Source organism: Niallia sp. Sow4_A1 (assembly GCF_052116745.1).
Lineage (GTDB): Bacteria > Bacillota > Bacilli > Bacillales > Cytobacillaceae > Niallia > Niallia hominis.
Window position 1 is genome coordinate 1 of sequence record NZ_JBQKKM010000007.1, and the last position, 57671, is coordinate 57671.

Sequence of the window (57671 nt, forward strand, 5' to 3'; positions counted from 1 at the left end):
CTTATCAGAAATGGATTCTTTTTTCATTTATCAAGTGAATTAACATTTAACAAAAAAGCTTATTGGAATAACGATTGTAACCAATTAATGATTTTCTATGAATAATTCAGGTTATTAAAAATAGATATTAAAGTCGTTTAATTTCTGACTTGTACCAGCAACTTAGATTGTCTTTATATCTACATTCAATCCTTTAATAAGTTTTTCGTATTCCTTGAAATCTTCTTCCTTCATAACAAGATTTAATTTCTCCATATGATTTTCATGAACATTTGCGATTTCATTTGTTGTAGATAGCATAACCCACATTAAAGGTGCTTCATTATCAACCACTTTACCAATAACATCTTTATATTTTCCTTCCATAATAATTACTAAATCTTCATTTTTGAATTTTCCCATGATTATTTAAACCCCTTTCCTAGTTCCTTCTTGAATACAATTTGTTAAACAACTTTATTATGAATATGGCTGATACGGATAACGTAGTCATAAGGGTTTGAAACTATATTTTTAAATAACTTTATTATCATTAAACATTTTTTTAAGTAGAATTTTGTATTATATGAATTATACTTTGTATAAATGATTCCTGGAACCTCTAAGTCGTTCATTATTATTACGTTATTGTTACTTGGTCGAACTAGCATTCTCTCCTTCTCAAGATCGGAAACTCTAATAATAACTTTATACTTTCTAGGTGAATTTTCATGCATATGTGAAAAGTAATAAGAATTGAAATTTGGCTCCATATTTTGTTCCTCTTGATGAAACCATATGTAGTTTTTTCTTTTATTTTTAAATTTCATTACATAATTTGTCTTGGCACTAATTTTAGCTTTCAATCTAATTTTACCTGTTTGTAAAAAATACTGATAGTCTTCATCAGATATGGAATTAGTGTAATGTATTAAGTGCCTATCTTTGATTTCCTCATATTCATTTGAAGTAATAGGATAAACATAAAAATTATTTGTTTTTCTTAGATAAAATTCATATGAAATAAATAATAGAATGAATAGAGCACATGTTAACAATTTTTCCTACAAGTAGGTTTGTAACCAATATTAAAGAAGTGAGTAGGAAAACATAAATGAAAATAGATAAAAATGCCATTGGTAGATGTACTAATAGCCTTACAGTTCCTAACCTCTTATTAAAAAAACTCACAAATTGTTCCCTCTTTCTAATTTTGAATGTTACTCCGCATCCTTCTTTTCCACACCAAACCAAACTTCCATTGCGTCCTTTGAAAGTATCCACTCTTTTTTGGTATCAAATTTACTTTGGTGGTATTTTAACAAGCCGAGTTCAATCATTTTTTCTGTTTTTTGCCATTTTTTTTTATTTGATGGTTTTAAATAGTTTCTTATAGTATCGGCAGGAACACCCCACCTTTCAGCTGCTTCTGAAACCGTCATAAAATTATCAATTGTTTTCTTCATAAAAAGATCCTTTCTATGCTGTTTCTACTACCATTTTAAACCGTATATGGTTATAATACAACCATATATAGTTTTTTAAAGGAGTTTGATTATGATAAAAAATTTTAAATGTCAGTATTGTTATAATGATGAAGTAGAGGCTCTTACCTTTAATAAAGATAAAACTGGATATTGGTGTGAGGAATGTGATGGGTTTACTTTAGTTAATCAAAAGGATACAGGAAGGTATTTACTTATATTAGAAGATTCCTCTGGAAAAAACGAATCCATTGCATCTACTATTAAGTTTAGAAAGAGACTCTCACCTTTACGTTATCCTGGTGGTAAGAGTAAAATGGTCAATTACATATATAATCAACTCGATAAGAAAAAAATGAATCACTTTGTTTCACCATATACAGGTGGTGGAAGTGTAGAATTCGCATTGTTAGAAGCGGGCGTTATTAACCACTTACATATAAATGATAAGGATTTTGGTGTATACGCCCTTTATTGGGTAATTTTTAATATGCCATTTGCTTTAACGGAACGATTGAAAACATATACTCCTTCACATGAGGATTTTTACAAAGCACAACTTACTATTAAGAAGGACTTTGACAAAATAAACATCGTTGAGGCAGCATGGAATACTTTGATTGTTAACAGGTTAGCTTATTCCGGAATATATAATGCTAATCCACTGGGAGGAAAGAAAGGTACACCGCAACAATTAACTTCTAGGTGGAATCCAGATGAACTAATAAGACGAATAGAAAAATTACATTCCTTTTCAGACCAAGTAACGATAACTAATCAGGATGCTTGTGAAATGATTGAAGAGAGTTATTGGTGGGATCAAACTACTATTTTTATTGATCCCCCATATGTCAATAAAGCCTCTTCACTATATCGATGTTATTACAAAGAAGAGGATCACATTAAACTTAATTGTTTATTAGATACTTTATATCATGGTTTTGATGGTGCGGATTTAATTATAACTTATGACAATAATGAATGGCTGGAGAGCTTATATTTATACCCAACTGTTAAAGCTGTATCAAGAGCTTACACCGTTTAAATATCAAGAACATTTTAAAATCGTCGATAATAATAGTAGATAAGAAAGGGGATTGTAAATTATAATGAGTTGGCCGTTTAGTAAAGAAAGATTATTTTTATATCTCTCATATGTTATATATAGTTTTATAGTTATCTATGCTATTACATACATATATCCAAATTACTTTAATGAAACGATAGTTATATTCCTTGCTGTAATGTTTTTCAGTTATGGTGCATACTTGATATCTCGCTTAACTGGTGTTTATAAAAAGGTGCAGGAAATCGAGGGGGAAATTTATCGACAAGAAATTAAGAAAGCATATGCTCATTTCTACTCAGAAAAAAAGAGCGATATTAGGAATTCTGCTTCTTCAAAGGAAACGAAAGTGGAAAAAGAGGAATGGATAGAATTCGAGAAGGCTCAATGGTCTTGGAAAGGGAAAACCAACCGTGAATTAACAGCTGCAGAGAGGTATTTCAAAACTGAAAATAGTTTAAGACGGATAAATACTTTCGATAGGATTATAAATCTCATTTCTTCTCATTGTTACGGATTCTTTATTTTAGTTAATCCTCTCTATGCTTTTCTAACAACTATTCCAGTAGTTATTATTTCATTAGTACTATTTTTAATCTACAGAAAACTAAGAAAAAAATTACAGGAATTGTATATTGAAGTATACCCCGAAAATGTACGAGAGACATTGGAGAGTCTTGGTATAAAATAAAATCCCCCTTTAAGGGGGGATTAGGCTCTATGCCCACCAACCAATTTGGAACGGTGTACAGCTGTCCCTCCTGGAGTATAGGAGACTGCCCTTAGTAAAGAGGTGGGGCCAAATTTATTTCTTAATTCGTCTACTACATAACCTATTTTTCGTTTTTTCCAACTATTAGTATCAAAAAGATCCAATTGCACTTCGTAATCATCTACGAGTTTGGACAAACTAACAGATATTTGTCTAACAATTTGTCCGCGATAATTTTCTCTCATAATATCCAAACATACCTTATATATATCCATGGTTGCATTAGTAGGATTTTCGATTGTTCTTGACCGATTAAATCCCCCACCATACTCATCTCGACTATATCCTAACCCAAAACTTATAGAGCGAACCGCATGATGATTTTTTCTTGCTCTTTTACATACCTCTTCGCACATTTCTAATACTACAGTTTCTATCTCTCTTCTTTCCTTGTAATCCCGAAGTAATATTTGACTTTTACCGTAACTGACTTGTCCAGCCATAATTGGTGAACCAATTTCGGATAAATCTATTCCCCAAGCATGATGAAACAATTGGTTTCCCAATATTCCAAACTTATTTTCCAGTAATTTTAAATCGTATCTAGCAAGTTGCCCTATAGAAAATATCCCCATACTGTTTAATGTTTTTTCAGTTCGCTTACCAATCCCCCACATTTCACTTAATGGTGATATTGGCCATAATTTCATTTGTACATCATTGAAAGTCCAAGTTGCAATACCACTATCCACCTTTTTAGCTTCTAAATCTAGACACAGTTTTGCCATAAGCATATTTGGACCGATTCCTACTGTACAGGGGAGTCCGAAATCACTGTAAATATCATATTGAATTTGTTTAGCTATTTCTTCTGGAGTGCCCCATTTATCAGAAGGGCCAAGTTCTAAAAAGCTTTCATCGATGGAGTAAACATGTACTTTATTAGGAGGTACATATCTATAAAATAACTTAATAATTTCTGTAGATACGCGGACAAATAAGGACATCGATGGATCCACTACAACAATACGAGGATCTTTTGGAATTTCAAACTTCCGAGAACCCGTTTTTATCTTAAAATCTCTTTTCATAGCAGGAGAGGCAGCAAGTACTACACTCCCCTCCCTCTCCATATTCCCTACTACAGCTAAGTGACAAGTAAGAGGGTCGAGACCTAATAATACAGCTGATACTGATGCATAAAATGACTTCATATCAACGGCTAGTATGTTTTTATGAGGAAACTGAGAGTAGTCGAACATAAACAATCACCTATTTTGTTATTTTACTTATCATTGAAAAAGGTAAATATAAAATTTCTTCTGTTGTATCTTTAACTAATCGAAAATGCTTGTTGTTGTAATCAATGAATATGGTTTTCCCTGTTATGATTGTCTCGCCTAATGCTAGGTGGTCAAAAACATAAAAAGAAACCGAAGAATTAGTTTCCATTGCATTATAAATTGTTTCTTCTTCAAGAAAAGAATAAGTCATTACTATCTCCTCCAATTAATATAAAAATTATATAAGAACTTATGTTCGATTACAATGTTATTTTCTTACTGGAATGTGTGATTTATACTATCGAATTTCAAATAATTGATATGATGAAATGAGAAAATGGAAGAAGAAGGTGAAATAAAAATACCTGTTATTGGAGAATTTAATTGAAGATGAATAGAGAATGTTAGAGGATTATCTATCTGTGATTTTAGATCCTAACGGATTGAAATTTTTGTAGTAAGGGTATATTATAATATATAAGAATTAAACTAAAAAAACCAAGGAGCTACAACTCCTTGGACAACTACTTACGAGTGGTATGCTAAATAGTTATTTAGAAGACCCACCCTTTTGCTTCCTACGGCGCGGGGCGGGTTTTCGTTTGTTCTTCTTTTTGCTTGCAAAGCGATTTGCATAGCCTGCAGCAAGAGTAGTAAAAAAGATTTTTGCTACATCTTTGAGTAAGTCCAATACGAAATCCATTTGTATGTCACCTCCTTTCCCTCTTAGACAGGAAAAGAGTGCATACCACCCGCACCTATGTAGTTGTATCACCATTATATCACACCATTTTTTCATTAGGACAAACAAAAACCCCTTACATTGTGTAAAGGGTGTTAAATGATAAATTTTTGAAAGCTAGCACTTCTCATAAAACCTTTAGAAGTTAAACATTGATATTTAATTTCGCCCTTTAGAAGAGGGTCTAAATATACAAAGTTCTTATCTTCTCCGATAATTAATTGTTTTGAAATTTTATAAAAGGCTTCCCTTTCCTTTTTGGGGACAAATTCCACAATTCCTCTTGATTGGTTCCCTTCTTTTATCAACCATCCAAAAGAGTTTTTTTTATATCCATAAATATTTCCTATTAAGAATTGGTAATTTTTGATTTTTTGGAAAGCGAAGGTTCGACTATCTAATATATATTTAGATGAGAGTTTTTTACTTACTATCCCTTCTAATCCTAGCTCCTTCACTTTATTAAATAAGGTTAGTCCATCGTTAAATGAGGTAGCTGCTGAAATTAGATGGTCATTATCAATAATCGAACTTAAGATATCTAATCTCTTTTCTAGGGGATCATGTATTGTAGATACTCCATTAAGGAAAAGAATATCAAATGCAACGAAGTGTACGGGGATAGCTTTCGCTAGAGAAACAATTTTATCTCTTTGAGACGCTTGAAATCGTGCCATTAGGCATTCGAAATTTGGTTTGGGTATTTCACCATTCTTATCAAGAACAATCACTTCTCCGTCCAATATACATGTTTGGACAGGCAAGTTTAAATTAAGTAATTCAATGTACTTTAATGTAACATCATTTCCATGTCTGGTGTAGATAGTGATTTTCCCATGATCGTAATGGAATAAAGCTCTATGTCCGTCAAATTTCAACTGATGTATATAATTTGAATCAGTTGATATAACCTCAGATGGTTGTAATAACATTGGTTTTAAAGGAGTGTTTAACACAGATTTTTCACCTCTTCTAATATCATAACAGAGACAGATTGGTCGATAAATAGAACGTTATTGTTAAAAGAGGAATAATGTGGTGACATAACCAAGGATAAGCCCTTCAGTTTATTAGAAGGACTTAAGTGTGGTGATTCATGCTTTAAGACTAATATATAACCATCCCGTCTATTTTATGCATTTGAAGTATGTATGATTGTATTAATTTTGATTACAGTTTTATCGTGGCGAAGAACATTGACTAAACATTGGTAATAATTTATAATTCAGTTATAAGCGGTGTAGTCATTGTTTTGTTCATAAAAAGGGAGAGGGCAGTTATGAATACGATACTTACATTCCTTAACGGTTTTGTTCAATACCGAAGGGGGAAACAGACAGGTTTAGCTGGATTATTAGGACTTATTATTTTTGTTTTGGCAGTTTACAGATGGGATATTACTTATCCAATTTTAGAATCGCTAAAAATTATTGATTTCTTTGATAATTTGGGTTTGATATATGAGGGCGAACCAGGAACGACGTTGTACGCAATAATGTTATTCTTATCAAGAGCAGCAATAGTAATAATGTTTTTCTTAGCAGTAGCTTTAATTCTAAGTTTATTTTTAATGATTATTGGATCTTCTAAGTTAGGCCAAAATTTATTAGCATACGTTGTATTAGTTATTATGACACCATTGGCAGTCTTGTGGATTATAGGATATGAGATTCTTCACTTATTGGGTTTCCGAACAAAAAAGGAAAAGGCAGAGGAGTCATATGAAAACTGGCATCAAGAGACTTTTGGAGAACATTCTGATAGATATAAGGAAGAGCAATTAAAGTATGAAGAGTCTCGTCTTTCCCCTTCTGATTTATTAAAAAAATACTGCACTACTTATTATATAGAGGATACAATTAGTCAGTTAAATAGATTGCCCATGTTTGGTGATACAGTTTTCATGCTAGGAGAAACCTATGATGGATCACTCTATATCTTAATGCCTGACCCTTTATTGAAATATAATAGAAAGATGGATATCGAATATAGGAGGAACTATTCTACTCCTATTAAAGCAGTACCATTTACTGTGAAAAATGTTGTGTTAGAAAAAAAAGATGATTCTAATATCATGAAATATAGACCAGAAAAAATGGTCATTTCTTTGAAGAAAAATCCCGAGTATAATGTAAATAGTGAATTAATTAAATATGAATTTTTAGTGGATATAGACTTTTTGGATATCAAGTCTTTTTATATGCCGGATCTTGATTTAAAAGACATTAAGCATTACATTAGCTCTTTCGGCAAAAGAAATGATTATCGAAGTTATTTAGAAGATAAGGTAGAAAAGTATTTTTCTCAAAAACAACATCTTTTAAATTTTTTATATAGAGACATATCAAGCGAAAAATTTCAAGAAGTTACTAATGACCTTAAAGAATTAAATGCAACAAATGAAGATATAGTTAAAATGATAAATGATTCTCCCAAAATACTAGGAGTGAATAATGAATAAAGAAACTTTAATAGAATTGTTAATTCCTCATAAAGAACATTTAACAACGGTAGGCAAGTGGGAAGAATATGCTTCAAAGCACAACCTACCATCCTATTACTCATTAAGAAAGTTCTTTAATGATTGGAACGAAATTAGAATCGCTTTAGGAACAGAGATAAAGGGAAAATATGATCGAAATAGCCTTATTCAAATCGGAAAGGAACATAAAGAGCACGCTAAAACAATAAGAATGTGGAAAGATTACTCTGCTAATCAAACACTAGATCTTCCGTCTCCTGGTCAGATTTTAACAGTATTTAAAGATTGGTCATCGTTTAAAAATGCCATTGGAGTAGAGAATGAAAGAACTCCGAAGTATACAAAGCAAAAAATAAAAGAAATTCTTGAAGAACATAATGAATTTTTTATTTCACGTTCTCAATGGGATATATATGCTTCTGAGAATAAATTACCAACTTATAAAACAATTAGAAATCATTATACGTACGATGAAATATTGGATATAGTAGGAAAGAAAAAAGTTTTTAATTTATCAAAAGAAGAACTAATAATACTTACATTAAAACCAGAGTATTTATACAAATTTCTCAATTCTACTAAAACAAAGTGGGATGAATTTGCAAGGGAAAATAATTTACCTTCTTCATATAAGTATATAAAAACTTTCGATACATGGTTAAAAGCAAAAGAAGAAATTGATAAAGCCTATCTAACAATGTCAAAAGGTACGGAATAATTACTTTACCGTACCTTCTATTTGTTTAACTATTTCCCAAGCGGAAGTTACAATAGAATATGTGGAATGGTGATGCTCCTCTGAGTGAGCGTACTCCGAGGGAGAAATACGAATTTCTATCCTTTTAGAAAGACCGTCTGAGTATTTTAATTCTAATAATACTCTATTAGAATTAGGACCAATCCCTTCTTTCGCTTCTTTGATTTTTAATCCCTCAATACTGCCGTTTCTTGAAATTCTGTTTATTATTTCCTTTACCACTAATTCTTTGTCCTCTTCTTTTGATTGGAATAAATCCTGTGAAAGAACTTCAATATCAAATGCAGAAGTAAAATAATCAATATTATCTTGTAATAACCCAGTCATAAAGTAGTTGATGACGTTTCTCTGAGGAGAAACGTCACTATGTTCATTTGGTTCATAAAAACCTAAGTCTAACTCCATGTCACCTTTTGCATTTTTTTCTGCCCACTCCATTGTCTTTTTTTGATATTCTTTATTAAATGATACTTCCTTAGCCACATTGTTTTGCATATCTTTTAAATCAACTGGAGTAAGTTTTTGACTGGAAGAAACATTGATATATATCGCAATACAGATTGTGATTATTGAGATACTGATAATCCAAATATAATGTTTTTTCATCATTTTTCTTCTTCCATAGCTGCACTTGCCAGCTCTTCTCTTAGTATTTTCCATTGGTTAGCAGTATTTGCTTGTTCCTTTTTAATTTCTATATATTCTTGTCTTAATGTGTCCTTATCCATGGTATTAGATTCATCTGTACTACTATTATTGGCACTTTCAATTGCTGTAAGTAATAATTGATGCGAACGATTGACTAAGACAATAAGATTTTGGTGTGCCTCAAAAAGTTCTGGATTAACATCTAGTGCCTCCACGTTGGAAACTAGTTCATTTGATTTTTTTATTGTTTCTTTCATTATTGTTGCAAATTGACTATTACTTACCTCATGGGTGTATAGTCCATCTAAAGAATTGTTAAAATTTGTTAAAATACTAGTCATTTCTGTTATAAATGTTTGTAACGATTCATCGTATTCAATGAGGTAGTCTATATTATCTTCTGTCACTTTTATATTAGCTTTAGAACTTGAAGAGCATCCACTTAAAATTATTACTAACGACAAAATTAGAAAAGAAAAACGTAGTTTACTAGTACCTTTCATATACTCACCCCTATAACTTAAAATTTGATGTATAAAGCGGGATTTTTAGCATTTGCTTTATTTGCAGTCCATGCTGGTGAATGGATTTCAAAATGCAAATGAGGTCCGGTGACGTTCCCAGTACTACCCATATATCCTAAAAACTGCCCTTGTTTTACTTTTGTACCGGCAGAAACAGCTCTATTTTGCATATGTGCATATACAGTTTCATATTTCTTACCACCTATTGTATGTTGAATGTAAACAACATTCCCATATGAACTACTTAGATAGGATCTATGAACGACACCATCTGCAGCAGCATATATTTTCACGTTTGATCTACCACCTAATCCAATATCTATACCATAGTGAGTAGCACCCCATCTTGCACCAAATCCAGAAGTAACTTTTCCTGTGGTAGGTCTAATAAAACTTCCTGGATTTAGTTCTGGTGAATCAGATCCACCGCTATAACTAGCGCTTGTTTTGAATTTTTCTGACCTAGCTAGTACATCGTTAACATACCAATCTGCATGGTTATATTGATAAATTGATTTTCTCTTATCTGTAGAGTAGCCGTTCTTTGAAAGATAATTTGCTGCGGTGAAAATAGCATCTTCTAAAGTAAATGGATCTGCCTTTCCATCATTATTACCATCTACTCCGTATCCTCCACCTGCTTTAATAACATTCAAATCTGTATAATTTGTAGTATTTGAAACTCTTCCCCCTCCAATATTGTATTTCCATCCTGCCCAAGTTGCAGGAAGAAATTGCATGTGACCAACAGCTCCTGCATAAGAAAGCATTGGTTTTATTGTACTGAAGGCTGTCTCCTTACTATGAATAGCGGCTAGTGTATACCAATGTACCCCATACTTTTTTTCTGCAGCAAGGTATATAGGCATGTATTGCGGAGGTACCCCAGCTCCAGGAATTATGTCACCATCATAACTGATATCATCAAACCCATATACGCCACCATTCCCTTTCAACCAATCTATATAATTTATATCTCCTTCAAGGAAGCTATAATTTGCTTCTATAAGCATCTTATCATCCAAGCCCAGTCCCATTGAGTTTAATATTGCATCAAAATTCGCATAATCTTGTTTTACTTGTTTACTAGATTCAAAATATTGCTGTCTAGTTTTAGTTGTAGTTTTTACTTCTACAATTCTTTCAACTTTAACTGTCTTAGTTTTTAAAAGGTACACTTTAACATAACCTGAAGTGTTAATCTTATTTTTTTTCTGTCTGGTTTCTTCTGCTAGTAGTGATTTCCACGTTTTGCTGTTTGAATTATAAAATGGAAAGTAAGGATCTGACCTATCTACAAGATACATAGGGACTTCTAACGCTTTCCAATAGTCAACTTTTTTATTTTCTTTTATGGTTTTGTGGGTAATGACTGTATTTGATTTCCACGCTGTGACTTTGGGTTTATAGGTGAATATAGTTGAACCATTCCAATATTCTACAGAATTTAATTTGGTTACCATGTTTTTTGTATGTTGAACTTTCCCAACATTACATTCTTTACCTTCCTCACAAACAGTCACTTGCTTTTCTTTCCATTCATCATATTGACCATACTCAAATTCAGGAGCGAGTTTAGTAGCCATGTTTCTAATAATTTTTTTCGTTTGGGAAAGACTGTAATCTTTTTGCTCAAAAAAATCTAACATTATAGTTGAGGATATTAACCCTTCTGGTACACGATAAGGTCTTTCTAAATCACTATCCATATTCACAGTAGATTCGGATTGTTCCTTAATATACGCTTGAATTTTTGCATCATCACCACTTAAATTATCATCTGAAGTCCAAAAAAAGGATAATGCAACAGAGATGATAACAGTTACAATTATTATTCCTAAAGTTATTAAGATACCAGGAATACCTACTGTACCAATTAACCAAGCAAAAATCTGTTTTAGTACTTTTAATATTACTTTGGCTGCAACTTTTATGGCTTTTTTTGCAACCGCAGCAGCTTTTTGTTTAAATTTTTTACTGAAGGGTTTAGATAGTAATCTACCTAATCCCTTCATTCCATTTACTAATTTTTCATTTAAGGTTTCTTGAGTATTTTTGTTATCACTCATCACTTATCACCTTAAAGAACTAGTAAATGCCTTATTTCTATGCATTTCTAATTGCTTTCTTGCAAAATTACGTTTATTTGGTACAGCATATGCCATTAAATCTTCGGGTTTAAGTGAAGTTGTAAAGTCACTATCACTAAAAGAAGGAATTAATTTTTTATTTCGTACTTCACAATTAGCAGTTATTGTTTTATCATTTTGAACTCTTGCATCCCCTGGACCGTAAGGAGAAATACGATAAGTCGTTCCATTTCTAGTACCAGTCATATAACTTCTATTATGATCAATGACCATTTTGATGTTTTCCATTTCGTTTAAAGCATCTTTCATGTAATACTGTCCACTATCGACTAATTGATTGTAGCTTTGAACCTCTTGTACTACTCTTGGAGTCTTACTAGTGTTTCTATTGGTAAATAACTGGTTTGGATTTACATTAATTTTAGGTGCTGGTACTTTACCACCTCCACTGTCTAAAGAGTAGGAAGAACTTGCGGATAATAATTGACCGTCCCTAACAGTTAAATCTTGATAAACCACTTGGTTATTTTTCAGTCCAGAGTGACCTGAAGCCATACGCGAAACTACATGAGTTTGACCAGTTTTATCCCTAACTTGGACAACTGTATTCTTATTATCAGTTACCATTTGAATAGCCCCTTGTGCAATTTCAGTTTGGCCATTATCTAAAGTAACTGTTTGAGCCATATGTGCAACATCAGAAATTTCTTTTATTTGTTTATTAACTGCATTATTATATGGATTAAAACCTTTTAGACCAAAAGCCTTTGAGTTGCTCATACTTGGAGCGGCATATTTAGCCATCACTTGATAACCCCCAACTCCTGCAACCATACCACCAGCATAAGCAACAGCGTTTCGGAATTTCGCTTGCTTTTCTACCAAATTACTTGGAGTATATGTTTTAAAATCATTGGTAAAAGCCTTACTACCATCAATTAAGCTTTCCTTAGCTGCCGTCATTTTATCAGTTAAGCTTGTTAAATTTGGCTGTTTAGCAATATATGAAGTCGCCATTGCATTACCAAATGATTTAGTAGCATGACCAATTTTGGTATCTCCAACAAATTGACTTACCTCTTTAAGACCAGAGGCACCAACAACACCTTGTACTAATCCATTTCCTAGTCCAGCTGTAATACGTCCAGCTGAATTCTGAATAATTCTTTGTCCTAATGGAATGTTAGAAGGCATCGACTTTTGAACAGACGAAGTAATCTCTTGGGCTTTGCCACTTGAATCAAAGTTTTGATACGCTTGTGCGCGTGGTAGATTACTATTATTCGCAAAGGTCTCTCTAGCTTCATTTATTTTCATACTTGCTATTTGATTATTAACATAAGGAACATTCACTTCCTTACCAGAGTACATGGAAGTCCCTTTAACAGATGCAATTGAATCTTTTACATTATTAATAGAACTAATTGATTTTAACCCTTTATCAACTAACGATGGTGATGAAATACCTGTTTGAAGTTGTTGAGTAATAGCATTCATACCAGCTGTATTGTTAGAACTAATTCCCATTTCTTTTGCGATAGCTGAAGTTACTTTACTAATTTGAGAAGGAGTTCCATGAAGAACAGCATTGCTATTATCTCGGATAATATTACTAATACTTTGTTGTTTTTGTTGAACCTCAGAATTCCATGCTTTTTCTTTTTGTTGATTATGACTCGTTATCATTTCAGAAGTTGCATTGGCAGGAAGTGGATTAGACTTATCATAATTTTTCATGAAATTTTGTTTGTTGTTCTTTGCCCAACTAGATGCTAATACTTCAGTAGTATTGCTTACTTTTGAACTAGCACCTTGTACTGACGACAATCCAGTTTGTACTTGTGATGAAATAGCATTCATTTTACTACTATCAGAAGTACTAATTCCTAGTTCTTGTGCAATTGACTTTGTAACATTTTCTAGTGGAACATTTTTACCACTCATTATTGCGTTACTTTGGCTAGTTAAAATATTTCCAAGTTTTTGTTGCTTTTGTTGTACCTGGTTATCCCAAGCATTCTGTTTTTGTTGAGCATGGTTTGCTTTTACTTCAGATGTTGCATTATCTGGAAGTGGATTAGATTTATCATAATTTTTCATAAAGCTAGCTTTATTATCTTTAGCCCAACTGGATGTTAATGATTGAGTAGCGGTAGAAATCGGATTAGGTGAATACACATTATGAAGTTGATCACTTATTTGATCCATTTTTTCTGAGTTTTCGTTTACACCTATAATAGAACCGATATCTTTTGCCAATTGATTAGTAAATAGCTGATTTTTTTCTTGGCCATTTCTTAATTTCAAATTCCCATTGCCAAGAACATTAGCTATACTTTTCTGTTTATTATCAATTTCATTTTTCCATGCTTCTGCTTTAGCATTTGAGTGTGCAGATTTTTGTTCTGCAGTCGCATTTAAAGGTAAAGGATTTTTCTCATCATAATTTTTCATAAAGTTATCTTTGTTATCTTTAGCCCAATCTTTGGCAAGGTTTGTACTTGTTTTAGCAATAGCCTTTTGGGATATACCACCAGCCATTCTTTCGGCCATTCTTTTTTCAAAGTCCTCTTTATTTATATAACTATGATTTAGGGAAGCACCATTTCCGATATCATTAGCAACATCACTCGCTAAATTTTGTATCGAGCTTTCTTTTTCCTTTAATTGAGATTGCCATGCATTTTCACGAGCATTTTGATGGCGTGATATCTCCTCTTTACTTGCATTTTCGGGAAGAGGATTTTTCTGATCATATTCCTTCATAAATGGTTCTTTATTTTTCTCTGCCCATTTATTAGTTAGATTACTAGTTGCGTTTTTAACTAAAGAAGAAGCATTAGCATTTTTCCCTTCTTTGCTTTTCATACCCGCAACCATTCCTCTTGCTTCATTTAAAAATCCTGCTTTTTTTGAAGCTTTTTCATTATCCCAAGCTTTATTCACAGCTTCTTCATGGGCATCCGGGAAACGTTCTTTAAAGTCTTTTCTGAACCCTTCTTCATTTTCATTTGCCCATGCTGTAGCTTTTTCATCAGCAATAGTATTAGCTAGTTGTTCATCCGCTGCTTTATCAGCATTATTAATATCTTTAAAACCTTTAAGTCCACTTTTTAAAAGAGCTGAACCTCTGTTTGCTAATAATTGAGCACTTGCTCCACCAACTCTTCCTGCAAGTCCACCAGCAACACCGCCGGCATGAAAACCAATTGTTGAACCAGTTAGCACACCCATTGGTCCAAGAGCAGAACCAGCAAGGGCACCAGTAGCCCCAAATACAGCTTTACCACTTCTAGACAAAATGTTTCCTGGCTTTAACATTTTTTCAGCATTAGCAGTAGTCCCAGTATCTGTTCCTGTATTTCCTGCAAGAGTTTTTTTGATGTCACCTACTGTATCATTATCTTCTGATGATACATTGTCAGAGTCTTTTCCGTTACCTTTACCTTTGTTTTTAGCATTAAGGTATCCCCTTTTAATAGCATCTGTAACGGATGTACCTTCTAATGCCCCTTTAGCTGCTCCATACATACCAACTAAAGCGGACCCACCCATCATAGCAGCTGCTTTTGAGAAGCCATCATTCATTTTTCCTCCAAGACCTATTAAAGCTCTTAAAGATTCAGTTACTGGAATAAAGATAATCATTAGAATAACTGCTTCAATCGGATTTGCTGCACCAACCATAACAGCCATTATGAAATAAACGGCTGCATGAATAGATTGAACAAATATAGTGCCTACTAATTCTTTAAACCATGCCACTGTAATGGACTTTGTTTGAGGAATTAAGAAAAATACCAGCATCAAAGGACCGGTAATTAACAACAACATAAGTGTAAATTTCCGCATTGAATAATAGAAATAAGCCCATATACAAAGACCGACTTTTACAATCGTAATTGCTAAAACACCTAACACTCCACCTGGATATTTAGACATTTCTATAGCATTTTTTAAATTTAACAAGTCTACATCAGATCCAAATAATCCGACAATTGCCTGGTTAGTAAGAAACAAAATGGCATAAATTGAGTATAAGTTTGCGAATAGTACTGAAACTAATAATAATTCTTTAAAATACTCAATTACATAGGTTCTATTAGATGGATTGATACTGGTCGATGAAATTTTCATTGCTGCCATAATAATACTAATTAATAAAGCGGTAACTGCTAAGGCTGTGAAAATATTCATTCCTGGAGTGTAAACCTTAGTAATTTCATTTTCTGTAAAAGTTAAGAAAGCTAAATTTTCATCCCCTCCAAAAATCAAATTCTTTAATGTTGGGAGACTTTTAAAAGGCGATGCTATCCAATCACCCATAGCAGAAAAAAGTGAGGATATAAGTTCCTGGATTTTATTCAAAGCAAGATAACGCCTCCTTCCTAATAAAAACTACTAGCTTTTTGTTTTTGTCTTTGCATTGTTTCTTCATAAACCGCTTCATTGGATTCAATAAAGAATAATTCTTCTTTACTAGGATTCGTTCGTAACCATACAGATGATTTTCCGACTCGGAGAATTCCTTCTCCTTTATCCGGATTACCGAATAGAATGTTAATTTCTCCTTCAGATAAATCAAAATTTTCTCTTATAGCTTTTAAATCCAATTTGCTTTGTTTTAAAAACATAAAAGAGTAAGTGTTTTGTAGGATCCCCCTAGCTTTCTTATTTTCAACAAAACGAACAAAATCTTGACTTGCAAGTCTTAAACCAGCGTTCCGCTTACGAGAACGTCTTGCCATTTTCTCAAGAAAGTTAACAGTTTGCTCTGAATCTATTAAAGTCCAAGCTTCATCGGCATAAACAAATTTCTTTTTCTTTGCGTTATCCAAACTCTTAACAAAGTGTTCCCATGTATAGTTAAGGAGTACATGATAAGCAATAGGTCTTAAAAAGCCTTCTTCCATTTGACTAATATTGAAATTTACGAGTCTAGCATTTTCTAATGATTGAGTGACTCCCTTTCCTAAAAAAGTTTGTCCATCAAAAATAGGTTTACTACCAGTTCTTAAGAATGGTTTGATGGCAGCTATTAAGCGAAACGCCCTTGGTTCTTCGCCGTATTTTGTTATTAAGTATTCATTAACATCACTTATTGTTGGTTCTGGTTTTCTAACCCTCGATTGAACAAGATGATTATCGATAGTTCTTACATTGTTTTCAAATAAGGATTCAGGGTGTGAATTTATGTTTAATTTGTTATGAATAACATGCTGAAGTGCTTCTTCCAAATAGTTTCTTTCAAAGACATCTAAACCTTCAGCTTCTTGGTTTTTACCTCTACATATAATGTCAAAGAAATCGATTGCCTCATTGATTTTTTCTCGAATAGGTACAAATCGAATATAGATTTTCCCATCCTTTTCTATAATTTCCTTTTCGTCGCTTTCTTCTATTAAACTAAGTTCTTCATCTCCATCTTCAAAGGGAATATCAGAATAGTTTAATGCAAGAGGGTTGATACAGATATCTTCTTCTTCGTTAATATTTAAATTAATTCCACCTAAACGTTTTGTAATTTTAACAAATTCACCTTCAGGATCTATTAATCTAGCATATACATCTGCTCCGGTAAGTTCTCTTGCAATTAAGAGTTTAAGAGTAACGGACTTTCCGCTACCAGAAAATCCAGAAATAAACATATTATAATTATCAGGTCGAAAATCTTCATTTCCGAAACTATTTATAAATTCAAGTTGATCAGTAATTTTATTTATCCCAATAGGAACTCCACCCATGTACTTTCCACTTCCAGAAATAAAAGGCGAGAAAGTAGATAAAGCACGTCTATCTATATTTCTAAGAGAATCATGTATTTGGTTTTTTCCAAAGGGCAAGATACTTTTGAACCCCTTTTGGATCCTGCCCCATGTACTAGTTAATCCAAAGAAAGAACTACTTAATTCATCCTCTAAAGACTCACTAAAATAGTTTAATTGCTTCTCATTTTCTGCATATAACATGGCCAAAGTTCCAACATTAAACATATCATTTTCACCAAACTGTATTTCAGACATCAATAAGTCTGTATCTCTTATCTTTGCTGTTAAATCATTAATTTGGTCAATATTCCCTCTTTTCGTTTGAAAGGAGAGGTTAGATTCCAACATTGTAATTTGTCGCTGAAGAGTACGGATTGCATCTGATTTACCAACTTTATGAATATCAAGAAATACATCTACCTCTCCACTTGATAGTAAGGAATTGAGCCAATTGGTTTGCATTTTCCGTGGATATCCATCTCGAGGTATGTACATTGGTCTAAAATATGTTTTTGTACCTAATGATGTCTTTATAACCCCATAATCTTCCGACTCAATTTTTAAGCCTTCCGGAGAAATAATTTCCCACATTGTTGGTTTTGTATCAATTTGATAATCTATATCTTTTACTTCATTGCTTTTTTTATTTTTATTCCCTTTTGCTTTCTTACTAGTATTTTTTTTAGCTAGCTTCTTTTTCTCTTGCTCTCTCTCTTTCGTTTTCATTATCTTCATATTCCTGAATCGTCTCCTTTACTAAGTCAATATGAGAGTCTGTTTGATCTGCAGTTACATATAATGCATCCTTTTCTTGATTAACCAAATCTTTAAATCGGTTTTTTACAGCTTTACGACGATTAAATGTATAGTAAAGTAATTCATAAATACCTTCTGTTGGTAAAAGAGAGACATGTATATCGGCTTTTCGCAATTGATTTCTTGCTGAATTAACCCTTCTCATTAATTCAGCAAAAGCTTTATCTACAATTTTTTCTTCTAACTCTTCTTCAGAATCCGCGCTAATAGAGTTAACATTTATTTTATGAGTGAAAATCATATAAATTTTAGTTTCAAATCTTGGTGCAGATTTTTGCCATTCAACAATATCTGCAATCATCGCTTTTCCAAATGAAAGGGCAGCTTCATTTAAATCCTTGGATTCTTCCATTACTTTATTCATTGCTTCAATAGGCTCCGAAACATCAACGAATCTATTTTGGAGATAAACACTTACAGGATAATTAAGTGTTGCTGTCCAACTCTCAAAAGTCACATCAATTGCCTCTTGTTCAAATTGGCTTTTAAGAAAATAGTTAACAGGGTCTACTTCAGCGATTATAGAAAAAGAATAATCAGTATAATGAATAAGGTGATTAGATATATCTTTTACATCTGAGAATAACTCTTCGAATATTCTTGGATCTTCTTCGGCCTGAAGAGGATTATTCTTCCCTTTTTCATTATTTTTCTTATTTAACTTTATTGGTGTTGCTTTTTTTCCTCTACCTGGGATAATCGGTTCCTTCAGCATGATTTTCATGAAAACATATGCACCAACTGCAAAGAGCAGCATAATCAAAAGAGTTCCCACTTTAACTATTCACCATCCATTTCTTTGGATACGTTCCTTTTCTCCATATGCCATTTTGTTTTTTCATGTTCATTTTTATTAAAAAGTACTGATCGAAGTTTAAATGAAGATTTTTCTTTTTAAAAAAGCCAAAAACAATTACGAAAATTGCTGTTGGAATAACACTAAATACACATGCTATCAATGCCACAATAACACCGGCACTTGAGAATATTTTGTATACCATTGGGATATATGCATAAACTATTGACCCTGCTGCTCCTAGATAAATCAATTGTCTAATTGAGATGAATCCCAAAATAGTTTTTTGTTCAGATGCCATATCTATTGGAACCTCAGCTCTTCGACTCATTTAATAATTTCCCTCCTAGAAATGAACCCCTCAATGTAAAGTACGATAGAGGGGTTTCAAATCAATATTTAAGCTCCAAATCCTGCAAAATAACCAGCTATTACTTTTGCTTGTACAATAACAAAGACTCCGATACCCGCCATTGCAAGACCAATAAAACCTTGTGTTCTATTTTGTGGATTCCCTTGTGAGCCTGATAACTTCATTCCAGCAAAGATAATACAAGCTAGTGCCCATATTGCACCGATTCCTGTGATAAGATATACAACGTTATTTAACTGGGTATATATCTTACTGTCTTTTACATTCCCTTGACTGGTGATTCCAGCTTTTTTCCATGCTGCTAATGCAGACTCTGGAACAAATAAGTAAAGATAGGTTAGTATCAGTGCCCCTAGGTAAAAAGGAATATCATTTAACCCTTTTACTCTTTTGATTGCCCCTGTCTTCATTCTTAAAATCCCTCCTTTTAAATCAAGGAAAAACCAATAAAAAAAGTCCCCGAAAAGACTATGGAAGATTGTACTTATGTACAATGCCATAGAATTCTCGGGGACTTCCCGTTGTTTTTTCACTTGTAACCTTATCATAATAAAAACAAGAAATATGGTCAAGGTATTTTAGCCAAAAAATATACTGATACGAAACCCAACTTTAATTTAAAACATCAGAAAGTAAAACTATTAGAAGAAATACTAGATAATGCTGCTCTTGATATATTTATTAATATGATTTTAGAATTTTAATTTCTCGTGATTAATTCTTAGGAAAATTAAATCATTCAACCAAAATATTACACTACTAGAGATGATCATATAATAAAAATTTTGGTCTAAGTAAAATTTGGGATTTAGATCGGTAGCAAGCGGATAGAAAATCAAATTAACTATAAAACCTAATATAAAAAATAATACAAAATTTTTAATATAGGAATTATTTAGGGACTTTCTAAAGAAAAATTGAATGGGCGCTCCTAATACTAGATAGATTAAACTAAAAATTGTAAAAAATAACAAGAATGAAGCTAAATCAAAAGAGTCGAAAATAGAAAATGGAACCGTGTTAATAAAGTAAAACAAAAAAAGAGCAAGAAAAAAAGCTGAAGAAACAGAACAAATTAATAGTCTGATAAAAAAGTTGTTTATTAATTTCATGATAAACATAGTACCTCCTCCTAATTCCAATATTAGTAAGTTATACCTATATATAGTATAGATGTATATTGTTACAATTAATTATAGCATTACTACTATACATATATAGGTTTGTAATGAAAATTTAAAAAATAAAAGGAGGAAAAAATGTATAAAAAAAAGATTATTTTTACTTCAATTATAGCCTTAGGATTTGCTATGTCTCCCTTAATTGTTAGCGCTGACAATGATGTAACTGTTAAAACAAATGATAATAAGGTGATCTTAGAGTTAAGCCCTAAAAAGAACGAATACTATAAAATATACAAAGACGACCAGTTAGAATATAGTGGTACAAACAATAAATATACAGACTATATTGATCAATCACAAAAATATAAAATAGGAGTCTATTCAAATGGTAAACTAAACGAGGTACTCTCTGTTAAAGCGGCTGATAATAAACATAATATTTTTGAACCAACATCTATGAATACCGCAGAAAAAGAGGAATATATTGATAGCATAGTTCAAAATACAAGATTAGAAACTATCGTCACCTCTAATTCAGTAACTATACAATGGCCTAAACTTCCAGATGAAGATAATGTTTATGAAATATTCAAAAATAATGTAAAAATCGCTGAGACAACAGATCTACATTATGTTGATACTAATGTAGAGAGTGGCAAAGAATACAATTACATGCTAAAAATTAATAATGTTGTTTCTGAAGAAACTGCAGATTTAATAAAAAATGAAGCAATAAAAGAAAAAATAGTATTAACTGATGAAATGTTTGAATATGATGGCTCAATATCTACCCTAGTAGCAATACCATCCGTAGAGGAAGAGTCATTGACTGAAGATCCAATTATGGATCCTATCTTTGAAAAGGCAAAGGGTAGCGGCACTATTGGTACAAAAGCAATTCCTAAATCAAATGAGTTTTCATTTGATTACAGGACTTATATACCATTCAAGTCAGTTAAAAATCCAAATGTTTTAACTAATGATGACTATCCTTACTTAAAAGGAGATAATAGATCAAATCCTACTGCTTATTCTGACAAATACAGAACAGAAGCTAGAGTATATGCAATGTTAAGTCAACCAGCAGCAGTAACCTTATGGAAAAGTGTTTCAAAATCACATTATTGTACTGCTTCAAGCTGTTCATCACCAAAATCTCTTGGAACTGCATCGGATAGTGGAATTAAATTACTTAAACATAGAGTTAAAACTAATGACTTAATGTGGGCTGTGAATCATGCAGTGGGTGTTCCAAAAATTTCTGCTCCTAAAATTGATTATAATTATGTTGCTCAACTTTCTAATAAATCATTTATTGCTTATGGAAAACATGATAGAGCACCAAGTCATGAATTTTATATGAATTACCCAACTGGTAGCAAGAAAATTTATTCCCATCAAGTTACTAGTTCACTCGAATTTTTATTGCTTTTTGGTGTCGTACAAGGATCATGGAGTTTTGATATGTAATAATAAAACCATAAACTGTGCTCACTAGAAGGTGTATTGAAGCAAAGTTTTTACATCAAATAAAGTAAAAAAATGCGAGTATTAAAATTTTCTTCTCATAGCATGGGGTAGCGTCAGGAAAATGCGGTTTTGCAAAGCTAAACCTATTTTCCTGACGATTACCCCTTCTTTATCCTTATGATGATATATGGTTTATTTTCCCCTAGGGTATTGACTTATTCCCCAAAGAGGGGTAGCGTCAGGAAAATGCGGATTTACAACGTTAAGGAAATTTCAATATCAAAAAGCCTAATTTCTCAATTAACTGTGAAGAAACTAGGCTTTTTTCATTTCTCAATTAAAGCGCCTGATTGTAGAATATAATTTTCTTGTTGAACAGTATTTTTGTACTGTGCAGTAAAGAAATTCTATGTATAATTAAAGGACCTTTCTTTACTTTTTTTATTTAGAGCTTTCCCTCTTTATACTATATTCACCATATCATGGGAAAAAATTGCTTGTCTCTAATCTGCATTTGTCTCGATCAATAATACATTCTTTTTTACCGATACTCTTTTTTGCCCTACGAATTTAATGACGTGAAACAATCCATTATGAAGCTCCCCCTCTTGGAGTAAAACTTCGCCCATAAAAAGAAGCATATACTGCTGGATTAATCGAAATAGAAGACCTTAACGAAGAAAAGGAAAGGACTGAATGGAAAAAATTATTGCCGATGTTAATACAGAAGCAAAAACCTGAGAAGTCGATTCAAAACATTAGGGATACTATTGATTCAATTCCACCCCAAGGCGCTGAACCATTACTACAAACTAGTGTAGAAAAAGTAGATGTTTATGGAGATTAAGGAAATAGAAATTGGACTTAACATAATTTAACGAACTTCTAATTAAAAAAACGAGATTCAATCTCGTTTTTTCTACTTTTTGTAATGTTTTTTACTATCCACTCAACTAAATGTTTTACTCCAGTCGTGAACAGCACTACCTTCTACGTACCTTTCTGCATCTAGATTCTGCCATACAACCTGTACCTGCGGCTGTAATGGCTTGCCGGTATTTTTTATCTTGAACATCCCCACATGCAAAAACTCCAGGAATATTCGTTTCTGTTGTTCCAGACTTAACATTGATATAACCCGTTTCATCGGTTTCAATTTGACCATTTAAAAAACCGGTATTAGGTGTATGTCCAATCGCTACAAATATCCCATCTGTTTGTATCACTTCATCTTCTCCAGACTCATTATTCTTCACTTTTAAACCTGTAACGCCATTCCCTCCTGCCAAAACTTCGATAGGTGTTTTATTTAATTCCCAAGTAATCTTTGTATTTTCTCTTGCGCGGTCCTGCATAATTTTTGAGGCTCGGAGTTCAGTCCTTCTATGCACGATAATGACTTCATTTGCAAATTTAGTTAAAAAACTTGCTTCCTCCATCGCAGAGTCCCCACCGCCTACAATAATTACCTTTTTTCCTCTAAAGAAGAATCCATCGCAGGTTGCACAGGTACTCACTCCTCGCCCGATGTTTTCCTTCTCTCCAGGAATATTTAAAAGTTTAGCTGAAGCACCTGTTGAAAGGATGAGAGACTCTGTTACAATTTCTGCTTTTCCGTTTACTTGTAAGGTATACGGTTTTTTCGAAAAATCAACGTTAGTTACCCATCCTCTTTTAAACTCAGCTCCAAAACGTTCTGCTTGTTTTCTCATATTATCCATGAGTTCTGGTCCCATAATGCCATTAATAAAACCAGGAAAGTTTTCAACTTCAGTTGTTAGTGTTAATTGGCCGCCTGGTTGATCTCCTTCTATAACAATTGGTTTCATATTTGCTCTTGCTAAATAAATAGCAGCTGTTAAACCTGCAGGACCCGTTCCTAAAATAACGACTTTTTCCACGATTATATCCTCCACTGATTTTAATATTTTACGATTATCTTATCCCATCTTTTCTTTATTTACCCAAGGAGTAAAATAAAACTAAAAGGTAGGGAAGAGTTACTACACTAGCAATTCCATAACAATTAACCTAGTTCTCTAAACAGACCTTTATTACATATATATATTACTAGTGGATAACCAAAGAAAATAAAAAGATTGGTATGTAATGATATCCCTGTGTAAAATCTAGCCCCATAATAAGGAATAAATAAAAGGAAGTACGCCCCACATTGAGCATAAACTCCCTAATTAACAGATAGTGAGCCGTTAATCCAATATCACAATCCACCTCTGACTCGCAAGCTAGCTCCTTAATCTTTGTATAATGAATAACACTAACCGGGATCCATATTAGAGGTAAAGCAATTGCTGCCAATACATTAAAAATAATCAATGTTGAAAAACTCGGGAAAAATAAAAAAATAGTCATGACGGTCGCTAATATAGCACCTACATACGTTACCTTCATTCTACTTTTTACAAGTCGTGGACGGCTTATGAAAACAAGTGTTAAGATTCCTGTAATTGCAAATAATGTGTTTAACCATCCAACAATCGTTTCCTTCTGAACATATTGAAATAAGAGAATGCTGGATGCGAGTTGAATTATACTTTGAAAGAAACCAAAAGCCACTATAGAAACGAGAACAGCTTTATACTCCTTCCATATATCTTTATACCGTAAGGATGAAATATTGAAGTTGCTTTTATATTTTGGTGTAAATAAACTTATAATCACTTGAATAATCAACATAACAAATATTAATCGAAATGTTTCATTATAATCATAATAAAGAATTAAATAAGAAAATATTAATGGTGTTAAGACTGCGGTGATCCGGTTCATACCTTGCTCCATCCCCATAAAAAGTTGCCTATTTTCAGGGTTGGTTAATAATATTGAATAAAGATTAAATCCAGAATAATACAATCCTACAGCTGTACCATATAAAGTACCTAAAATGATAATATATCCTATTACATTCTCTTCTTTACTTATGAGTAATCCGAACACCGCTAGTAGAAAGGAAGAAGATAAAACAAACGTCATTCGACTATTCATCCACCTCATCGTATATGCCCCTATCATTGTTCCTATGAACACAGATACAAAAACCGAGGCATTGTATACTCCTATAGTAGAAAGACTTGCTCCTTGATTCCATAAAAAAATGTTTATATATAAGTTTGAAAAAGCTAACACACCTGAGAAGACGGTATTCATAAATAAAACAATAAAAATAGGATTTTTCATTATCAATTCACTCATTTCACGACTATTTTGTGTTATCTTCATGTCCGTTTTCTTTATTTTTCATGAATGTGTATACAAAATAGCCTCCACCAACAAAAATAACTACCCAAAAAATGGTCATAATTAATCCACCCATACCATAAAACATTATATTCTCCATTGTATTTTCCACTTGTATTCACCACCAAAAGAGTTGCTGAAGGCAACTCCAAAGTTATTTTATTCTCTTTTTTGCGCCACAAACTGAATAACATGTGACAAACCATTATGAAGTTCTCCTTCATTCCTTACAACCTCGCCCATAAAAAAGTGAACAATCCGCCAATCAAAAAAAACGCTTAAAAACTCTTCTGGTTTATAAAGTAGTTCTACGTTTTGTGGTCCTCCACTTTTGTATGGTAGCTGATAAACCGAATACACCTCTGAAATAAAATAACCACCTGGTTTAACTGCATCTTTAACACCTTCAAGTGTTTTTGTACGTAATGCCTCTGGAAAGTGACCAAAAATACAAATCAATTCATCCCACTGCTCTTTATCCCAGTTAGCTTCATTTAAGTCTACAAGCTTTGTTTGAACTGTTACATTTCTATCCTTGGCAAGCTTTTCTGTTTTAGCCAGTCCGGATTGCGCATAATCCCATGCAGTTACATTCATTCCTTGTTGCGCCAAGTAGACTGCATTTCTACCTTCTCCTTCAGCAATAGCCAATGCATCTCCTGATAGGTTTAATTTTTTATGGACATCCGCAAGAAATACGTTTGGATTAGTTCCATAAACATAATTCTCATTTTTAAATCGATCATTCCAGGAATTCATAGCTTGTTCTCCTTTGATTTAATTTTTTAGTCAATACTTTTTATTAATTGCTCCATCATTTCCTTATCCATCGGTCCGACAATTTTCTTTCGAACAATCCCCTGCGAATCAATTATATAACTTGTTGGGATCGTAAAAGCTTGATATGTTTCTCCTGTATCGCCTTTAGTATCAAGCAGTATTGGAAAAGTTAATCCATAATCTTTTACAAATTTTCCAATATCATTTGTGTTCTTTTCTGCAGTAGTTAAATTAACTGCTAAAATTTCTACATTTTCATTTTGTTGATCTAGATAAAATTCTTGCATATGAGGCATTTCAGCTTTACAAGGAGGACACCAAGTAGCCCAAAAATTTAAAATGACTTTCTTTCCTTTATAGTCAGACAGTTTTACTTCTCTTCCTTCTAAAGTCTGGAGTTGAAATTCAGGTGCCAAATTTCCTTCTTTTATTCCACTAATTAAATCATTATTTTCTATTCGATTGTTAAGGGAGGTTTCATCCATATTGTCTTTTTCTGAAAATGCATAGTCATATACTCCCCAACCTAAAAGACCAATCAAACCTACTAAGACGAGTATTTGTTTGTTCATAATCCCACTCCTTCAAAAATCGTGAATGTAGAGAGATAAGCACTGATCTTTTCCATTTGACCAGTGAATAATAACAATCCCATTATGATAAGGATTACTCCATTAACTAACGAAAGCTTTGGTAAAACCTTATTGATTCTTTTAATCACATTTAAAGAGTATGTCACAAGAAAAGATAACATGAGAAAAGGAATGCCTAGACCTAAGGCGTATATCCATAATAAAAACATGCCAGAATAAATCGTTTCAGTTGAACTAGCCAGTAATAAAATGGACGATAAAGCAAGTCCTACACAAGGTGTCCATCCTGATCCAAATGCTAAACCAAGGATAAATGATTTTAGAGAACTAGCTTTGGACTTCCTATTATAATCAAACCGTTTTTCAGTCATTAAAAACTTTATTTTAAACACACCAAGCATCTGTAACCCAAAAATAATGATGAGGAATCCCCCTATCATTTGAATTAATTTCTTATTATCTAAAAATATTTGTCCTACAACACTTGCTGAAGCTCCTAGTAACACAAATACAATACTAAATCCAAAGATAAAACTTATTGAACGAGAAAACAGGACACTCTTCTGGGTATTTACTTTTCCATCTTTTACTGAACCATCGGTTAAATGAGCAACATATGCAGGAATTAATGGAAACACACAAGGTGAAAAAAATGAAAGTACCCCTGCAGTTAATGCAAAAAATATTGTGATATTTTCCAATTCTTACCCACCTATCTTTCTACTGTAGTTTTCTATCCCAAAGGTAAAGAGACAAGATTATTAATCCTACAAAAAACCACTGCTCCATCGAGAAAATAAAAATCGTATTTTCATTGATTAGAACCAATGAGAGTATTATTTTGTAGAATGAAAATAAGACGATGACAGAAAAAAATGATTTATATGAGGATAGAATTTTTTGAACTAGAATGAGTATCAAATTAGTCAACGAATAAATGCCAAAAAGAACATGATAAATGAAATTATCCTCTACAAAGGTGGCGGATAAAAAGTGATAGACAGACAGCACTGAAAAACTAAATAGTAAGCCGTATTTCAAAGTAACTAGCATTGAAATATCTAATTTCCTTGCTTTATAAATAAAGTAGTAGATTGAAAAAATAATAGCTAAAATTAAGCCACTTCTTCCTCCTGTAAAATACAACAACGACAAAGGACTTTTTATTACTAATGAAGGTTCCGTAAGAAGTAAGCTACCTTTCCAAATAAAAAAGCCTAAAAACACGCTATTAGTTAATAAGTCAAATACTGCCTTATTATGTTCCCTATTCGGTAAGCGTAGGAGCAATACTTTTATAAAAACTATTCCAAATAGAATTGCCACTCCAAGAAGAAACCATTTAAGGAGAATCGTAAATGAACCGATTTGAATGATATCCATGGGTACCTCCAAAAAAATTGCTTGATGTTTACACAAAAAGGGGCTGTTTAGCCCCTCTTCTTAAAAGATTCTTTGAAACAAGACGATGACTCCTACCAGGAGCCAGACTAAAATCCCTGGTCATATGGGTGGGAAAAATGACCGTGATTTTTTGTTAGGAATTCCTCAACTACCTTTGCCACAGTTGTTATGATCTTTATTCATATTATCAGCCTACTCCATTACTTATTTTATAATTTCTCCCTGCCATTCTTGAATACCGCCACTTACACTTACAACATTACCATAACCATAGTCTTTTAAAATGTTTGCAGCTTGAAGACTTCGTTTCCCACTTCTGCACAATAGAACGATTTCCGCATCTTTAGAAAGACCTTTATAATCGGATTTTAATGTGCTTAGTGGAATGTTTTTCATCCCTTTAATATGACCTGCTTCATATTCATGGGGTTCACGCACATCAACAAAGATTATGTTACTTGATTTGGGATCCTGTAATTTTTGCTCCAACTCATTAATTGAAATTGTTTTAATGCTATTATTTTCAAACTGGGTATAGCCAAAATATAATACTAAAATGACAAGGGGTAGATATAATGCTATTGTTTTAATCTTCAAGGAAACTCCTGCTTTCAGATGTACTTATAGTGTAAGGACAATAAATTGCCCGCCACCCAATATGGTCTTGGTATAATCAATTTTGACATTATTAAAATATGGTTTACTTGTTTCATGTACTAAAAAACTTATGCCATCTTGTTCAATAATCTCATCATTTTCTAAAGCTGACTCTTCCAGAGCCAGACGAAGCTGAGGTCCCCCTCAACCAATGCCCATTGCAAGACGAATAAATGGTTTTTTTACATCTTTAACTTCTTGTTTTATTTTTGATATCGCAGCATCTGTAATTTTAATCAACGTTATTCCTCCTCAATATTTAAAAATGTACAAACAAATCCGCTGAAACTGCCTCATTTAAAACCCATTTAATGGGGACTTGCTCAGCTGGGTACTTAAATTGCGTATGGTCCTTTATATCTAAGTCCACCACATAAAATTTAACGCCAGATTCAACAGCTATCTCAAGTAAATCGTTAATTGAAGGTGCGTTAAAATCAGCTAGAGCATTAGACAAGTATTCAATTCCATCCGATGGAATAGGAATGTATTTTTGATCTAAAATGTTTACTCCTTTTCGTGAGAAGGCTAAGATCACATCAGCCCCGGATGAAGCAGCTCCAACAGCAACATTTAAAGGTGGGTAAGCAGACTCTAATTCATCATGAAGTGCTAAAACGACAACTTTTTTCGTATTCATGTTTAGTCCCCCTCTTAAAAACTTAAAACAGCATCAGCTTGGTAGGCTGTTTCTAAAAAGGTAACAACGCCCGCGAGTTCTGCCCCTTCTATTAATTCCAAACCATCAGCAATTAACACATTCATTTGACAACCATACAATTTAATTCCCGCATTTAAAGCCAAGTTAAAAAGTAAGGATAGATCTACTCCATGTGTTCTCGTCATTCTTTTTAAATAACGTTTATCTAAAACACGCGCTCCATCAAGATCAAAAAATATGGCGACTTCATTTTTTTGTTCAACCATTTCGATTGATTTCTTCAACACATAGGGAACATTTGAGCTTAACGATACAAAATAAACAAATTTCTTGTTCGTCATTATAACCCCTTCTTTCAAACCTACTATGAATACACTTTATTTTCCCCTGTTTTTACAAAATATCTAACCAAATCTTAACGGCAGTAGCTCCAATTAATAACGCTAAAATGACTTGCAACACTTTGGTATTTACTTTTTTTCCAGCCATTGCACCCAATGGGGAAGCAATTAAACTTGCAACGATCATAATAAAAGCTGGGAAGTAGTCAATTTGTCCGGTCGTAATTTTACCTACTGTCGCTCCGATTGATGAAATAAACGTAATCGCTAGAGAAGAAGCGATCGTCATTCTTGTTGGAATTTTTAATACCACTAACATGATTGGCACTAATAAAAAGGCTCCTGCTGCTCCAACGATCCCAGCCCCCACCCCTACAATAAGGGCTAATAGTGCTGCAAGCCATTTGTTAAATTTCACCTGATCTAATGGAATGTCGTCTATTCCCTTTTTCGGAATAAACATCATCACTGCTGCAATTAAGGCTAATATCCCATAAATTAAATTAATGCCTCCTTCAGACATTAACTTTGATCCAAATCCTCCAACAAAACTACCCACTAAAATACTAGCACCCATATACATAATTAACGTTTTATTTAAATATCCACCTTTTCGGTAAGCCCAAACTCCACCAATAGTTGCAAAGAATACTTGAATCGCACTTATGCCTGAAACTTCATGTGCAGTAAATGCTGCTAAGCCAAATAACGGTGGAATATATAATAACATTGGGTATTTAATAATAGACCCGCCGATTCCTAACATTCCTGAAACATATGATCCAATAAATCCTATTAAGAAAATCGTAATGATGAATCCAAAATCCATGGTGTTACCTCCTTTTGAAAAAAGGGAACCCTACATAGGCTCCCCTTATTTTTTAACCTTTTTTAATCCAAAATTTAAATACATCATTTTCTTCTTCATGCTTAATTAGTTCATGACCACCAGATTTTGCCCAAGCTGTTAGGTCGTTTTTAGCACCTTTATCAGTAGCATGAATTTCTAGAATTTCACCTGATGCTAATTCATTGATTGCCTTTTTTGTTTTTACAATTGGCATTGGACATGCTAATCCTTTTGCGTCTAATACTTTAGTTGCTTCCATTTCGTTATTCCTCCTAAAATAAGTTTTTATCGAACCGCACAACGGTTTGGTCCAATTTCCATTTCACGTTGTTTTTCATCATCTGGGTTAATTTTCCCCATGTTAGTTTCACGAATTTCTTGATACGCATTTGGTTGTGGTGGTAGGTTTTCTGTTACTAATTTTCTGAATTCATTTTCGTCCTCGATGTTTAGACCATGATTTTTTGCAAATAGTGTCCCTAATTTTTCTGATACACTACCATCGTCATTCAATTCATCAATGATCATAAAGTGCGCTGGTAGAACAACTAGTTCTTCTGAAAGCTCTCTGTAACGGATGTACAAACTTTCTCTTAAATCTGCTACCCAGTCTTCTGCCATCCCAGCTAAGTCTGGTCTGCCGATTGAATCGATGAATAGGATATCACCTGATAATAAGAACTGAGAATCCACAACAAACGATGTAGAACCAATTGTGTGACCTGGAGAATACAGGGCATGAATATCGATGGCAGTATTTCCGATTGTTACCACATTTCCATCTTCTAAAGGCTTATACTCAAATGTGACTTCTGTTGCATCCTTTGGTGGTAACCAATACGTAGCACCTGTTCTCTCAGCAATGACTCTTCCACCAGAAATGTGGTCAGCATGAAGATGCGTATCAAATACATGCGTAATTTTTGCACCAATTTCTTTTGCAAAATCAAGATAAATATCAGTCATACGAGTTGCATCGATGATAGCTGCTTCCCCATTTGAGACGACCATGTAAGATAGGCAGCCCTTACCGATACGAACGAACTGATACACTTCACCTCCATCGTTTAAGTCCCCGACCTTCACAGGCTCTAAGTACTCACTCCACGCTTTCATCCCACCTTGCAGGTAAGAAGCCGTTAATCCTTGTTCTGATAACATCTCTGCCACCATTAATGAAGATCCTTCTTTTGCACAAACGACTAAAACTTCTTGATTAGCCGGGATTTTATCTAAGATTCCTTCCACTCCATCCAGTAACTCGAAATACGGAATATTATAATAGTCGAAGTTTTCTCCTTCAATTTTCCAATCTTGAAAGTCACTTTCATTACGAACGTCTAGAATAAATAATGGTTCTTTATTAAATACTTTTTTTGTTACTTCTTTTGAAGTCATAGCCTTTACAGTCATATCATTTTACCCCCTATGGTATATTTAAATTCAAAAAAATAATTAATTTTTATTAAAACGTAAGAGTTACATCTGCATCTTTTGCAAATTCTAAAAAGGTTACAGCTCCACCCACTTCAATTCCATCCACAAATGCTTCCTTTTCTAATCCCATCACATCCATTGTCATTTGGCAACCAATGAATTTGACACCCATTTCTTGTGCCATTGCCACTAACTCAGGTATAGCTGGTACGTTTGCTTTTGCAAACCCTTCAGCAAAATGCTCTTTCCCCTCTGGCATTGGTAGTTGTGTGTATGCCTCTTTATGAATTAAGTTTAATCCTTCAAATGTAAAGAATATGGCAACTTCCTGATCAGATGCTGCTGCAGCTGTTGCGATATTAAAAACTTTATATGCATCAAATAATCCACCATTACTTGCTATAATTGCTACTTTACTCATTCTTAATTCCTCCTAGTTTCTTAATGCTAGCATTATATTATTTGGATCATAACCAACAACCCACTTGCCATTTACCTCTGTTTGAGGCACACCCAGTTGTCCGGTCTTTGCGACTAGTTGGTTCATAATCTCTGGGTTTTCTTCAACATTTACCTCTTTAAAAGGTATAGTTTGATCTGCCAAAAAGTTCTTTAGCATAACACAATACGGACAGCGTGTGGTTGTGTATACCGTTACTGTGCTCATATCAAATTTCCCCTCCTTATTTATTTAAACTATTGGTTTTGCCTGACCAAGCACTCATCCCTGGCACAACATTAATCACATTTGCAAAACCTTTTTCAGCTAATTTTTGAGCTGCGAGATCACTACGGTTTCCAGTTCGACACACCACATAAATCTCATCAGCTGTATTAAGCTCTGAAAGACGATCCTCTAACTCTCCTAACGGAATAGAGATGGCGTTTGGAATATGGTTGAATGCGTACTCCGCTGCTTCTCTAACATCGAGAACAACAATATTCTCGTTAACATCTAGTTTTTTCTCCAACTCTTCATTGCTTGTGATGTTAGGATGTTTTCTTTCAATTGTTCCATCATTGGAAGATTTTCTAAGGTAATGCTTTAACACATCTCCTTGTTCAATTGTGCCTAGATACTGATGTCCAGCGCTTTTTGCCCATGCTTCAAGGTCAGCTTTTGACCCTTTATCTGTTGCTTGAACCTCTAAGACTTGACCAGATTGTAACTCATTCATTGCCTTTTTTGTTTTGACGATAGGCATTGGGCAAGCTAGGCCCTTTGCATCTAATAAAAGATCTGTTTTTAATGAATTCATAATATAAAAACCTCCTGTTTATTACCCTTACGAGTATATTGACTTCTAAAAAAAATCACCTTATTTTGTTTCGCCTTCCCACGCAAGCATTCCGCCTGTCATGTTGGTTACCTTAAACCCATGACTTTCAAGAAATTGACAGGCGCGACCACTACGTGCACCAGAACGACAAACCATGATATAGTCTTGAGACTTATCTAATTCATGCATACGGAATTCTAATAACCCTAGTGGAATGTGGATCGCTCCTGGGATTTTCCCAGTTTCAACTTCATCCACTTCACGAACATCAATCAAGTTTAATGGTTGACCTTCTACTAACGATGTTTCCACTTCTTTTGCTGTTAGTTGTTTCATTTTCTCTCCTCCTTTTTATCTCCAGGCACTCATACCACCTTTTACATTTGTCACGTTCGTAAATCCTAATTTTTTTAATATTTTAGTAGCATTTTGACTTCTCATTCCACTTTGACAAATAACAACTACTTCTTTGTCTTTTGATAGTTCCTTCTCCGCTTTTTGCGCAAGTTGTTGGAGTGGGAGATTTTTAAATCCTTTAATGTTTCTTCCCTTAAACTCCCCAGGAGTACGTACATCAACAAATTGTTTATTCCTATCTTTTAATTCATTCTTTAAATCTGTTGTTGAAATCTGTCTAACACCTTTAGCCGGGATGATTCGTTTAATGATAAATAACAGAAAGAGTCCAATGATTAAATAATTTAGATATTCCAAACTTACTCCCTCCTTTTATGTAGGGGATAATCCCCCTAACGTGTTTAGATAAATAGGTTTACATTTCCATCTTCTGCATCAGCTAAATATGCAGCTACACCTGCATACTCGATATTATCTAAAAGTTCTTCTTTTTGAAGTCCTAATAAATCCATTGTCATCGTACAAGCAACGAGCTTAACATCTTGTTCTTTTGCCATTTCAATTAAGTCTGAAAGTGGCATTGCATTATGCTTTTTCATTACATCTTTAATCATTTTAGGACCGAAACCTGCAAAGTGCATTTTTGACAGACCCATTTTTTCAGCACCTCTTGGCATCATTTTGCCAAACATCTTTTCCATGAAACCTTTTTTCACTTCAATATCTTCATCCTTACGTAGAGCATTTAATCCCCAAAATGTGTGGAAAATAGTTACTTCATGATCATAGGCAGCTGCCCCGTTTGCAATAATATAAGCAGCCATTGCTTTATCATAATCACCACTAAATAATACGATTGTTGTTTTTTTTGTTTCTGTCATGTTTGTTCCTCCTCTTGTTGTTTACCCATTAGGGTATTTTTCTGTATAAAAAATTTTCCTTTTACCTTTACCCCTATGGGTATAATATTATTAAAAATAAAAGAGAGTGTCAACCCCTTTATTTCTATCTACTTCTTACAAGCAGATTGACAGCTTCTTTTAATAGTTCTTCTGTATTTTTCTCACCAATTTCTTCGGCGTTACGAACACATTCCACTAAATTTGAACTGACGACAACTCCAATCGTCCGATCAATCGCTGTTCTTGCTGCAGACAACTGAGTAATAACATCTTTGCAGTCTTTATTTTCTTCCATCATTCTCAAAATTCCTCTAAGTTGTCCTTCAATGCGCTTTACTCTGTTTTTCATTTGGTCGTTGTATTCCATCTGTTTTCCCCCTTAACAATAACTTTCTTTATTTAATTGATTTTCCTTTAATACTGTTTGTGTTTGATTTGTAATTAAATAGCCAACGACCTTAAAATCTCTTTTGCGTAAGAAACGAATCGCTAGATTCCTTTCAAGGCGGTTTGATGCCACTACAATCAAGTCACTTTTTGGGATTTCTGAATAAAACCTATTAAGGTATGCCACTGGAACATTGATGGCTCTTTCTATTGGGCTGTTATGAGACTCAATATAATCTCTTACATCTACGACTATTGATGTTCCCATATCAACGTGATTAGTTATATTTTCAACCCTAAAAACGGGAAAATGTCTTTTAAAAAGAGCAACAATAATGGCACTCATTATTATAGCAACTATCATATGCTGTCTCCTTTACTAATAAAAAAAGGAATGTCTTACAACGTTTATATTATACCCATTAGGGTATATTGTCAATACCTTTAAATTTATTTCTTTTTAACTTTGTAAGAATAATTTTGATTTATCAGATACCCTTCTTTTATTTGTGGATATATACCATTGATAACAAAAAATGAAGATTAGAAATATATCGATCACATCTCCACCATAATACATTAGCACTCCACCCATCTCGGCTTGGGAAATTGGTACACTCTTTGGGGGATGGGCATAAATATACTTTGATAGAATACCGTGGATGCCTGAGGCGATTATTAAAACAATAGAACGATAGAGGAAACTTGTTCTATGGGCAACTGGATCAATATAGATCATGGATACTGTAAAAAGGTATCCTGCTATGAATACATGAACGTGTATAAAGACATAAAGATATAAATTCCCGTGCATTTGTGCGTATAAGTCCGTTGTATAGAGTACCCATAGTCCTCCAATATTTAGAAGCGATGCGATAAAAGGATCACTTACAATGCGGACCGGGTAACTTTTTAATATCTGTGTAAACCGTCGTGCTAATTTCACAGACAGAGTTCTTAAAAAAAGCGTCATCGGTGCAGAAAGCGCAATAAGTAGAGGTCCTAACATCCCAAGAAATAAATGACCTAGCATGTGTATTTTAAGATCCATATGGGCTTGTTCAGCTACCGGTCCCACTACAGCAAGTGCTACAAACAGAACCCCTAAAAGCCAAGATAACGTTCGGTATGGCGACCATTTTTTATGCTTTCGATTGGATAAAACAACTCCCATTATATAAAGAATAATCATTAACACAAATACCAAAATGAAGAAATAATCTAAATAACTATAACCGGAACTATCAATGTGATTGTGATCCACTAAGAATTTCCTCCCCTTGGGATAATTGCTTTCTTGTGCGAAATACGAGAATCACCCCAACAATAATGAGTGCTACAGCAACTAAATTCCACACTAAGTCGTAAGGAAGTATTTCTACATTGTAACGAATCTGATGTATTCTCATGAACTTGTGTTGGATGATACCATCATACAAATTAAAGCCTCCAGCCCCAAGCAATATTCCTCCCCACCATCTTGCAAGCCAAAAAGCATTTCTGCGGCGAAGGTCTGCAAACATAAAAGCTGAAAAGATGGTCGCAAACCAACTAAAAGCATGAAACAGACCATCCGAAACTAGTCCAATATCAGTTGTTGATTTATCATAGAAGTGATGCCAGTGTAGTAGTTGATGAAAAACCGTTTCATCAATAAAAGCTACAAGACCAAGCCCAAATAAAAAGCCACCAAATAAATTGCGATTCGCAAAAATAAACTTTTGTTTTGAGTTTTTAATAATATTCATCCATTTCCCTCCTATATGTTCATATTTAATTATTTTGTCCATTCAACCATTACTTTTAAACAATAGGTGATGAAGAAGGATTTTGATTCTGTTTTCATAATAAAAGAACACTCATAAAGTCACGAGTGTTCTATAAAAAATAACCCAATATCAGCTTTTATTTAGTATCTTCTTTAATGCTTCCTTCTCTTCAAATATTTCTGTTGCAGTCCTAACGCCAAGTCTCCTTATCAGTGGTAATGGAGGACACCACCCCTGTAAAGAATGTTGGATCATAAATACACTTGTTATTCCTGACAATGCCATCCATTTTTTATTGCTTAATAATCCAAGTAAAGATGATATCAATACAATTGATGCAAAGTTAAGTTCTAAAACTCTTTCGGTATCCCATTCATAATTTAATTCTTTAATACGTTTATCTATTTCTTTTTCAGTTTTCCCGTAGTAATTGTTGATATTATGTGCAGTTTTTCGTTCTATATCATTATTGATTCTATCATCTGTGTTTAACTTTACTTTAGTCGTAGTTGGTGGAAATAGATCTCTCATACATTCCCATCCTCTCGTTGATTGGTATATAAACCCATTGAGTTTTTTAAATAAATCTTCTACAATACCTAGTATAACAATAGGAATTAATGGGTATAGGAGGAACCTAATATGAAACGTTTTTTCAAATCTTTTTTCAATGAAAAATGCCCTACTTGTAATAAAAATTTAGTCAGCGATAAAACGAACTCATTACTCTCAATTGTAATCAAATCATGTCCAGATAATCATTTTCAAAAGGAATATCATCCTGCACTTGAGACATACGTTGAAAGTAATAAGGTCTCTTAAAATAAAATATCAGACCAAATTTTAATTGAAGTAGCTAATATGAGTAATGCCAAAATCCATTGTAGGATTTTGGTATTTATTTTTTTACCAAAATTAGCACCAAGTGGCGAAGCGATTAGGCTTGCTACAACCATGATTAACGCTGGATAATATTCGACTTGACCTGTTGTAATTTTCCCAACAGTTGCACCAATAGACGAGATAAACGTAATAGCTAAAGAGGTCGCTATCGTCATTCTAGTTGGAATTTTCAGCACTACGAGCATGATAGGAACTAAAATGAACGCACCAGCAGCACCAACAATTCCCGCACCCACCCCAACAATTAATGCAAGAACAGCTGCGAGCCATTTATTAAACTTCACCTGATCATGTGGGATCTCATCGATTCCTTTTTTAGGTAAGAACATCATCACAACGGCGATTAAAGCTAGAATTCCATATACAATGTTAATTCCACTTTCGGTCATGAGCTTTGAGCCATATCCACCAATAAAACTACCAATTAATATGGCAACACCCATGTATATAATTAACGTTTTATTCAAGTACCCTCCTTTTCTATAAGCCCATACTCCCCCTATTGTGGCGAAAAAAACTTGTACGGCGCTAATTCCAGATACCTCATGTGCACTAAATGCAGCTAATCCAAACAGTGGTGGAATGTATAAAAGCATGGGATATTTAATAATCGATCCACCAATTCCTACCATTCCGGATATGAAGGATCCAATAAAACCGATAAGGAATATAACCACGATAAATCCAATATCCACTTTCTTTTTCCTCCAATCAAAGGGGGAGGGTAACCGTTTAAAGGTACCTTCCCCTAAATTCTATCCTTTTTTTAACCAGAACTTATAAACACCATTTTCTTCTTCATCTTTTAGCAATTCGTGTCCACCCGATTGTGCCCATGCAGTCAAGTCATTTTTTGCCCCTTTATCTGTTGCATGAATCTCAAGGATCTCTCCTGAACTTAATGAATCCATTTCCTTTTTTGTTTTTACAATTGGCATTGGACAAGCTAGCCCTTTTGCATCTAATACTTTTGTTGCTTCCATCTCTTTTCCTCCTATCTCACTGCACAGCGATTTGGTCCAATTTCCATTTCCCTTTGTTGTTCTTCTTCTGGTTTGATTTTACCCATATTTGTCTCACGAATTTCTTGGTATGAATTCGGCTGTGGCGGAAGATTTTCTGTCACCGTTTTTCTGAATTCAGCTTCATCATTAATATTTAATCCATGATTTTGTTGATAAAGTACACCAAGTTTTTCTGAAATACTTCCATCATCATTCATTTCGTTAATTCCCATGTAATGGGCAGGTAAGACTAGAAGATTATCAGCTAGCTCTTTGTAACGTTGATAAAGGGTATTTCTTAAATCTCCTACCCAGTCTTCAGCTTTACCAGCTAGATCAGGGCGACCAATGGAATCAATAAATAAAATGTCACCTGTTAACAAATATTGATCATCAACGACAAAAGATGTACTACCAATGGTATGCCCAGGAGAGTAAATGGCTTTTATGGTTGTCTGTCCAACCTTGTATTCATCGCCGTCATTAATTTGTGAGTAGTTAAATGTGACTTCTTTAGCATCCTTTGGTGGTAAATAATAGGTTGCACCATGTTTTTCAGCAAGTTCTCTACCACCAGAAATATGGTCAGCATGCAAATGAGTATCTAAAACGTGTGTTAACGTAATATTATGTTCCTTTATCATCTCTTCATATGGAGACAACATTCTGTTAGTATCAATTATTGCCCCTTTTCCGTCAGACTCAATTAAATAGGAAAGGCAGCCTTTTCCAATCCGTACAAATTGAAAGATGCTTCCTCCATTTTTCAAATCACCAATCTTTATTGGCTCAAGGTGTTCACTCCAAGCCTTCATTCCGCCTTCTACTGAGTAAACATCTGTAAACCCCTGTTCCATTATTTGTTCGGCGACAAATTCTGATGCACCACCTTTAGCACAAATGACATAAATTTCTTTGCTCTTTGGTAGTTTATCTAATATTGAATCGACTCCTTCTAATAATTCAACGTAAGGAGAATTGATTACCTCTATATTGCGCCCTTCTATTTTCCAATCGTCAAAATCGCTGGTATTACGGGTATCAAGGATGAAAAGGTCTTCATGATTAATGACTTTCTGGGCTAAATCTTTAACAGATATTGTTTTCAGAGCTGTTGTTGTTCCCATGTGTCTCCTCCTTTTACTTTTCTAAAAGTTGAGTAATCGTTTCCGGATCATACCCTAAAACCCACTCACCACTAATTTCAATTTGAGGGACTCCCATCTGACCTGTTGTTTCAACCAATTTATCTCCTGCTGCAGGATCTTCTTGCACATTTACTTCTTTAAATGCGACACCTTGCTCATTTAAAAAGTTTTTTACCATTACACAATAGGGACAAGTGTTTGTGGTATAGACAGTAACATTCTTATTCATCATTCTTCACTCCTTTAGAACGTTAGCGTTACGTCAGCATCTTTAGCAAACGCTAAAAAGGTAACTGCACCGCCAACATCAATCCCTTCTACAAAATGCTCTTTTTCTAAACTCATAACATCCATTGTCATTTGGCACGCAATCATTTTCACACCCATCTCACTCGCCATTGCAACAAGCTCTTCAACTGGTGGAACATTCGCTTTTTTAAATCCTTCTTGATAATGTTCTGTTCCTGTAGGCATTGGCAAATTTTTATGACCTTCTTTATGAATGAGATTTAAGCCTTCAAATGTAAAAAAGATTCCCACTTCAGCATCAGTAGCAGCTGCAGCCGTTGCAATATTGAATACTTTATAGGCATCAAACATCCCACCGTTTGAGGCAATGATAGCTACTTTCATTATTATTCCTCCTTGTTTAATGATTTTTATCGATAGGTCCTGTCCAGTCTTTCATTCCAGGAACTACATTTTTAACGTTGTTAAAGCCTTTTTCGGTTAACTTTTGTGCAGCAAAATCACTACGACTACCCGTTCTACAAATGACATGTAGATTGTCTACATTGTTAAGTTCCTCAAACCGATTTTCTAATTCACCAAGTGGGATATTAATAGCACCCGGTACATGACCGAATGCATATTCAGCCGGTTCTCTCACATCTAAAACAGTTATTTTTTCATTTCCATCTAATTTCTTTAATAATTCATCTAAATGAACCACATCCGGATGTTTTGCTTCAGGTTTTTCTTCTTCTGAACGAACTTTTCGAAGATAATGTTTTAAGGTCTCTCCCTCTTCTACAGTTCCTAAATACTGATGACCGGTACTAGAAGCCCAAGCCTTTAAATCAGCTGTTGAACCTTTATCGGTAGCTTGAATTTCCATCACTTCACCTGGTTCAAGGGTGTTCATTTCTTTTTTTGTTTTTACAATTGGCATCGGGCAAGCCAGTCCCTTTGCATCTAACACCCTATTAACTGTAACTTCCATTGAGATTCCTCCTTCTTGGGTTACGGTTTTTCGACTTCATCTTCCCAATTAAGCATTCCACCAACCATATTTTTCACTTTATACCCCTTATCTTGCAAAAATTCAGCAGCCATTCCACTCCGATTCCCCGATTGGCATACCATAAAATGCTCCTTGTCTTTGTCAATTTCATGTAATCGATTTTCAAGCTCTCCTAAAGGAATATGGTAAGCACCTGGGATTCTCCCTTGTGCAACTTCTTCATGTTCACGAACATCGATAATACTTTGTGCTTTTCCTTGCCTTACTTTTTCAGATACTTCTTTTGGTAAAATCTCAGCAACTTTTGACTTAGTATTCATTTCGTCACTCCTTATGTTGAAGTAATACAAGTCATACTTAGAATTCTCTTTTATCGGTTAAATATGTTTATTTGCCACGTCCATATAAATCCAAAATAAGCTTCTAATTGTAACTTTTATCACACTAATTGATTTTAGTAATGTTAATATCACAATACTAACAGGGGTATAAAGTTGAACTGGAGTGATTAAAATGAATAAAAAAATAATAATAGTAGGTGGAGTTTTAGGTGGAGTTTAATTTTGTTTGAAATATTAGGTGGATTAACCTTAGGGCTATAAAAGACATTTATTCGGGAAAGCAGTAAAAGTGAATGTCTAAACAAGGAGGAAAACAAATGAAAATAAAAACAAATCAACGTGTCGTTGCCGTTTTAGCCTTACTCCTTCTTGCCGGATATGGTGGCATCGATCATATGATGTACTCTGGTGGCATAAGCCCAAATATGTATGCTGGACATGATGGCAGTACCGGAAATGCAAGATGGCATGATAGAAATATTTCAAAGTCCTGAAATGATAGATACGATAAATAAAATAGTAAACGAAAAATAAAAAAAAGGACGGCGATAGTTTTTTATCGTCGCCCGTTTTTTTCAAAGTAGTTATAAAATATTTATTTCTTGACAGGCAAATTCACAGTTTCTATATACTTTTATTAATACAATTAATTAAACGATCCTCAATATCTTTTGCAAGCTTTATGATTTCATCATTATTCACAAGCTTAATAAGTGCTGTTGGTCTAGGCATCCCTATCTTAGTTTGCCCATTGTCACTGTAAACAACAATTTTACATGGTAAAAAATACCCCACTAATAAGTTTTCATTTAAAACTCTCTGAGCTTCATGTGGATTACAGACTTCTAAGACCTTATATTCCTGATTAAAATCTAGTCCCTTCTCTTGAAGTTTGTCTTTGATATCAAACATCCACAAAACGCCAAACTTCTCTTCTTTCAAATTAGTTTCTAAACTTGTTACTGCTTCATTAATACTCTTTTTTGTTTCAACGGTATAGTCAAACATTTTTTATCCTCCTTAAAATTTAATGTTTTTAGCAATTATTGCATAAATTGATTGATTTAAATGCACAAGTTTTGGATGAAAGCCGTTTTGTTCTAATAACTTTTTCATGGTTATAGACGGTACTTTCTGTTCTATTGAAGGTCCTATCTCTGATTCCACCGCTTCCCATTCTAACAATACAAACATTCCACCTGGCTTTATAATCCTACGAATTTCTCCGAGTGCAGCTTTTATATCAGGCACTTCATGTATGACAAAAGCTATTAACGCTTTATCTATCTACAATATTCTTTTCCAATTTTATATCCTCAAGATTACTTTCAACATACCTGATATTACTTATGTTCTCCTTTTCTGCACGTTCCATTAATAATTTCAACATCCTGGGTTCAATATCTACAGCATAAACCATCTTAGATTTTTTCGTTAGTGAAAGTGTAAAATAGCCGTTACCCGCACCTAGATCAGCGACATTTTCAAACTCTTCAAGTTCTAATAATTCCAATGCCTTATTGGGTGTTATAAGCTTTTTTCTCTTTGGATCAAAGAGCCTATATGCTCTATTTGGATCAGTTCGATGAGACAGAATCATCCCCCCTTCCATTATATACGTATACCCGTAATGGTATATATTAATTATAAAATGAGTAATAAGATACTACAAGCCTTAAGTTTGGTCTTTGTCGTACATTGAGTAGGATTTTTCAATAAATCTTTTATATTGATTCAATACTCTGTTCCTACCTTATTAATGTTTCATTCATTCGAACTGCTGTTATGATTCCTGCAATTAGAGGTAATAGAGCAACTAAACCAATTGCCCAACTAATATTAAGCATATCTGCAATAAATCCTGCAAATAATGCTCCAAATGCATATCCACTATCTCTCCAAAAACGATAAACTCCCATTGATGAGGCTCTCCATTCTGGTTGTGCTATATCACTAATTGAAGCTTGTAAGGTTGGATATACCATTGCGGTTCCTAGTCCTAGAAGAATAGCTGCTATGAACCATAGGCTATATTCGTTTACAAATAAAATCATCCACAGAGAAAGAGCTTGAAGCCACATTCCACCAACAATGAACCACTTTCGTCCGATCTTATCACTTAACGCTCCGGTAAACAGTTGGAAAAATCCCCATGAAGCTGGATAAATCGCAACTAACACTCCAATTTCTGATACGGTTAAGCCAACACCTGTAAAGAATAATGGGAAGAGTCCCCAAGCCATACCATCTTTAAGGTTTGTGCTTAATCCTGCAAAAGTGATGCTAGATAAACTTTTATTCTTAAACGTAGTTATTTTGAACACTTCTTTTGCAGATAAAGTCGGACCATTATTGGATGATTTTGTTTGAAGCTTTATATGTTCTTCTGTATCTCTTACAAGTAATGATAAGATAAAACCGATTACCACAATAATAATACCTAAATAAAATGGTTCGGGGCGGTTAGAAAAATTTGTTGCAACAAAACCAGAGACACCAGCCATTACAGCTACTCCTATATACCCTGCAAATTCATTTAACCCTACAGCAAAACCTCTTTGAGTAGGTTTCGATAAATCAATTTTCATATTTACGGTCATGGACCAAGATAATCCTTGGTTGATACCTAAGAAAATATTTGCAACTACAATCATCCACCATGAGGTCGCAAATATAACCAGCAAAGGAACTAATAAGCCGATACTCCAACCGATAAGAAGGACTTTCTTTCTTCCTAATCGGTCTGCGATAGCACCTGCAAAATAATTCACAATAGCCTTTGAAAATCCAAAACTAATAATAAAAGATAATGCCGCACTAGCCGATGCCAAACCAAAATCTTCTTCACCAATAATCGGGAGAATGGTTCTTTCTAAACCAACCATTGAACCAACAAAGAAGTTCGTAACAACTAGAAGTATGAAATTTATTAAATTTTCTTTAATTCCAATTTGTACTTTACTCAAACCATTCACCTCCAAAAAGGGAGAACCAAATAGAGGTTCTCCACTTTATTATTTTCCTTGATTTGTTTTTCTCATCTCTTTAAAACCTTCTGGTTGTGGTGGTACGTTCGTTGTCATAAAATCAACAAATTCCTTCTCGTTATCAAATCTCATTGCTTCATTGTGACGTTTTTCAAATCCAATGGTTGAAGAAGGTTTCCCACTTAAACCACGTCCACAAACTGATCCTGAAAACGCTCCAGGATAAATTTCAACATGGTCTTCTAATTGAGTGATCTTTTTTAAGCTTTGATACAAATCTTTTGCCCCTTCTTCAATAGATACAGCCAATTCAGTTCTACCTGCATCTCCAACCATTAACGTATGACCTGTTAAGACAAACCAAGGTTCATCAGCTCGACGTTTATCAGAAACCACGATAGAAATGTGCTCTGGTGTATGACCTGGGGTATGCAAGAACTTTAATAGTGTATTTCCAGCTAATAATTCATCCCCGTCTTCTACTGGAGTAAAGTTAAAGCTTGTTTCTGCTGAAGAATGAAGGACATATTTTGCACCTGTTTTCTCAGCTAATTTTCTTGCACCTGATACATGGTCAGCATGAAGATGTGTATCAATTACATAAACAATATTCATGCCTAACTTTTCAGCTTCTTCTACATAAAAATCAACTTGATCTTCTAGTGGGTCTACCACCACTCCTTGTGATTGACTTCCACACCCAAAAAAATATGATGCTGCTACTGGATTAGTGTGTAAATATTGACGAAATAACATTTTTAATTCCTCCTTAAAATTAATGAATATAATCAGATTGTTTCCACTCATGAACCCCTTCTTCCATGCGATAAGCTTCGTATCCAAGGGAGTTTAATGTTTCTACTGCTTGTGTTGCAAAAGCACAATAAGGTCCACGACAATAAGCAATTATTTTTTTATCTTTTGGAAGAGAAGAAATATGCTCCTCTAGATCTTCAACAGGTATCGATAGAGCTCCCGTAATATGTTGATTTTTATATTCATCTTCTGGTCTAACATCAATTAGAACAGCCTCACCATTTTGTATCTCTTTCAACATATCTTTAAGATGAACCATTTTAATCCTTTCATCTCTTCCTATATAACCTTTTCTTACGTGTGTAATATCACTAAACTGCATTTCGGCTAAATTTTTAATCGAATGCAGGAGTTCAATTACGTTATCATCTGTTAAAGAGTAGAATACAAAGTTTTTATCCTTACTAAATTTAACTAATCTAGCCTCTAGTAGTGCCTGAAGGTGTTTTGATGTATTTGCTACAGACATCTTTGCTTCTTTGGATAACCTCTCCACTGTTTTTGGTCCTTGAGATAAATAATCTAATAACTCAAAGCGCTTAGGACTAGATAGAGCTTTACTAATTCGAGCAAATTGACTGTAAACAAGATCTTTAAATTCTCTAGGTTCCATATAATCACCTCTAATCTATTCAACTTATTGATTGAATAGTTGAATTGTATAATATATGATTTAATTTGTAAAGTGGTTTGCTAAGTGGAAAAATATAGTTTGAAAAATTTAATGTATTTTATTATTAACCAAGCTGAGAAGATTAAATGATATATAAAGTTAATAATGAAACTAGGAAGGATATGCTTTAGCCAAAATGTTTGCTGCAATCGTTAGATTTTCCGAAGAGGTATAGGGTCTTTTTATTTATAAAAAAACACCGCAAACCACGGTGGAAAAAGAAAAACCATTAATAATGGATAGCTGTTTATCTCTTTTTATTTCTGCTATCTTTCTTGCAATAACTTAATTTAAGACATTATTTATTGCGCAGTATTTAGTCTACTACGTAATTAGAGATACTCCACAATCGGGGCCTTATATGGAATAAGGAGTGACTAATTGTTCACTTCTGACAGCTTTCTATATAATGAAGCCCTAGATACATTTGTAATTTCACAAATTTGATTTACAGTCATATTTCCTTCTTTATATAGCTTTACTGCATAATTCATTCCTGCGTGATTTTTATGATATTTCTTTAACCGTCCTTTAAACTTCCCTTCTTTCTTTGCGAGCTCAATTCCTTCACGCTGACGCAAACGAATAAGGTCTCGCTCTAATTGGTTAACACCAGCCATTACCGTAATTAAGAATTGGCTGTATGGATTATCTTCTGATAAATCTAGCCATGTATCCTTAAGTGATTTTAAGCTTGCCTTTTTATTTCGTATTAAATCAATCAATTCAAATAAATCTTGCGTACTTCGAGTGATCCGAGTTAAATCTGTAACATAAATAACGTCACCTTCCTGTAAATCCTCTAACATTTTTTGAAGTTGTTCACGATCCTTTGTGGCTCCTGAAATTTTTTCTTCATAAATAATATCCATTCCAATTTCGTTCAATTGCTGAAATTGCCTTGAAGGATTTTGGCTAGTCGAACTGACGCGTATATAACCGATTTTCTGCAAAATTTCACCTCGTTTTTGAGACAAGTCTTATGAGACACTCTTAACTATGATTTTATCAGTCTACTATACTTGTATCAATAGAGTACACTCTATTGATATATAATTAAACTAATTAACTGAAAAATTACAGAAATGGGATGAGACTATATGAAAATTGCGAGAGGTAGAGAATTACTTACACCAGATCAGAGACTTGCTTTAATGCAAATCCCTGAAGATGAATGGGTATTGGGAACCTACTACACTTTTTCCAAACGAGATTTAGAAATTATAAATAGGCGAAGGAGAGAAGAAAATCGTTTAGGGTTCGCAGTTCAATTGGCCGTTCTTCGGTATCCCGGATGGCCATACACTCATATCAAAAGCATCCCAGATTCCGTCATACATTATATATCGAAACAAATCGGTGCCACACCATCCACGATTAGTCTTTATCCTCAAAGAGAAAATACACTTTGGGATCATTTGAAAGAAATTCGAAGTGAATACGACTTTGTAACTTTTACTCTAAAAGAATATCGAATGACATTTAAGCATCTTCATCAAGTAGCTTTGGAAAATGGTGATGCCATACATTTACTACATGAATGCATAGATTTTCTAAGAAGAAATAAAATCATATTACCTGCTTTCACCACACTTGAGAGAATGGTGTGGGAGGCAAGGGCGATGGCTGAAAAGAAGCTATTTAACATGGTTAATCAATCTCTAACAAAAAAGCAAAAAGAAAAGCTGGAAGAGGTCATTACTTCGCAGCATCCATCCGAATCCAATAAAACGATATTGGGTTGGTTAAAGGAACCACCAGGTCATCCTTCACCCGAAACATTTCTAAAAGTAATAGAACGACTCGAATACATACGAGGAATGGAGTTAGAAACGGTACAAATTAGTCATTTGCATCGCAATCGCCTGTTACAGCTATCTCGCTTAGGTTCAAGATATGAGCCTTATGCATTCCGTGACTTTCAAGAAAATAAACGATATTCGATATTAACCGTCTATTTATTACATCTTACTCAGGAGTTAACGGATAAGGCATTTGAAATTCATGACAGACAAATACTAAGTCTGTTATCAAAAGGCCGTAAGGCGCAAGAAGAAATTCAGAAACAAAACGGTAAAAAGCTAAATGAGAAGGTAATACACTTTACGAACATCGGACAGGCTTTAATCAAAGCAAAAAAGGATAAACTAGATGTTTTTGAGGTTTTGGAATCTGTTATTGAATGGAATTCTTTTGTTTCTTCTGTAGAAGAAGCTCAGGAGCTTGCACGTCCTGCTGACTATGATTATTTAGACTTACTGCAAAAACGCTTTTATTCACTTAGAAAATATACGCCGACGCTATTAAGAGTATTAGACTTTCATTCTACAAAGGCAAATGAGCCACTTTTACAAGCTGTAGAGATTATCCGAGGAATGAATGAATCTGGAAAGCGAAAAGTACCTGATGACTCACCAGTGGATTTTATTTCAAAACGTTGGAAAAGGCATTTATACGAGGATGATGGTACAACAATTAATCGTCATTACTATGAAATGGCTGTTTTAACGGAACTTCGGGAGCATGTTCGGGCAGGAGATGTTTCCATTGTTGGTAGCAGGCAATATAGAGATTTTGAGGAATATTTATTTTCAGAAGATACATGGAATGAAGCGAAGGAGAATACGAGATTATCAGTTAGTTTATCATTCGAAGATTATATGACGGAGAGAACCAAAAGTCTTAATGAAAGGTTAAAGTGGTTAGCTGCCAATTCCGTTAAGTTGGACGGAGTTTCTCTTGAAAAAGGAAAGATATCAATTGCACGCTTGGAAAAAGATGTTCCGGAAGAAGCAAAAAAATTTAGTGCGAGCCTGTATCAGATGCTCCCAAGAATAAAATTAACCGATTTACTCATGGATGTTGCTTATATAACAGGATTTCATGAACAATTCACTCATGCTTCCAATAATCGAAAACCGGATAAAGAAGAAACGATTATTATTATGGCAGCCCTTTTAGGAATGGGAATGAATATTGGTTTGAGTAAGATGGCTGAAGCAACACCCGGACTTACATATAAGCAACTAGCCAATGTATCTCAATGGCGCATGTATGAAGATGCCATGAATAAAGCACAAGCCATATTAGTAAATTTTCATCATAAATTACAATTGTCTTCCTATTGGGGCGACGGTACAACATCCTCATCGGATGGTATGAGAATGCAGCTAGGTGTTTCATCACTACATGCAGATGCAAATCCACATTATGGAACCGGAAAAGGAGCAACCATCTATCGTTTTACTAGTGATCAATTCTCTTCTTACTACACCAAGATTATTCATACTAATTCAAGGGATGCGATTCATGTTTTAGATGGTTTGTTGCACCATGAGACGGATCTAAACATAGAAGAGCATTATACAGACACAGCCGGTTATACAGACCAAATATTTGGACTGACTCATTTATTAGGATTTAATTTTGCTCCAAGAATAAGAGATTTATCAGATTCGAAATTATTTACAATAGATAAAGCAAGTGAATATCCAAAATTAGAAGCCATTTTACGTGGACAAATAAATACAAAGGTCATTAAAGAAAATTATGAGGATGTTTTGCGATTAGCTCATTCTATACGAGAAGGAACAGTTTCAGCATCCCTTATTATGGGGAAATTAGGTTCTTATTCAAGACAAAACAGCCTAGCTACAGCCTTACGTGAGATGGGACGAATAGAAAAAACTATCTTTATTCTTAATTATATTTCAGATGAATCTTTAAGAAGAAAAATACAAAGAGGATTGAATAAAGGAGAATCTATGAATGGACTGGCACGAGCTATTTTCTTCGGAAAGCAAGGAGAGCTTAGGGAACGAACCATACAGCATCAATTGCAAAGAGCCAGTGCCTTAAACATAATCATCAATGCCATCAGTATCTGGAATACTTTACATCTAACAAAAGCAGTTGAATATCAAAAACGGTCAGATAGTTTAAATGAAGAATTATTGCACCATATGTCACCTCTAGGTTGGGAACATATTAATTTATTAGGAGAATACCATTTTAATTCCGATAAAAAAGTTTCGTTAGATTCTTTAAGACCATTGAAACTTTCTTAACGTTGTTAAAAATAGAGAATTCGTCAGGAAAATAGGCTTATCGTTGTAAATCCGCATTTTCCTGACGCTACCCCAAAGAGTGGGAATCTTTCTAACACAGTCCAGTTAAACGGATCTTTTATTCTAAAAGAACTCTAAACCTATCATTAAATGATAGAGTGGACTAAAGAGATCTGATTCAACAAGTTCTTTCATATGGTCAAAATGAATTTGTAATTCTTCCATTTCGCTGAGAAGAATTTCGTTATTTGAACTTCCTTCTAAGATGACCTTAATATAAAGAACATCTGAAGATAATTCATCAAGAATTTGCTTATCATACAACTTTTTTAAAAGTTGATCTTCCTTTCTTCTGTTTACCTCATTTAAGAAATTTTCTAATTGGTTAATTACTTCTTTTTTCTTCATTTTATTATCTCCTTTCACTTTGAACTTTCTAAGTAAATAGATTACTTCGTTCGTGACTTTATTATAGTTAACTGTCCTTTATATATAACCGGAAAATGTTCGAGTAATTTCAGCCCTATAATTAGATACTTGCAATCTTAACTTCTATTAGGACAAACGGTTAATATTAAACATCTAAAGAGTTATAGGGAAAAAGTGAAGAGAGTGTACCAAAAATTAAACTTTTTTTGAATAAATTGTGAACTAGTAGGATTATATACTTATGAAATAGAAAGATTAATATGAAAGGAGGGATATAATTGAACGACTATGATTTGTTACTCCATCTAAAAAACCAATATGATGCAACCAATACTTCCACCGACCTCAAAAACCTCATCGATACCTTCTTAGAATATTTTCCAATCGAATAACATATAATAGTTCATCTATTTGTTTTGAATTAACATTAATATGCAGCTTTACTAAAAAAAGAGGAAGACAAAGATGTAGGATTGTTACTTGAAGAAAGAAAAAGATTATTAATTAAAGAACCTTGTTCAACAATAGAAAACACAAGGAATAAAAAGGAATTTCAATTTCTTATTAATAAGTTTTTATCTAAGAAATTATCTTTGGTTGTTATGATAGTTCTACACTTAATAAATAATGTACTTTATTTATTAAGTGTAGAAAATAAAATACATTTTCTAAATATTAAAAATCTCTCGGTTGAATAATGTACCTATCAAGCCGAGAGATTTTTGAATGCCATTTTAATTGTTACATTTAACTAATTTTGATATCTGAAAGTGAATCAACTATGTCTTCATGAAGAATATTGACCTTGAAGTATTCTCTTAATTTACATAAGAATACGTTTAAATTATATTTATATCTTATTTGTATTTTGGTAATACCCGATTCAGGTAAATATTCATGTCCTTTATAACTTCCACCTACTATAAAGAGAGTGATTGTATCACCTTTATAGTCTTGTCCGTTAAAACTAGGTAAGATGGTTAGCGTTTTATTTCCTATATAAGCGGCTGCAACATCTATTGCTGCTTCCGTTGGAGTTACTTTCACTTTAGTATTATTAAAAATGCTATATACTGGCATATTAAGGTCCACCTTTTAAATTTTTTAGATTATAACTTCTTTATACTTATACTAAATTCCATCAATATGTTATTTTTCATAATCTTTCGGAATGCAATCTTGCTAAAGCGCCTATTTTTTTATTGTTTTCTTCATAATTATCAGGAACGGTCATTTTAATAGATAAATACTAATTATTTTTTCATATTTAATCGGAAAAAATATTTTGTTTTCTATTAGAAATAATATATTAGCTACAGAACTACAAAGAATATAAAGGTGGCTATGCAGGAGGAAGAGCAACTTTTGGGGCAAAAATAATTCAAAAAAGCTACACAAATGATAAAATAATCAAAATGTGTAACTTTAAATTTGGGTGTAAATTTTAGGATTTTAATTAACTCTCTATATAATACTAATCAACCCAATTTATTGATTTCAAGTCTTGCTCTAGCCATTTATAAATAATGTCAGTTATTGGTGTATCCTCGAATATATCTAATACTTGACCAGTACGAGTCACACTTAACCACATACAATCATCTCGACGATATTCTTTAATTTTTTTACCAATTTCATAGATAATATTATCATCAAGATGAAAATCATCTGAATCTTCTTTTGTAAATTGGATATCTAAAATAAAATCTTTATAATCTGATGGCAAAGGTTCTAAGTGCCAATTTAATCCCGGACCCGCAGAGAATCCATCTGTTTCTTTAGGTGCTTGTAAATCTCCTTTTAGAGTAAAAGGATAAAGTACAAACTTCCTTAACCTATTTTTTAATAATGGGAAGAATGTTTCAACAATCTCTTTATATCCAATAATCACTTCTTTATAAATTTTTACAGTTCTTATATATAGCTGTTCATCGGAGTAGGCACTCCATACCCAATTGTCTTTAGGATTTTCAATATCCTCCCCAGGTATCGGACATTCTACAACATTAATACCTTTAATCTCTAAATTTGCAATGTAATCCTTATACAATGACATTGGAACTCGTTTTTTATTTACATTTATATCTGAAATATTCTGATATTCTTTTTCAATTCTAGATTTTATTTCATTTATACTGATACTTTTGGTGTATAAAGAGCCTTTCCTGACTATTTTTAAGGAAGTGCTCCACATTAATTCTTTATAAATTATCTCTGTACAGATGGGCAATGCCTTATTTTTAATTATTTTTGTTAATTTACCCCTTAATTCCTCGAATGTCCATCTCCAATACCAACTTGATCTATCACCTGGTCTAGCTCCTTTATAACTTAGCCAGTCATATTCAATCTTATTTCCATCTAGGATATTGATTTCAGGCAGTTTTTTTCTTCCCCTATACCAAGATATATATAACCATTCGTCATCTTTCATTATTCCAATAGGTAGGATAGTTCGATTCATATCCACTGGTGCAATAATATCAGCTAAGATGCCTAAAGATTTTATCCAAGAACTCATGGTCATTCTAATTTTTTCTCCACATTCTTGTGTTGATAAAGAGGTTATATCATTATGAATTCCCCATTTTTTTATACTTTCCTCTATTAGTACTGAAGCAAAACCTGGTACCTTTTCTACAATTTCGCGAAGAATATTGTCAATAGTATCCTCCTTAAATATGGTAATTAGAATAATAAGAGGATATTTCCAGTAATCTAAAGTACCCTTTTCAATTATGTGATTAATATTTATCATATTTTCGGATAACGACTTAGCAGCAAACCATTGATTCAATATCGGAAGAACAAATGATATGTAACCATTTTCTTCAATAATCAAACCACTGTTTAAGAGACTCCTAACTTCGACAATGTCACCTATTTCAGTCTTTTTAACAGGAACATTTCCACTGCTAGTACTTATCATAGCTAAATTCATTAGTAACTGATTTGTATTTGATTCATTTATTTCTACATTTTTAAAGGCGTTTTCTATTAAGTATGCTAGTAGTTAGCCACTGGTATTTGGGATTATATTATTTGTTTTTCTTAAATATAATCCAAGTAAAATCGCGAAAAGAGGACGTTGAATTACTACTTCTATGTCTTTAGGTAGATTGTAAAAATGATAAAGTTTTTGCTGATTATTGATAAAATTTACTATCTCTAATGCTTCATCTTCATTCAAACCTTTCATTCTTATCTTTTCAGAGATATTAGCAAAAATACTTAATGGTCTGCTTGTAAGGATTATGCAGAGATTATCCCATCTTTCAATAGCAATACGCATATTTTCTAATATATTTGATGCGATTGATACTGATACTTCATCCATTCCATCTACTATAATCCAGTATCTTTTTGATTTATCAAGAACTATTTTTTCTAGATACTTTTGAACGTCAATGTCTAATTGTGCTGCATTTATACTTATCGGAATAGGAAAATCAAATTCATTCTCTGCTCTTAATAACAAATCTAAATAAATCTTATCAATAGCAAAAGATTTACCTAGTCCAAACTCACCTTCTATTACTACTAATCGTTTTTCGTCAGTTGGCTTTAAATATTCAAAATTATAGTGTTTATTCTCTAAAAAATATAAAGCTTGTTCTTTATCCAAACCATTTGCCTTAAGTCGTGAAATAGATTTTGCTAAAGTTAGCTTTCTTTGCTCATCTATTATTTTTTTTTTAATACAATATCTCTTTCAAAAATCTCATTTACTGCTTCACTAACATGTCTGTAACTTATAGAACTATGATTTTCTACTTTTAAGATCCCACTATGATCTCCTGGAAGAGGAATTCCTCCTGTCCATTTCGATCTGACAATATGTGGAATGGCGCTGTTTTCTGGCACAATAGTATCCTCTGTTCCAAAGAAAAATTTAAAATCTAAATTAATTGTTTCTAAATGCTTTTGCCATAATCTTATCGTTTCATCTAAAAAACTGCTATTAGGCTCTAAAGATGGAATTTGAGCATGCTTGTTTATACTCTTTATTAATTGATTATATAAAGCAAATGAAGAACCATTATATGGTGTAGCTAAACTAATCATACCTTTTACATTATGAGTTTGATTATGTTCAAGTTCCTCGAGAATATATCTTATAGCTACTAATCCACCCATACTATGACCGATTAATAATACATTTTTATATTGCTTAATTTTTTTCGAGTCAATTTCTCTTTTTAATTCCCTAGCCAAAGTTTCAATAGTAGTAAAAGGACCTTTTCCAACAGAAAAACTTTTAAATTTACCTAGTTTAAGTTTTTTAATTCCCATTAGAGCCAATAATCCGTTTGCTAAATGGAATGTATCATAAGTTATTTCCGCTACATCTACATTTTTAAATGTATCATCAGTTAAAAATAGATCTATCCATGAAATACCATCCTGTTTCCATGTATTATCAGATGCACCAAGTCCATGTATCAGTACGATTAAATTATCATTTTTTATATCATTTTTTTTATGTAACAATAAATTTAACGCCAATTCAAATCCCTCATTTATCCATATATAACAAAATGTTAACACTCATAGTCAATTATACCAAGATATGCTTCATCATTCATTACAATAAGCGAAATACATTGAAACTTCGCTATCTTTCAAAATTACTAACTTTCACCATCTCTTTATCTTTTGAAACAAGATTGTAAGTTTGATTAGAGTTCATTATATCAATTTCTATCTGGAACGAAAAAATCATAATAATCACCTTGTATAATTATTCTGCTCCCATAGCGACATAAGGAAGAGAAGTTCCAATAATTCAAGGGAAGCACTCATTTGTTTAAGTACATTTTTTTACAAGCTCTTCTTCTTAACTTAGTATTGGATATATAACACTTTTGCAAAAAAAGACCCCAAGTACTCTACACCCGAGGTCTAAATGTTAATTATTATTTGTTCTTCATATAATTTTGGTAATTCTTATTTCCACCAGAAAGATTATATATATCATTAAACCCTAAGTTACGCAAAACATTTTGTGCAGCATTCCCAGTGACTCCACCATTACAGTAAGTTACGGTTGGTAAGTTACGATCAAGCTCTCTACTTTTCACACGTAATTCACCTAGTGGTATATTTATTGCACTCTCCACTTTTGATACATTATGTTGTTTTGGTGCTCTGGTATCAATTACTTGAAGAGCTTCTCCTTTTTCTATTCTCTCCGTTAGTTCCTTTGGTGTAATTAGCTTATTTTTCTTTTCAATAGCATTTTGCAGAGCCATTCCAGTGTACATTACTGGATCTTTTGTTGTACTGAATGGAGGTGCATAGGCAAGATCTAGATGGAATAAATCTTCTGCTTTTGCTTTAAACGTCATTGCTGTTACAAATACATCAATCCGTTTATCTACACCTTCTTCTCCAACTATTTGTACACCTAATATTCTGCCAGTTTCTCTATCAGCAATTGCTTTAATAACTAATTCTTTTCCTCCGAGGTACTCTGCTCTAGCCGGTTTAATATTATGAAGTATTTCGATATCATAGCCTTCTTCTAATGCTTCTACTTCATTCATACCTGTTTGACCAACAGCCAAATCAAATACTCTTAAGATACCAGTACCTAAAATACCTCGGTGTTCTAAAGAACCTCCCGTTATTACATCTCCAGCTATTCTTCCCATTTTATTAGCTGTACTTCCTAATGGACGATAGATAGGTTTTCCTGTAATAACGGAGTAGCTTTCAGCAACATCACCAACAGCATAAACATCAGGAAGGTTAGTCTGCATTTTGGAGTTAACTGCAATAGCTCCAGTACTACCAATTTCAACACCGATTTCCTTAGCCAATTGTGTATTTGGACGAACACCCGTAGCTAATATAACAATATCCGTTTCAATAGCTTTTCCTGATTTAGTTTGTACTTCCTTCTTGCTTATCGCAGTTACCTCATCATTTAAGATGAGATTGACTCCTTTTTTAACTAAGTGTTCTTCCACTCGTGAAGCGATATCTTTATCCATATGTGCCATTACATGATTACTACGTTGTACGATTGTTACCTCTAAACCTCTATGAGTAAGCTGTTCTGCCATTTCTAATCCAATATAGCCAGCTCCTATGATGGTTGCTTTCTTTGGTTGGTTTGCTTTCATATATTGATCAATAGCTGCTGTATTTTGTATCGTACGAACTTGGAAAACATGCTCTCCATCTACTCCATCAATATCAGGTTTAATTGGAGAAGCCCCTGTTGCAAAAACCAATACATCATAAGAGTCTTCTTTTATTTCATTTGTATCTAAGTTCTTCACTTGAACTTTCTTCTGCTCGGCATCAATTGTAGTTACTTCATGACGAGTAAAAATATCTACGTTATATCGCTTTTTAAACCAAGCAGCACTTCTTGGAGTTAATGTTTCCAGATTTTCTACTTCTCCACCTAGAAAATAAGGAATACCGCATATGGAATAAGAAATGTCATAGTCTGCATTATATAGAGTGATTTCCGCATTTTCATCGTTCCTACGTGCCTTTGCTGCTACAGATGTTCCTGCTGCTACAGATCCTATAATTAGTACTTTCATATTTATATCCTCCAAAATTAGTATCAATATTACTCTGTATAATTAACAATTCCCGTTCATTTATGAAAGAATGGAAAGCCACAGATATAAGCCGATTAGAGTTATCAAAAGGGTTGGAATAGTTAAGACAATACCTGTTTTAAAATAAGTTCCCCATGATATTTTTACACCTTTTTGAGATAAAACATGGAGCCATAACAACGTTGCTAATGAACCAATTGGTGTAATCTTAGGACCTAAATCAGATCCAATAACATTGGCATAAATTAACCCTTCTTTTATTACTCCTGTAGCATTTGTATCTGCAATTGCTAATGCATCAATAAGTACAGTTGGCATATTATTCATTATGGACGATATGATTGCTGCAATGAATCCCATTCCCATGGTTGCAACAAACAATCCTTGGTCTGCAGCTGCTTGAATAACACTAGATAGCAGGTCTGTTAAACCTACATTACGCAATCCATAAATTACGACATACATTCCAATAGAGAAGAATACAATTGCCCACGGAGCACCCTTTACTACTTTCTTAATAGATACAGCAGCGCTTCTTCTTGCAAATACAAGGAAAATAATCGCAATTACACCTGCTATGATTGAGACTGGAATAGACAGGAATTCACTCACGAAATAGCCAATAAGTAAAACAGCTAAAATCATCCAAGATAAACGAAACATCTTTAAATCTTTTATTGCTTCTTGTG

Annotated in this window: 66 protein-coding genes and 1 pseudogene (1 of these 67 running past the window's edge); 8 read left to right on the forward strand and 59 right to left on the reverse strand. The window is 33.5% G+C overall.

The features are described 5' to 3' along the window. Positions 1 to 162: 162 nt before the first annotated feature. Together ACTQ5K_RS05505 and ACTQ5K_RS05510 are read right to left on the reverse strand one after the other, a co-directional pair. Positions 163 to 402: a hypothetical protein gene (locus ACTQ5K_RS05505; RefSeq protein WP_144545501.1), complete on the reverse strand. Its 240-nt coding sequence runs from the start codon at positions 400 to 402 to the stop codon at positions 163 to 165. Between the two features lie 797 nt (positions 403 to 1199). After that, entirely contained in the window at positions 1200 to 1445 is a 246-nt protein-coding gene (locus ACTQ5K_RS05510; RefSeq protein ID WP_144545503.1) for a helix-turn-helix domain-containing protein, read from the reverse strand. A gap of 91 nt (positions 1446 to 1536) precedes the next feature. Here ACTQ5K_RS05510 and ACTQ5K_RS05515 point away from each other — a divergent pair, with 91 nt between their 5' ends. After that, positions 1537 to 2508 (forward strand): DNA adenine methylase, encoded by a 972-nt coding sequence (locus ACTQ5K_RS05515; RefSeq protein WP_144545505.1) that lies wholly within the window; start codon positions 1537 to 1539, stop codon positions 2506 to 2508. 64 nt (positions 2509 to 2572) lie between these two features. Next, positions 2573 to 3220, forward strand: coding sequence for a hypothetical protein (locus ACTQ5K_RS05520; protein ID WP_144545507.1), 648 nt, complete (start codon positions 2573 to 2575; stop codon positions 3218 to 3220). A 20-nt stretch (positions 3221 to 3240) separates the two neighbouring features. Here ACTQ5K_RS05520 and ACTQ5K_RS05525 read toward each other — a convergent pair whose 3' ends face one another. The 4 genes from ACTQ5K_RS05525 to ACTQ5K_RS05540 form a co-directional block, all read right to left on the reverse strand. Further along, complete coding sequence (locus ACTQ5K_RS05525) at positions 3241 to 4503, reverse strand: Y-family DNA polymerase (RefSeq protein WP_441993776.1); 1263 nt, start codon at positions 4501 to 4503, stop codon at positions 3241 to 3243. 10 nt (positions 4504 to 4513) lie between these two features. Beyond that, positions 4514 to 4735, reverse strand: a complete 222-nt coding sequence (locus ACTQ5K_RS05530; RefSeq protein WP_016204233.1) for a hypothetical protein — start codon at positions 4733 to 4735, stop codon at positions 4514 to 4516. A 339-nt stretch (positions 4736 to 5074) separates the two neighbouring features. Continuing rightward, positions 5075 to 5227, reverse strand: a complete 153-nt coding sequence (locus ACTQ5K_RS05535; RefSeq protein ID WP_162837595.1) for a hypothetical protein — start codon at positions 5225 to 5227, stop codon at positions 5075 to 5077. Positions 5228 to 5361: 134 nt separating this feature from the next. Next, entirely contained in the window at positions 5362 to 6222 is an 861-nt protein-coding gene (locus ACTQ5K_RS05540) for an ATP-dependent DNA ligase (protein ID WP_152112357.1), read from the reverse strand. Positions 6223 to 6545: 323 nt separating this feature from the next. On the opposite strand from ACTQ5K_RS05540, the gene ACTQ5K_RS05545 reads away from it, so the two are divergent. Both ACTQ5K_RS05545 and ACTQ5K_RS05550 read left to right on the forward strand, forming a co-directional pair. Next, a complete protein-coding gene (locus ACTQ5K_RS05545) occupies positions 6546 to 7727 on the forward strand; it encodes a hypothetical protein (RefSeq protein WP_152112358.1) in 1182 nt (393 codons plus the stop codon). Next, positions 7720 to 8466: a hypothetical protein gene (locus ACTQ5K_RS05550; protein WP_152112359.1), complete on the forward strand. Its 747-nt coding sequence runs from the start codon at positions 7720 to 7722 to the stop codon at positions 8464 to 8466. Before ACTQ5K_RS05545 ends, ACTQ5K_RS05550 begins: the two co-directional genes overlap by 8 nt. Here ACTQ5K_RS05550 and ACTQ5K_RS05555 read toward each other — a convergent pair whose 3' ends face one another. The 8 genes from ACTQ5K_RS05555 to ACTQ5K_RS05590 form a co-directional block, all read right to left on the reverse strand. Continuing rightward, positions 8467 to 9114: a hypothetical protein gene (locus tag ACTQ5K_RS05555; RefSeq protein ID WP_152112360.1), complete on the reverse strand. Its 648-nt coding sequence runs from the start codon at positions 9112 to 9114 to the stop codon at positions 8467 to 8469. After that, positions 9111 to 9656 carry a hypothetical protein gene (locus ACTQ5K_RS05560; RefSeq protein ID WP_152112361.1) on the reverse strand — a complete coding sequence of 182 codons (546 nt, stop codon included), beginning with the start codon at positions 9654 to 9656 and terminating at the stop codon, positions 9111 to 9113. Before ACTQ5K_RS05560 ends, ACTQ5K_RS05555 begins: the two co-directional genes overlap by 4 nt. A gap of 17 nt (positions 9657 to 9673) precedes the next feature. After that, positions 9674 to 11746: a peptidoglycan DD-metalloendopeptidase family protein gene (locus ACTQ5K_RS05565; RefSeq protein WP_226793379.1), complete on the reverse strand. Its 2073-nt coding sequence runs from the start codon at positions 11744 to 11746 to the stop codon at positions 9674 to 9676. Between the two features lie 6 nt (positions 11747 to 11752). After that, positions 11753 to 16135 carry a hypothetical protein gene (locus ACTQ5K_RS05570; protein WP_053215801.1) on the reverse strand — a complete coding sequence of 1461 codons (4383 nt, stop codon included), beginning with the start codon at positions 16133 to 16135 and terminating at the stop codon, positions 11753 to 11755. A gap of 20 nt (positions 16136 to 16155) precedes the next feature. Further along, on the reverse strand, positions 16156 to 18270 hold the full coding sequence (locus ACTQ5K_RS05575; RefSeq protein ID WP_047944562.1) for a VirB4 family type IV secretion system protein: 2115 nt from the start codon (positions 18268 to 18270) through the stop codon (positions 16156 to 16158). Beyond that, the gene (locus ACTQ5K_RS05580; RefSeq protein WP_016204244.1) at positions 18218 to 19126 is read right to left on the reverse strand and encodes a hypothetical protein; all 909 of its coding nucleotides are present in this window, start codon (positions 19124 to 19126) and stop codon (positions 18218 to 18220) included. Before ACTQ5K_RS05580 ends, ACTQ5K_RS05575 begins: the two co-directional genes overlap by 53 nt. Position 19127: 1 nt before the next feature. Next, positions 19128 to 19478, reverse strand: coding sequence for a PrgI family mobile element protein (locus tag ACTQ5K_RS05585; RefSeq protein WP_016204245.1), 351 nt, complete (start codon positions 19476 to 19478; stop codon positions 19128 to 19130). 68 nt (positions 19479 to 19546) lie between these two features. Then, positions 19547 to 19930, reverse strand: coding sequence for a pilin (locus ACTQ5K_RS05590; protein ID WP_016204246.1), 384 nt, complete (start codon positions 19928 to 19930; stop codon positions 19547 to 19549). Between the two features lie 849 nt (positions 19931 to 20779). Here ACTQ5K_RS05590 and ACTQ5K_RS05595 point away from each other — a divergent pair. Continuing rightward, positions 20780 to 22114, forward strand: a complete 1335-nt coding sequence (locus tag ACTQ5K_RS05595) for a hypothetical protein (RefSeq protein WP_016204248.1) — start codon at positions 20780 to 20782, stop codon at positions 22112 to 22114. Positions 22115 to 23063: 949 nt separating this feature from the next. Here the strand turns inward: ACTQ5K_RS05595 and trxB are convergent. The 24 genes and pseudogenes from trxB to ACTQ5K_RS05715 form a co-directional block, all read right to left on the reverse strand. Then, positions 23064 to 24015, reverse strand: a pseudogene (trxB, locus tag ACTQ5K_RS05600) (thioredoxin-disulfide reductase). Between the two features lie 169 nt (positions 24016 to 24184). Next, positions 24185 to 25354 carry an MFS transporter gene (locus tag ACTQ5K_RS05605; RefSeq protein WP_016204384.1) on the reverse strand — a complete coding sequence of 390 codons (1170 nt, stop codon included), beginning with the start codon at positions 25352 to 25354 and terminating at the stop codon, positions 24185 to 24187. Beyond that, positions 25335 to 25484: a hypothetical protein gene (locus ACTQ5K_RS05610; protein WP_019380829.1), complete on the reverse strand. Its 150-nt coding sequence runs from the start codon at positions 25482 to 25484 to the stop codon at positions 25335 to 25337. Before ACTQ5K_RS05610 ends, ACTQ5K_RS05605 begins: the two co-directional genes overlap by 20 nt. Positions 25485 to 25531: 47 nt before the next feature. Continuing rightward, complete coding sequence (locus ACTQ5K_RS05615) at positions 25532 to 26131, reverse strand: class I SAM-dependent methyltransferase (RefSeq protein WP_016204385.1); 600 nt, start codon at positions 26129 to 26131, stop codon at positions 25532 to 25534. A 26-nt stretch (positions 26132 to 26157) separates the two neighbouring features. Next, positions 26158 to 26724 carry a peroxiredoxin family protein gene (locus tag ACTQ5K_RS05620; RefSeq protein ID WP_016204386.1) on the reverse strand — a complete coding sequence of 189 codons (567 nt, stop codon included), beginning with the start codon at positions 26722 to 26724 and terminating at the stop codon, positions 26158 to 26160. Next, on the reverse strand, positions 26721 to 27446 hold the full coding sequence (locus tag ACTQ5K_RS05625) for a cytochrome c biogenesis CcdA family protein (RefSeq protein WP_019380828.1): 726 nt from the start codon (positions 27444 to 27446) through the stop codon (positions 26721 to 26723). The genes ACTQ5K_RS05620 and ACTQ5K_RS05625 overlap by 4 nt, the downstream gene beginning before the upstream one ends. Positions 27447 to 27465: 19 nt before the next feature. Continuing rightward, the gene (locus tag ACTQ5K_RS05630; protein ID WP_016204387.1) at positions 27466 to 28128 is read right to left on the reverse strand and encodes a hypothetical protein; all 663 of its coding nucleotides are present in this window, start codon (positions 28126 to 28128) and stop codon (positions 27466 to 27468) included. A 225-nt stretch (positions 28129 to 28353) separates the two neighbouring features. Next, complete coding sequence (locus ACTQ5K_RS05635) at positions 28354 to 28746, reverse strand: rhodanese-like domain-containing protein (RefSeq protein WP_019380827.1); 393 nt, start codon at positions 28744 to 28746, stop codon at positions 28354 to 28356. A 319-nt stretch (positions 28747 to 29065) separates the two neighbouring features. Next, entirely contained in the window at positions 29066 to 29446 is a 381-nt protein-coding gene (locus tag ACTQ5K_RS05640) for a peroxiredoxin family protein (RefSeq protein ID WP_016204390.1), read from the reverse strand. Positions 29447 to 29460: 14 nt separating this feature from the next. Next, positions 29461 to 29808, reverse strand: a complete 348-nt coding sequence (locus ACTQ5K_RS05645) for a DsrE/DsrF/DrsH-like family protein (protein ID WP_016204391.1) — start codon at positions 29806 to 29808, stop codon at positions 29461 to 29463. A 52-nt stretch (positions 29809 to 29860) separates the two neighbouring features. Then, positions 29861 to 30637, reverse strand: a complete 777-nt coding sequence (locus tag ACTQ5K_RS05650; RefSeq protein ID WP_016204392.1) for a sulfite exporter TauE/SafE family protein — start codon at positions 30635 to 30637, stop codon at positions 29861 to 29863. A gap of 52 nt (positions 30638 to 30689) precedes the next feature. Further along, complete coding sequence (locus ACTQ5K_RS05655; RefSeq protein WP_016204393.1) at positions 30690 to 30917, reverse strand: sulfurtransferase TusA family protein; 228 nt, start codon at positions 30915 to 30917, stop codon at positions 30690 to 30692. Positions 30918 to 30943: 26 nt separating this feature from the next. Continuing rightward, the gene (locus tag ACTQ5K_RS05660; RefSeq protein ID WP_016204394.1) at positions 30944 to 32071 is read right to left on the reverse strand and encodes an MBL fold metallo-hydrolase; all 1128 of its coding nucleotides are present in this window, start codon (positions 32069 to 32071) and stop codon (positions 30944 to 30946) included. A 52-nt stretch (positions 32072 to 32123) separates the two neighbouring features. Beyond that, the gene (locus ACTQ5K_RS05665) at positions 32124 to 32516 is read right to left on the reverse strand and encodes a DsrE/DsrF/DrsH-like family protein (RefSeq protein WP_016204395.1); all 393 of its coding nucleotides are present in this window, start codon (positions 32514 to 32516) and stop codon (positions 32124 to 32126) included. A 12-nt stretch (positions 32517 to 32528) separates the two neighbouring features. Next, positions 32529 to 32762, reverse strand: a complete 234-nt coding sequence (locus ACTQ5K_RS05670; RefSeq protein WP_016204396.1) for a glutaredoxin family protein — start codon at positions 32760 to 32762, stop codon at positions 32529 to 32531. Positions 32763 to 32778: 16 nt separating this feature from the next. Next, a complete protein-coding gene (locus tag ACTQ5K_RS05675) occupies positions 32779 to 33354 on the reverse strand; it encodes a sulfurtransferase TusA family protein (RefSeq protein WP_016204397.1) in 576 nt (191 codons plus the stop codon). 60 nt (positions 33355 to 33414) lie between these two features. Next, positions 33415 to 33711 carry a rhodanese-like domain-containing protein gene (locus tag ACTQ5K_RS05680; protein WP_016204398.1) on the reverse strand — a complete coding sequence of 99 codons (297 nt, stop codon included), beginning with the start codon at positions 33709 to 33711 and terminating at the stop codon, positions 33415 to 33417. A 15-nt stretch (positions 33712 to 33726) separates the two neighbouring features. Continuing rightward, positions 33727 to 34089 (reverse strand): rhodanese-like domain-containing protein, encoded by a 363-nt coding sequence (locus tag ACTQ5K_RS05685; protein ID WP_016204399.1) that lies wholly within the window; start codon positions 34087 to 34089, stop codon positions 33727 to 33729. A 44-nt stretch (positions 34090 to 34133) separates the two neighbouring features. Continuing rightward, positions 34134 to 34613 carry a DsrE/DsrF/DrsH-like family protein gene (locus ACTQ5K_RS05690; protein ID WP_016204400.1) on the reverse strand — a complete coding sequence of 160 codons (480 nt, stop codon included), beginning with the start codon at positions 34611 to 34613 and terminating at the stop codon, positions 34134 to 34136. 124 nt (positions 34614 to 34737) lie between these two features. Beyond that, positions 34738 to 35001 carry a metal-sensitive transcriptional regulator gene (locus ACTQ5K_RS05695; RefSeq protein WP_016204401.1) on the reverse strand — a complete coding sequence of 88 codons (264 nt, stop codon included), beginning with the start codon at positions 34999 to 35001 and terminating at the stop codon, positions 34738 to 34740. A gap of 12 nt (positions 35002 to 35013) precedes the next feature. Beyond that, complete coding sequence (locus ACTQ5K_RS05700; protein ID WP_016204402.1) at positions 35014 to 35385, reverse strand: rhodanese-like domain-containing protein; 372 nt, start codon at positions 35383 to 35385, stop codon at positions 35014 to 35016. Positions 35386 to 35481: 96 nt separating this feature from the next. Then, positions 35482 to 36285, reverse strand: coding sequence for a cytochrome c oxidase assembly protein (locus ACTQ5K_RS05705; RefSeq protein WP_016204403.1), 804 nt, complete (start codon positions 36283 to 36285; stop codon positions 35482 to 35484). Continuing rightward, positions 36266 to 36769: a DUF2243 domain-containing protein gene (locus tag ACTQ5K_RS05710; protein ID WP_016204404.1), complete on the reverse strand. Its 504-nt coding sequence runs from the start codon at positions 36767 to 36769 to the stop codon at positions 36266 to 36268. Before ACTQ5K_RS05710 ends, ACTQ5K_RS05705 begins: the two co-directional genes overlap by 20 nt. Positions 36770 to 36919: 150 nt before the next feature. After that, complete coding sequence (locus tag ACTQ5K_RS05715) at positions 36920 to 37321, reverse strand: DUF2892 domain-containing protein (protein ID WP_016204405.1); 402 nt, start codon at positions 37319 to 37321, stop codon at positions 36920 to 36922. Between the two features lie 111 nt (positions 37322 to 37432). On the opposite strand from ACTQ5K_RS05715, the gene ACTQ5K_RS05720 reads away from it, so the two are divergent. Next, on the forward strand, positions 37433 to 37612 hold the full coding sequence (locus ACTQ5K_RS05720; RefSeq protein WP_016204406.1) for a hypothetical protein: 180 nt from the start codon (positions 37433 to 37435) through the stop codon (positions 37610 to 37612). Here the strand turns inward: ACTQ5K_RS05720 and ACTQ5K_RS05725 are convergent. Genes ACTQ5K_RS05725 through ACTQ5K_RS05755 form a run of 7 tightly spaced genes read right to left on the reverse strand, consistent with a single transcriptional unit; the run spans position 37609 to position 41408 of the window. Next, positions 37609 to 38388 carry a sulfite exporter TauE/SafE family protein gene (locus ACTQ5K_RS05725; RefSeq protein ID WP_019380822.1) on the reverse strand — a complete coding sequence of 260 codons (780 nt, stop codon included), beginning with the start codon at positions 38386 to 38388 and terminating at the stop codon, positions 37609 to 37611. The genes ACTQ5K_RS05720 and ACTQ5K_RS05725 overlap by 4 nt on opposite strands. Before the next feature lie 60 nt (positions 38389 to 38448). After that, the gene (locus ACTQ5K_RS05730) at positions 38449 to 38676 is read right to left on the reverse strand and encodes a sulfurtransferase TusA family protein (protein ID WP_016204409.1); all 228 of its coding nucleotides are present in this window, start codon (positions 38674 to 38676) and stop codon (positions 38449 to 38451) included. An 11-nt stretch (positions 38677 to 38687) separates the two neighbouring features. Then, positions 38688 to 39824: an MBL fold metallo-hydrolase gene (locus ACTQ5K_RS05735; protein ID WP_016204410.1), complete on the reverse strand. Its 1137-nt coding sequence runs from the start codon at positions 39822 to 39824 to the stop codon at positions 38688 to 38690. Positions 39825 to 39837: 13 nt separating this feature from the next. Continuing rightward, the gene (locus tag ACTQ5K_RS05740) at positions 39838 to 40074 is read right to left on the reverse strand and encodes a glutaredoxin family protein (protein ID WP_016204411.1); all 237 of its coding nucleotides are present in this window, start codon (positions 40072 to 40074) and stop codon (positions 39838 to 39840) included. A gap of 14 nt (positions 40075 to 40088) precedes the next feature. Next, the gene (locus ACTQ5K_RS05745; RefSeq protein ID WP_016204412.1) at positions 40089 to 40478 is read right to left on the reverse strand and encodes a DsrE/DsrF/DrsH-like family protein; all 390 of its coding nucleotides are present in this window, start codon (positions 40476 to 40478) and stop codon (positions 40089 to 40091) included. A gap of 16 nt (positions 40479 to 40494) precedes the next feature. After that, positions 40495 to 41067: a sulfurtransferase TusA family protein gene (locus tag ACTQ5K_RS05750; protein WP_016204413.1), complete on the reverse strand. Its 573-nt coding sequence runs from the start codon at positions 41065 to 41067 to the stop codon at positions 40495 to 40497. 20 nt (positions 41068 to 41087) lie between these two features. Continuing rightward, on the reverse strand, positions 41088 to 41408 hold the full coding sequence (locus tag ACTQ5K_RS05755) for a rhodanese-like domain-containing protein (protein ID WP_016204414.1): 321 nt from the start codon (positions 41406 to 41408) through the stop codon (positions 41088 to 41090). Between the two features lie 314 nt (positions 41409 to 41722). Between ACTQ5K_RS05755 and ACTQ5K_RS05760 the strand changes: the two genes are divergently transcribed. Continuing rightward, positions 41723 to 41923, forward strand: coding sequence for a hypothetical protein (locus ACTQ5K_RS05760; protein WP_142385654.1), 201 nt, complete (start codon positions 41723 to 41725; stop codon positions 41921 to 41923). A gap of 130 nt (positions 41924 to 42053) precedes the next feature. Here ACTQ5K_RS05760 and ACTQ5K_RS05765 read toward each other — a convergent pair whose 3' ends face one another. The 7 genes from ACTQ5K_RS05765 to ACTQ5K_RS05795 form a co-directional block, all read right to left on the reverse strand. After that, positions 42054 to 42437, reverse strand: a complete 384-nt coding sequence (locus ACTQ5K_RS05765; RefSeq protein WP_019380820.1) for a DUF302 domain-containing protein — start codon at positions 42435 to 42437, stop codon at positions 42054 to 42056. 12 nt (positions 42438 to 42449) lie between these two features. Beyond that, positions 42450 to 42716: a class I SAM-dependent methyltransferase gene (locus tag ACTQ5K_RS05770; RefSeq protein ID WP_142385655.1), complete on the reverse strand. Its 267-nt coding sequence runs from the start codon at positions 42714 to 42716 to the stop codon at positions 42450 to 42452. Further along, entirely contained in the window at positions 42709 to 43041 is a 333-nt protein-coding gene (locus tag ACTQ5K_RS05775; protein ID WP_250637168.1) for a class I SAM-dependent methyltransferase, read from the reverse strand. The genes ACTQ5K_RS05770 and ACTQ5K_RS05775 overlap by 8 nt, the downstream gene beginning before the upstream one ends. A 136-nt stretch (positions 43042 to 43177) precedes the next feature. Next, positions 43178 to 44395 (reverse strand): MFS transporter, encoded by a 1218-nt coding sequence (locus tag ACTQ5K_RS05780; protein ID WP_016204419.1) that lies wholly within the window; start codon positions 44393 to 44395, stop codon positions 43178 to 43180. A gap of 48 nt (positions 44396 to 44443) precedes the next feature. Beyond that, positions 44444 to 45172, reverse strand: coding sequence for an MBL fold metallo-hydrolase (locus tag ACTQ5K_RS05785; RefSeq protein WP_016204420.1), 729 nt, complete (start codon positions 45170 to 45172; stop codon positions 44444 to 44446). Positions 45173 to 45191: 19 nt separating this feature from the next. Further along, complete coding sequence (locus ACTQ5K_RS05790) at positions 45192 to 45845, reverse strand: ArsR/SmtB family transcription factor (RefSeq protein WP_016204421.1); 654 nt, start codon at positions 45843 to 45845, stop codon at positions 45192 to 45194. Positions 45846 to 46282: 437 nt separating this feature from the next. Then, positions 46283 to 46858: a recombinase family protein gene (locus ACTQ5K_RS05795; RefSeq protein WP_016204422.1), complete on the reverse strand. Its 576-nt coding sequence runs from the start codon at positions 46856 to 46858 to the stop codon at positions 46283 to 46285. 147 nt (positions 46859 to 47005) lie between these two features. On the opposite strand from ACTQ5K_RS05795, the gene ACTQ5K_RS05800 reads away from it, so the two are divergent. Continuing rightward, on the forward strand, positions 47006 to 49972 hold the full coding sequence (locus tag ACTQ5K_RS05800) for a Tn3 family transposase (RefSeq protein WP_152112362.1): 2967 nt from the start codon (positions 47006 to 47008) through the stop codon (positions 49970 to 49972). 123 nt (positions 49973 to 50095) lie between these two features. Here ACTQ5K_RS05800 and ACTQ5K_RS05805 read toward each other — a convergent pair whose 3' ends face one another. The 7 genes from ACTQ5K_RS05805 to ACTQ5K_RS05835 all read right to left on the reverse strand — a co-directional run. Then, a complete protein-coding gene (locus tag ACTQ5K_RS05805) occupies positions 50096 to 50380 on the reverse strand; it encodes a hypothetical protein (RefSeq protein WP_016204921.1) in 285 nt (94 codons plus the stop codon). A 768-nt stretch (positions 50381 to 51148) separates the two neighbouring features. Next, a complete protein-coding gene (locus ACTQ5K_RS05810) occupies positions 51149 to 51481 on the reverse strand; it encodes a hypothetical protein (protein ID WP_016204923.1) in 333 nt (110 codons plus the stop codon). Between the two features lie 394 nt (positions 51482 to 51875). Continuing rightward, positions 51876 to 53342 (reverse strand): hypothetical protein, encoded by a 1467-nt coding sequence (locus ACTQ5K_RS05815; RefSeq protein WP_109769258.1) that lies wholly within the window; start codon positions 53340 to 53342, stop codon positions 51876 to 51878. Between the two features lie 72 nt (positions 53343 to 53414). Then, positions 53415 to 54026, reverse strand: coding sequence for a hypothetical protein (locus ACTQ5K_RS05820; protein WP_047945082.1), 612 nt, complete (start codon positions 54024 to 54026; stop codon positions 53415 to 53417). Between the two features lie 59 nt (positions 54027 to 54085). Next, positions 54086 to 54907 carry an alpha/beta fold hydrolase gene (locus tag ACTQ5K_RS05825; protein ID WP_047945083.1) on the reverse strand — a complete coding sequence of 274 codons (822 nt, stop codon included), beginning with the start codon at positions 54905 to 54907 and terminating at the stop codon, positions 54086 to 54088. 410 nt (positions 54908 to 55317) lie between these two features. After that, positions 55318 to 56961, reverse strand: coding sequence for an FAD-dependent oxidoreductase (locus ACTQ5K_RS05830; RefSeq protein WP_016204927.1), 1644 nt, complete (start codon positions 56959 to 56961; stop codon positions 55318 to 55320). 60 nt (positions 56962 to 57021) lie between these two features. Next, positions 57022 to 57671 carry the 3' portion of an arsenic transporter gene (locus tag ACTQ5K_RS05835; protein WP_016204928.1) on the reverse strand. Its footprint extends 649 nt past the window's final position, so only the last 650 of its 1299 coding nucleotides appear in the window; its start codon lies off the right edge, out of view — the gene reads right to left on this strand; it ends in the stop codon at positions 57022 to 57024.

Bases quoted from the DNA above. Each gene is read 5' to 3' on its own strand.
- ACTQ5K_RS05505 (WP_144545501.1), bottom strand. From the start codon at position 402: ATGGGAAAATTCAAAAATGAAGATTTAGTAATTATTATGGAAGGAAAA.
- ACTQ5K_RS05510 (WP_144545503.1), bottom strand. From the start codon at position 1,445: ATGAAGAAAACAATTGATAATTTTATGACGGTTTCAGAAGCAGCTGAA.
- ACTQ5K_RS05515 (WP_144545505.1), top strand. From the start codon at position 1,537: ATGATAAAAAATTTTAAATGTCAGTATTGTTATAATGATGAAGTAGAG.
- ACTQ5K_RS05520 (WP_144545507.1), top strand. From the start codon at position 2,573: ATGAGTTGGCCGTTTAGTAAAGAAAGATTATTTTTATATCTCTCATAT.
- ACTQ5K_RS05525 (WP_441993776.1), bottom strand. From the start codon at position 4,503: ATGTTCGACTACTCTCAGTTTCCTCATAAAAACATACTAGCCGTTGAT.
- ACTQ5K_RS05530 (WP_016204233.1), bottom strand. From the start codon at position 4,735: ATGACTTATTCTTTTCTTGAAGAAGAAACAATTTATAATGCAATGGAA.
- ACTQ5K_RS05535 (WP_162837595.1), bottom strand. From the start codon at position 5,227: ATGGATTTCGTATTGGACTTACTCAAAGATGTAGCAAAAATCTTTTTT.
- ACTQ5K_RS05545 (WP_152112358.1), top strand. From the start codon at position 6,546: ATGAATACGATACTTACATTCCTTAACGGTTTTGTTCAATACCGAAGG.
- ACTQ5K_RS05550 (WP_152112359.1), top strand. From the start codon at position 7,720: ATGAATAAAGAAACTTTAATAGAATTGTTAATTCCTCATAAAGAACAT.
- ACTQ5K_RS05555 (WP_152112360.1), bottom strand. From the start codon at position 9,114: ATGATGAAAAAACATTATATTTGGATTATCAGTATCTCAATAATCACA.
- ACTQ5K_RS05560 (WP_152112361.1), bottom strand. From the start codon at position 9,656: ATGAAAGGTACTAGTAAACTACGTTTTTCTTTTCTAATTTTGTCGTTA.
- ACTQ5K_RS05565 (WP_226793379.1), bottom strand. From the start codon at position 11,746: ATGAGTGATAACAAAAATACTCAAGAAACCTTAAATGAAAAATTAGTA.
- ACTQ5K_RS05575 (WP_047944562.1), bottom strand. From the start codon at position 18,270: ATGAAGATAATGAAAACGAAAGAGAGAGAGCAAGAGAAAAAGAAGCTA.
- ACTQ5K_RS05585 (WP_016204245.1), bottom strand. From the start codon at position 19,478: ATGAGTCGAAGAGCTGAGGTTCCAATAGATATGGCATCTGAACAAAAA.
- ACTQ5K_RS05590 (WP_016204246.1), bottom strand. From the start codon at position 19,930: ATGAAGACAGGGGCAATCAAAAGAGTAAAAGGGTTAAATGATATTCCT.
- ACTQ5K_RS05595 (WP_016204248.1), top strand. From the start codon at position 20,780: ATGTATAAAAAAAAGATTATTTTTACTTCAATTATAGCCTTAGGATTT.
- ACTQ5K_RS05605 (WP_016204384.1), bottom strand. From the start codon at position 25,354: ATGAAGATAACACAAAATAGTCGTGAAATGAGTGAATTGATAATGAAA.
- ACTQ5K_RS05615 (WP_016204385.1), bottom strand. From the start codon at position 26,131: ATGAATTCCTGGAATGATCGATTTAAAAATGAGAATTATGTTTATGGA.
- ACTQ5K_RS05620 (WP_016204386.1), bottom strand. From the start codon at position 26,724: ATGAACAAACAAATACTCGTCTTAGTAGGTTTGATTGGTCTTTTAGGT.
- ACTQ5K_RS05630 (WP_016204387.1), bottom strand. From the start codon at position 28,128: ATGGATATCATTCAAATCGGTTCATTTACGATTCTCCTTAAATGGTTT.
- ACTQ5K_RS05640 (WP_016204390.1), bottom strand. From the start codon at position 29,446: ATGAATACGAAAAAAGTTGTCGTTTTAGCACTTCATGATGAATTAGAG.
- ACTQ5K_RS05645 (WP_016204391.1), bottom strand. From the start codon at position 29,808: ATGACGAACAAGAAATTTGTTTATTTTGTATCGTTAAGCTCAAATGTT.
- ACTQ5K_RS05650 (WP_016204392.1), bottom strand. From the start codon at position 30,637: ATGGATTTTGGATTCATCATTACGATTTTCTTAATAGGATTTATTGGA.
- ACTQ5K_RS05655 (WP_016204393.1), bottom strand. From the start codon at position 30,917: ATGGAAGCAACTAAAGTATTAGACGCAAAAGGATTAGCATGTCCAATG.
- ACTQ5K_RS05660 (WP_016204394.1), bottom strand. From the start codon at position 32,071: ATGACTGTAAAGGCTATGACTTCAAAAGAAGTAACAAAAAAAGTATTT.
- ACTQ5K_RS05665 (WP_016204395.1), bottom strand. From the start codon at position 32,516: ATGAGTAAAGTAGCAATTATAGCAAGTAATGGTGGATTATTTGATGCA.
- ACTQ5K_RS05670 (WP_016204396.1), bottom strand. From the start codon at position 32,762: ATGAGCACAGTAACGGTATACACAACCACACGCTGTCCGTATTGTGTT.
- ACTQ5K_RS05675 (WP_016204397.1), bottom strand. From the start codon at position 33,354: ATGAATTCATTAAAAACAGATCTTTTATTAGATGCAAAGGGCCTAGCT.
- ACTQ5K_RS05680 (WP_016204398.1), bottom strand. From the start codon at position 33,711: ATGAAACAACTAACAGCAAAAGAAGTGGAAACATCGTTAGTAGAAGGT.
- ACTQ5K_RS05690 (WP_016204400.1), bottom strand. From the start codon at position 34,613: ATGACAGAAACAAAAAAAACAACAATCGTATTATTTAGTGGTGATTAT.
- ACTQ5K_RS05695 (WP_016204401.1), bottom strand. From the start codon at position 35,001: ATGGAATACAACGACCAAATGAAAAACAGAGTAAAGCGCATTGAAGGA.
- ACTQ5K_RS05700 (WP_016204402.1), bottom strand. From the start codon at position 35,385: ATGATAGTTGCTATAATAATGAGTGCCATTATTGTTGCTCTTTTTAAA.
- ACTQ5K_RS05710 (WP_016204404.1), bottom strand. From the start codon at position 36,769: ATGAATATTATTAAAAACTCAAAACAAAAGTTTATTTTTGCGAATCGC.
- ACTQ5K_RS05715 (WP_016204405.1), bottom strand. From the start codon at position 37,321: ATGAGAGATCTATTTCCACCAACTACGACTAAAGTAAAGTTAAACACA.
- ACTQ5K_RS05720 (WP_016204406.1), top strand. From the start codon at position 37,433: ATGAAACGTTTTTTCAAATCTTTTTTCAATGAAAAATGCCCTACTTGT.
- ACTQ5K_RS05730 (WP_016204409.1), bottom strand. From the start codon at position 38,676: ATGGAAGCAACAAAAGTATTAGATGCAAAAGGGCTAGCTTGTCCAATG.
- ACTQ5K_RS05735 (WP_016204410.1), bottom strand. From the start codon at position 39,824: ATGGGAACAACAACAGCTCTGAAAACAATATCTGTTAAAGATTTAGCC.
- ACTQ5K_RS05740 (WP_016204411.1), bottom strand. From the start codon at position 40,074: ATGAATAAGAATGTTACTGTCTATACCACAAACACTTGTCCCTATTGT.
- ACTQ5K_RS05745 (WP_016204412.1), bottom strand. From the start codon at position 40,478: ATGAAAGTAGCTATCATTGCCTCAAACGGTGGGATGTTTGATGCCTAT.
- ACTQ5K_RS05750 (WP_016204413.1), bottom strand. From the start codon at position 41,067: ATGGAAGTTACAGTTAATAGGGTGTTAGATGCAAAGGGACTGGCTTGC.
- ACTQ5K_RS05755 (WP_016204414.1), bottom strand. From the start codon at position 41,408: ATGAATACTAAGTCAAAAGTTGCTGAGATTTTACCAAAAGAAGTATCT.
- ACTQ5K_RS05760 (WP_142385654.1), top strand. From the start codon at position 41,723: ATGTCTAAACAAGGAGGAAAACAAATGAAAATAAAAACAAATCAACGT.
- ACTQ5K_RS05765 (WP_019380820.1), bottom strand. From the start codon at position 42,437: ATGTTTGACTATACCGTTGAAACAAAAAAGAGTATTAATGAAGCAGTA.
- ACTQ5K_RS05775 (WP_250637168.1), bottom strand. From the start codon at position 43,041: ATGGAAGGGGGGATGATTCTGTCTCATCGAACTGATCCAAATAGAGCA.
- ACTQ5K_RS05785 (WP_016204420.1), bottom strand. From the start codon at position 45,172: ATGTTATTTCGTCAATATTTACACACTAATCCAGTAGCAGCATCATAT.
- ACTQ5K_RS05790 (WP_016204421.1), bottom strand. From the start codon at position 45,845: ATGGAACCTAGAGAATTTAAAGATCTTGTTTACAGTCAATTTGCTCGA.
- ACTQ5K_RS05800 (WP_152112362.1), top strand. From the start codon at position 47,006: ATGAAAATTGCGAGAGGTAGAGAATTACTTACACCAGATCAGAGACTT.
- ACTQ5K_RS05805 (WP_016204921.1), bottom strand. From the start codon at position 50,380: ATGAAGAAAAAAGAAGTAATTAACCAATTAGAAAATTTCTTAAATGAG.
- ACTQ5K_RS05810 (WP_016204923.1), bottom strand. From the start codon at position 51,481: ATGCCAGTATATAGCATTTTTAATAATACTAAAGTGAAAGTAACTCCA.
- ACTQ5K_RS05815 (WP_109769258.1), bottom strand. From the start codon at position 53,342: ATGAATTTAGCTATGATAAGTACTAGCAGTGGAAATGTTCCTGTTAAA.
- ACTQ5K_RS05830 (WP_016204927.1), bottom strand. From the start codon at position 56,961: ATGAAAGTACTAATTATAGGATCTGTAGCAGCAGGAACATCTGTAGCA.